The organism is Rathayibacter rhapontici (assembly GCF_001995175.1).
Lineage (GTDB): Bacteria > Actinomycetota > Actinomycetes > Actinomycetales > Microbacteriaceae > Rathayibacter.
The window spans coordinates 1-56,149 of record NZ_MUKN01000024.1; the positions used below are offsets into that span (position 1 = coordinate 1).

A 56,149-nucleotide genomic window follows, 5' to 3' on the forward strand; every position below is an offset into this window, starting at 1 on the left:
GCGGTTACCGCAACTTCTGCTGAAGGAGGGGGGAGGGCGGCCGGTCAGACGTGGCGGCCGGGGCGTTGGACGCCGACGGCGGTGAGGGTGATCGAGCCGGTGGTGCCCTGGGCGGTGGAGGGGGCCGACTCGGGGAGCCGCAGGGTCAGGCGGAGGTGATCCGTCACTCCGTTCGCGAGGGCGGGGGAGGCGGGCAGGTCGATCCGGGCGGTGGCGGGTCGGTCGGGGGAGACGGCGGTGATCGTGCCGCCGCAGGTCGCTCCGTCGGACGACCAGGGCTGGGAGCAGCGGTCGAGGGCGATCTGCAGGCCGTCGGACGGGCTCGCGCCGACCACGGGCGCTGCGGATTCGAGCTGCAGGGCCGAGACAGCGACGGAGCCGGCGTTCGTGAGGTCGACGAGGCGGCGAGCGGTGCCTCCGGGGACGAGTCCGGTGGTGGCGACCGGGACTGTGGTGGCGGTGGTCGCGGTGAACGAGAGGGTGACGACTCCGGAGCTCGTCTCGGCCTTCACGACGGCGCGATCGGTGAACAGGGCGGTGGCGGTGGCGGTTCCGGCCAGGACGAGGGCGGCCGCGAGTCCGGTGGCGAGCAGGGTGCGGTGGCGGCGCGGGGGACGGCGGTGCGCGGCGCGGAGCACGGCGCGGTGGGCGGCACCGGTCACGAGACGGCCTCGGCGCGGGCCGGGGTGGCGCCCTCGGCCGGACCGCTCTCCCCAGCCCCCGCCCCGCCCGCGGGCCGACGCCAGATGACGAGCAGCACCGCCGCGACCACGAGCGCGCCGCCGCCCGCGAAGAGGGCGAAGCGCGCCTCCGGGGTCGTCAGGGCGAGGGCCGGCCAGCCGAGCAGCGGCACGACGGCCTCCTCGCGCCAGACGCGGTCGTCGCCGATGGTCAGGATCCACGGGTCGGCCGAGGCGTTGTTGTCGCCCTTGGTGGTCACGGCCAGCTGGCCCGGCTCCCGGCCGCGCAGCTGTGCGGCGTCCGCCTCGGAGTAGACGAGGGTCACACGGTGGATCACGCGGCGCGACGACGCGGTCGGGTCGGTGAAGACGATCACGTCGCCGGCGCGGATCTCGGCCTGGGCGGCGGGCAGGGTGACGGCGAGGGAGCCGACGGGCATGCCGGGCGCCATCGAGTTCGACAGCACGGGCACCAGGCGGACCACTCCGAGCGCCGAGAGGGCGAACGCGGCGACGCCCGCGACGGCGAGCAGGGTGACGAGCACGCCGGCGAGGGCGCGGAGGAGGCGGCGGATCACGCGGGGTCCTCCCGGCGGCGGCGGGCGAGCACGAGTCCCGCTGCGAGGGCGACGAGGGCTCCGAGCAGCGCGGCGCCGAGATCGCGACCGGTGACGGCGAGTCCGCCGGGGCGCGCGGGGGAGTCGGGTGCGGCGACTCCGGAGTCAGCGCCGGGACCGTCAGCGCCTGGACCGTCAGCACCGGGACCACCGGCACCGGCACCACCAGCGCCAGGACCCCCGGCGCCAGGACTCCCGGCACCCGGCCCGCCCGGTTCAGCCGCCCCCGCCACCGAGAACACGACCCGGAGCGACCTGTCCGCGTCCTCGAGCGCGTTCCCCCGCCGACTCCGGGAACGCCACGCGCACCCGGACGCCGACGGTCGCGCCCTCGGCGATCGGTCGGGCGGTCTCGAGCCGGCCGAGACCGGCGGCGGGTCCTGATCCGAGCGGCACGTCGCCCGAGGCGCAGGTGAAGCGCTCGACGCTGCGGCCCTCGGGGGTCGGCACGGGGGAGGAGTCGAAGGGGGCGTCGCAGAGGTCGACGGCGAGGCGGAGCCCGTCCGGAGCGGTGAGCAGGCGACCCTCGGAGTCGAAGCCGACGGTGAGCGCGTGGCCGACCGAGTCGGTGTTGGTCACCTCGGCGGCCCACTCCGACGAGTCGCCGGGCGCCAGGTCGGCGAGGGCGAGCGTCGAGGAGGAGCGCTCGCGCACGTCGAGGACGTCGCGCTCGTCGGCGCTCGCCGCGGGTGCGAGCAGGATCGTCGCGAGGACGGCGCCGAGCGCGCGGGCGGGGTGCATGGTGACTCCGGGAGGGAAGTGGGAGGGGTCCGCGCCCGACCACGGGGGCCGGGCGCGGACGGGGTGCTACTTCTGGATGCCGTCGCGCTGGATCGCAGCGGCGGTGTAGGTGATGGTGGCGGCGGCGTTCTCGTAGTCGTTGTCGGCGGCCGTGGGCAGCACGAGCTCGACGAGCGAGTTCAGGGTCGCGCCGGTGCCGGTGTCGGACGGGAAGGTGCCCTCGGGGGTCGCGGTCAGGCCGAAGTCCGCCGGGGTGAAGTCGATCGCGTTCGCGAGGCCGCCGATGGTCGACAGCTTGCCCTCGGAGGTGACCGTGGTGGTGCCGGCGCAGTCGTACGGGCCGGCCTCCCCGGTCGCGGGCAGGTTGGTCCACGGCACGGAGCAGGTGAGCAGCCGATAGTCGAGGCCGTCGGCGCCGGTGACGAGCGATTCCGCAACTCCGTCCACGTCGGGGTCGTTCGTGCCGAGGGTCTCCTCCGAGACCTCCTGGTAGAAGCGGACCGACTCGACGAGGTTGCCGTCGTTCGTGGCGTTCGGCAGCTCGATCAGCAGCGGGCGCTGCACCGTGTCGCCGGGGGCGATGTCGGTGATCGTCCAGTCGCCGGTGGCGACGATGTCGAGCTGACCCGCGTCGACGGTCGTCTCGGCGGTGTCGGAGTCGGTGAACACGGCGAAGGCGCCGGCGCCGGCGAGCGCTCCTGCGGCGAGCAGGACACCTCCGGTGAGGGCGATCTTCTTCCACGGGGTCGTGCGGGTGGGTCGGGGTGCTGCGGAGGTCATGGCGACCGTTCCTCTCTGGTCAGTGCCCGGTGCGGGCGTGGTCTCCCTTTCGCAGGACTGCGCAGAGGGAAGCTTGTGGGGGCGAGCGGGCATCAGCAGCCCCTCGCCGAGACGACGGCCGGAGTGGTCACGGCGGTCGAGGCGGGTGACGCGACGCCGAGCCAGCGCTGCAGGTCGGGGCGGATCCGCCACTGGTAGCCGCGGCCCTCGCCGACCCGGTCGTCGGTGAACGACGTGGCGGAGGCGATGGGAGTCGCGACGACGGTCCACGGCCCGGGCGTCGTGCCGGACGTGCGGCGCTCGAGGGTCCAGCCGGTCGTGCCAGGCACGGCCGCCCACGAGACGAGCACCGTGGGCCGGTTCGCCGTGCAGCTCGCGACGGGGGTCGCGACGACGGCCGAGCGCGTCCACGTGCCCAGGCTCACGGCTCCGCTTGTCGCCGCGGTGTCGCTGAAGCCGCGGCGGGTGAGGGGCTGCGGATCGACGGACACGGTGATCGTGGACGCCGCGGTGAGTGCGCCGTCGCTCGCCGTGTACGCGATCACGACGGGGCCGGTGAAGCCGCCGCCGGGCGGCGTGTAGGTGCAGGTCGTCGTGCACGAGAGCGTGCCGCGGGCGGGGGTCTGGGCGGTGAAGGTGAGCGTCGTGCCCGCGTCCTCGTCGGTGTCGTTGGCGAGCGGCGAGATCGCGACGAGAGCTCCTCCGGTGATCGCGACCGCCCGATCGGCGCGGGCGACGGGCGCGTGGTTCACCGCGGTGACCGTCACCGTGACGCGCACGTTCCAGGTGCCGTAGGTGCTCTGCAGCGCGTAGTCGAAGACGTCGGTGCCGACGTACGCGGCGATGGGCCGGTAGGTGCACTGGCCGCGGGTCGCTCCGGTGTCGACGCAGGTGACCGACCCCTGCACGGGAGTGGCGGGCGCGGGCGACGCCGCGCCTCCGATGCTCTTGGGAGTCGCCGAGAGCTGCGCCCGCGAGAACGTGGCGCCGGTGGCGACCGCCCCGTCGTTGGCCAGCACGTCGATCACGACCGAGCCGCCCTGCACCACGGTCACGGCGTCGGCGACCGGGTCGGGCACGACCGTGATCGCCACCGAGGCGGTGCGCGTGAAGGCCGCGCCCGTGGGCGGAGTCGCGGTGACGGTCGCCGTGTTCGCGATCGTGCCGGCCGTGACGTCGGCCGCGGTGGTCGTGTAGGTCGCGGTGGCGGTGACGATCTGCCCCGGAGTGAGGCGGCCGGCGGTGCCCGGCCAGGTCGGGGTGATCGTCGAGAGCCCGGCCTTCGGGTCGCTGATCGCGACGCTCGTGAGGGTGGTGTTGCCGGTGTTCGTGGCGCCGAACGTGTAGGTGATGACGGTGCCGGCCGCGCTGATGAACGACGGGTTCGCCGTCTTGGTGAACGCGAGGTCGTTGGTGCGGGTGAGCACGACGGTCTTGGACGCGGTGGACGTGACGGCCGCTCCGCTCGTCGGCGTCCCCGTCGCGGTCGCGGTGTTGAGCACGCTGCCCGCGTCGATGTCGGCCTGCGTGATCGCGTAGCTCGCCGTCGCGGTGACGGACAGGCCGACTCCGAGCGTGTTCGCGGTGCCCGGCCAGGTGCCGTAGGTCACGGCCGCCCGCGGGTCGGCGATGCTGACGGCGGTGAGCGGCACGTTGCCGGAGTTGGTCAGGGTGAAGGAGTAGTTGATCCGCGCGCCGACGACGGCGGTGCCGCTGAGCGTCCCGTCTTTCGTGAGCGTGAGCCCGGGGGCGTAGCGGATGGGCGTGGTGGCGGTGCTGGTGGCCGTCACGGTCGTCGGAGTCGCCGCGAGCGTCCGCCCGCTGACCGTCGCCGTGTTGGTGAGCGCCGTGTTCGCGTTGATGTCGGCCTGCGTCACCGTGTACGGGGCCGAGGTGAAGGTCGCCTGCCCGCCCGGAGCGATCTGCGCGGTGGTCGGCGTGATGCCGGCGACCTTCGGGTCGGTGACCGCGACTCCGGTCAGCGTCACATTGCCCGTGTTGCGGGCGACGAAGGAGTAGGTGACCGTCTCGCCGACGTCGGCCCGGGTGTTGCCGTTGGTGTCGGCGAGGGCGCCGGTCTTGGCGAGGGTGATCACGGGGGCGGGCGTGGTGATCGGGGCGGTGACGGTGGACGTGTTGCTCGTGATGGTGGTGGTGCCCGAGCGACCCGTCGCGGTCGCGGTGTTGACGAGGGAGCCGGCGACCGCCTCCGCCGCCGTGACGACCTTGCTGCCGGTGCAGGTGACGGAGGCGAGCGAGGCGAGTGAGGTCACCGGGCAGGTCACGACCGGGATCTTCGGGTCGCTGACCGCGATGTTCGTGATGCCCGCGAGCGAGGTGTTGGTGACGACGAACTGGTACGGGATCGTCTGGCCCTCGGCGTAGCTCACGGGTTGCGCGGTGGTGCGGTCGATCTGCTTGACCAGGTTGAGCGCGCCGAGGTCGTTCACGGTCGAGACCGTGACGTTGCGGATGAGGTGCGTGTCGGTGGATCCGCCGGTTGACGCCGTGAAGCCGAGCTTGTAGGTGGGGGGCGCGGCGGTGGTCATCGTGAACTGCATGACCTGGGTGAGCTGCGCGGCGGGCAGTCCGGCGGTCGCACCGAAGAAGACGGTGACGACCGGGAACGCGGCGGGCGAGACGGTGACGCGGATGGTGCGGCCGTAGGACATGGGCGGGTTCAGCGCCGCTGCCGTTCCCGTCGAGGTCGCCGGCACCGCAGTGCGCAGCGTGCTCGTGACCGGAGGCGTGCCGACGGCCGGTGCCTTTCCGTCGATGTAGCAGTAGCCGACACGAGCCTGGCCGGGACCTCGGGCCACGATGCGGTTGGCCACCTGGCCGGGTGAGAGGGGGAGCGCCGGGCAGCCCGCCCCGAGCCCGAGGAGGCTCGAGTTCGAGAAGTTGCCGAACGCGTCGAGCCCGATGCCCAGGTATCCGCCGTTCACGCCGTCGACGGTGTTCGACTGCCCGTACCCGAGCGAGCCGCCCGGCGCGCCCGCCGCCGTGAGGCTGCGCGACCCGTCGGTGAGGAAGAAGCCGATGCCGTCGGCGCCGTTGTTCCCCGTGGCGGTCGAGTACTGGTACTGGTCGAACAGCACGTCGATGCCGCCGGTCGCCGGGATCGCCCGGTTGAGCACCGCGCCGCCCTTGCTGTTGGTGCGGTTGTCGGTGAGCTGCAGGTAGCCGAGGTCGGCCGCAGTCGTCGGCGAGGCCGTGCGGTTCGTGCAGACGCCGAGGTTCGACGCCCCGGCTGGCGGGGCGGTGGCCGCCTTGGTCAGGCAGGCGCTGTCGAGCATCTGCCATGCGGAGTCGGGGACGCTCGTGCCGCCGAAGGACTCCTGGACGAGGAGGGTGGCGGCGTCGGCTCGTTGGGTGGCCGTGGGGCCGATGGTGAGGACGGCGGCGAGGAGCGCGAGGACGAGGGTGAGGGCGATGGGGCGGCGGGATGCTCGGTGGCCGGGGTCGATGAGGCGGCGCTGAGATGCGCGCACTGCCGCCATGGTGCGACCCCCCCCGGAGCGCCCTCCGGACCGTCCGGGGTTGAGCGGATACGAAGATACGGTCGCGGCGAAGGGGGCCTTGTCCCCCTAAGAAGGCACGCGAGGGAGGCGTCCGTGTGCCCCTTCTCGGGGTGAAGTCAGGGTGCAGTCATCGCGTGCACACAAAGTTCTCAGGATCGGTCTCGCGCGATCGTGTGCTCTTCCCTCGGAAGGCCGCACTTCCCCATACTCGGCGGGATCGTCCGATCTGTGATGGCTCTCGTTCGCCTGCAAAATGAGGCGGAGGCTCCCCCGACCCGTGGCGGAGAATGGCGCCTCCCTGACGCGAGATCGCGTCGGTCCGAAGGGGGATCGGAAGGGCGCTCGGTGTGTCGGGGACACGGTCCGGCGTGCGTGAGCTGCCGGCCGCCCTCCCGCACCACGACGATCTGTCGGATGAGCAGCCCATCTCGGACCGGACCGGAGCCGCCGCCTCTGCCGGTGAACAGCGGCACCACCAGAAGCGGGAGCGGATGCTTCCTTCGCAGAGGTGAGGGCGCACGTGCTCCTTCCCTCAGCCGTTCGCCTTCAGGGTCACCCCTGCCCGAGCGCGAACCGCTTCACCACGGGACGCTCCACCACGCTCACCACCGCGTAAAGTGCCACCGCGACGGCCACGACGACCACCGTCTCCGACCACAGCGCGCTGAAGCGCGACGCCGCGTAGTCGCGCACGAGCATGCTCCCCAGCCCCTCGCCGGTCGCCAGCCACTCGGCCAGCGTCGCTCCAGCGAACGCGCCCGGCACGGCGATGCGGGCCGACGCGAAGATCGCGGGGAGAGCGTAGAGCAGGCGCACCTTGCGCGTGACCATGGCAGTGGAGCCTCCCATCGAGACCACCACGTCGCAGGCGACCCCGGGCGCGGCGCGCAGCGCGGCGGCGACGCTCACCAGCGTGGGGAAGAAGGTGACGAGCGACACGATCACCGTCACTCCCAGGAGCCCGCGGCCGAAGACCAGGGCGAGCAGGGGCGTCATCGCGACCAGCGGAATCGACCGCATCACGACGGCGGCCGGCAGCACGGTGCGCTCGACCCAGGTCGACATCACGATGCCGACCGCGACGAGGCAGGCCAGAGCAGTGCCGATCACGTAGCCGACGCCGGCGTCGCGGAGGGTGATGGCCAGGCCGTCGAGGATGACGGCGCGATTCTCTCCCGACGAGACATCCAGGAACAGGAACGCCACCACGTCGAGCGGCGTCTTCGCGAAGTACGGCGACAGGTCGAACGCCAGGATCGCGCCCCACCAGACCGCGACGATCACCGCCAGCGAACCGAGCAGGCCGAGAAGACCGGCGAGAGCACTCCGCCCGCCGCGCAGCCCCGAAGCGGTCGCGATGCTCTGCCCGACCGCGGTCGAGACGTCGCGCGAGACCCACGGCGTGGCGAGCCTCCCGATGAGGCCTGCAGCCCAGTAGACGAGGCCGGCCAGTGCCGACATGGTCAGGGCGACGGCCCACGTGCGCGGCACCTGGAACGACGACTGCGCCTGCACGAGCATGACGCCGAGGCCGCGGGCGGCGCCGAGGTACTCGCCGAGGATGGTGCCCAGGATCGCGGCGGGGGCGGCGATTTGCAGTCCGGCGAACAGGCCGGGGAGCATCGCCATCAGCCGCGCCTTGCGCAGCACGACGCGATCCGAGCCTCCCATCGAGCGCACGAGGTCGACGGTCGCCCCGTTGACCGAGCGCAGCCCGAGGAGGCACGAGACCAGGGTCGTGAAGAGCACCGAGAGTCCGGCGAGGATCTGCTTGGGCACGTCGCCCGGGAAGACCACGACGAGGATCGGGGTGATCGCGACCAGCGGGACGCAGAAGCTCATCACCGCGATCCGGAGCAGCACGCGCTCGGTCCACGGCACCTGCACGAACAGGATCGCGGTGAGGACGGCGACCGCGTTGCCGACGAGGTACCCGACGGCGGCGTTCATGAGGGTCGCCCCGACGTTCATCGGCAGCACCGACAGGTCGTCGACGAAGGCGGCGACGACGGCCCACGGGGTCGGGATCACGCGCAGCGGAGCGGCGACGAGCGCGACGACCCACCACGCGGTGAGGAGACCGACGATCGGGACGACGCGGCCGACGACTCCGCGAGACCTGCGGCGCTGCACGAGCAGCGCAGTGGTGCGGGTGCTCGGCTGCTCGGGAGGCGCGAGAGCCGTCACCGCGGTGCCCCGGCCGCGATCGTCTCGCCGAAGAGGCCGCGCGAGAGGCGGTCGCAGTAGGCGTGGAACTCGGGGGTCTGCTGCAGCTCGGCCGTGCGGGGGCGCGGCAGGTCGATGTCGACGATCTCGACGATGCGGCCCGGGCGCGCGGCCATCAGCACGACGCGGTCGGCGAGGAACACGGCCTCGCTGATGCTGTGGGTGACGAGCAGCGTGGTCGTCGCGCGCTCGGTCCAGATGCGCTGCAGCTCGAGGTTGAGCCGGTGGCGGGTGACCTCGTCGAGGGCGCCGAAGGGCTCGTCGAGCAGCAGCGCGTCGGGCTCCATGGCCAGCGCACGGGCGAGGGAGACGCGCTGGCGCATGCCTCCTGAGAGCTGCGCGGGCTTCGCCTTCTCGAAGCCCGTCAGACCGACCAGCTCGATCAGGGCGGCGATGGCCGCCGTGTCCGTGCGACGGCCCGAGACCTCGTAGGCGAGGGCGATGTTCGCCGCGGCGCTGCGCCACGGGAGCAACGCAGAGTCCTGGAACGCGACTCCCACCCGGTGGTCGATGCGGGCCCGCTCGGGGTCGGCGCCGTGCAGCTGCGCGACGCCTCCGCTGACGCCCTCGAGCCCGGCGAAGATGCGCAGCAGCGTCGACTTGCCGCACCCCGAGGGGCCCAGGAGCGCGGTGAACTCGCCCTCCCGGGTCTCGAGGTCGACCCCGTCGAGCGCGCGCACGGTGCCGCGGGCGACGTCGAACTCCTTGACGACGCCCGCGGCCGACAGGCCCAGAGGCGAGTGGCCCGGAGAGGCACCGCCGCCCGCGCTGATCACGCCTTCCACTCCCCGGCGGCGCGGAGGCGGAGGATCTCGTCCTTGAGCGCGCTGTCGCGACCGGCGACCTCGTTGACGAGCTCCGAGCCTCCGCCGTCGCCCCAGAAGTCGTCGACCGAGCGGCCGGCGAGCTGCCCGCGGCGGGTGTGCACGTCGAGCGCGTACTCCGGGATCTCAAACGGCTTCTCGGAGGCGTTGATGAGGTGCATGGTCAGGTTCGCGAGCTCGTCGGAGGTGCGGTCCTTGGTCCGCTCCGAGAGGAAGCGGATGGCGTGGGTCGCGAACAGCCAGCGGTCGCCGAACGAGCGGTCGAGGCGCTGGTGCATGAGGTAGAGGCTGTTCACGACGACCGGCTCGGAGTAGCTGCCGTCACCGACGTCCTCGCACGAGATGACGTTGAGGCGCGCCCACATCATCTCTTCGAGGTCGGGGCTCGACTCGAACATCTCGCGGCCGACGAGGAGGGCGAGCTCGGTCTCGCCGCGACGGATCGACTTCTGCAAGGTCGAGATGAGCTCGTCGGCGGGGTAGCCGCGGACGGAGGTGACGCGGGTCCAGGGGTCTTCGGAGAAGTGGACGGGCATGAGAGGTCTCGCTTTCAGTGAGTAAGAGGTAGGGAGGGGCGAGCGTCAGCTCGCGTGGATCTCGTCGAGGATCGAGGTGTCGAAGAGCGACTCGAGATCGCCCTCGACGCCCTGGCTCTCGAGGGTCGCGATGTTCGCGGCGATGCCCTCGTCGCTCATGGTGAGGAGGCCGTTCTGCTCGGTCTCGGGAGTCTGCACCAGCGGGACGAACGCCTCCGCAGCGAGCTTCTGCTGCTCGAGGTCGAGGTTCTGGCTCTCGCCCGGGCCGTCGAGACGTAGGCGGCCGCGTCAGCGGGATCGGCGAGCGCGGTGGTCCAGCCGGCGATGGTGCCCTCGACGACCGCCTTCACCGTCGCGCGCTGCGCCTCGTCGGCGAGCGCCTCCTCGGTCGTGAAGAGCACGTTGCCCCACGCCTCGTAGCCGTAGTCGCTGAGCGGGAACGCGACTGTCTCGATGCCCTGCAGCTTCAGCGTCACGGGCTGGTTGTTGAGGAACGAGACGAAGGCGTCGCAATCGCCCGCGACGAGCGGCGACGGGTCGAAATCGGCGGTCACGTACTCGACGGCGGAGGGCTCGATGTCGTTGGCGGTGAGGATGCCGTCCATGATCGAGACGCCCGAGGTCTGAATGCACAGGCGCGAGCCGACCAGGTCGTCGAGCGTGTTCACGGGCGCGGAGGCGAGCGACATGATGCTCATCGGGTTCACCTGCAGGGTGGCGCCGACGATGACGAGGGGAGCGCCCTCGTTGCGGGCGCGGGCGACGACATCGGCGGAGGAGAGGCCGACGAGGGCCTTGCCGCTCGCGACGAGCGGTTCGACGGTCGTGCTGGGGCCGCCGGGTGTGATGGTGACGTCGACGCCCGCGTCTTCGTAGTCGCCGTCGCGCTCGCCGATGAACGGGCCCATGTTCTCGACGTTGGCGATCCAGCCGAGCTGGAGGGTGGCGGCGGGTGTCTCGGAGGCGGAGCTGTCGGAGCCGGCGCATCCGGCGAGGAGGCCGGTGACGCAGGCGCCGGCGAGGAGGGCGAGTGCCGCGCGGGGAGCGCGGCGAGGGGGGGAAGCAGGCATGACGACCTTCACAGGGAGGCGAGCGCGGAGGCGCCCGGGAGTGCACGGGGCAGCGCGGCGAGGCGCGCGAGGGTGCCGCTCGACGGCGGCGGACAGGGCCGCGGGACGAGGCGACCTCAGGAGGGCGCGCCACTGCAAGGGAGAGGCGCGCGGAAAGCGGGTGCGGCGGAGTGCGCCGGTCAGGCCGGCGCCGGAGCCCGCGAGTTCGAGAGCCGCCAGGTGCCCAGACGCCAGGCACCGCTGAGGCGGCACAGGGGCGTGGATTCGGGCACGGCGGGAGCTCCTCGAACGGGGTGTGAGCGGGATCCGCCTCACGGAGGTGGGCGTCTTCGAAGGACCGTATCCGGCGCCGTCGCCGTTCGACGAACCGGGGGAGGATCGTTTACGAGCCCGAAACCTGCCGAAACGAGCCGGTGACGACGAGGCCCCTAGGGTCGGCCTCGGGAAAAACGACAGGCGGGTGCTCCTCGTCATCGCGACATTCCTGATCCTGCTGTCGCGATATGAGAAGAGGCACCACCATGACCGTCCACGTCTATCTCGCCGGGTTCGAGGTCTTCTCGCCCGACGGCCCCGCCCTCGCCGAGCAGATGCGCGAGACCTGCCGCCGCTACGGCATCGAGCCGATCTCGCCGTTGGACAAGGGCGCCGACGCCGACCAGGGCCCTGCGCTCGAGGGCGAGGCGCTCGCCGACCGGATCTACGAGAACAACATCGCGATGATCGAGCGAGCCGACGCGGTCCTGGCCAATCTCAACCACTTCCGCGGCCCGGACCCCGACGCGGGCACCTGCTTCGAGGTCGGCTACGCGGTCGGGCGCGGCAAGGCGAGCTACGTCTACTCCTCCGACGGCGCGACCGCCGTCGACCGGGTGCGCGACTTCTTCGGGCCGGTCACCTCCGACGGCTCGGGCGGCTTCGTCGACGCCGACGGGATGACCGTCGAGAACTTCGGCTCGCCGTTCAACCTCATGCTCTCGTCGTCGAGCACCGTCGTCAGCGGCGACTTCGAGGCGTGCGTCGCCCGGCTCGCGGAGGACGCGGCCGCGGGGATCCTCGTCGGGAGGCGCACCGACCTCGTCGACGCGCCGTGAGCGTCGACAGCATCGCCGGCCTCCTGTCGGCGTTCGCCGACGGCAGGCTGTCAGCCGTCGAGGTCGCTGCCGATCGGCTCGCGGCCGTCGCCGCGCAGTCGGGCACCGTCGTGGCATGGGACGAGAACGCGGTGCTGGCCGCGGCCGCCTCCGTCGACGAGCGCCGCCGCCGAGGCCGGCCGCTCGGACCGCTCGCGGGGGTCCCGCTGACGGTCAAGGACTCGTTCGAGGTGGCGGGACTCGACGGGAGCGTCGGCACCGCCTCCACCGTGCACCGCTCCCGTGCGGACGCTCCCGCGGTCGCCGCTCTGCGCGCCGCCGACGCCGTGATCCTCGGCAAGACGAGCGTGCCCGCCTACCTCGACTCGTTCGACACCGCCAATGAGGTGCACGGCCGGGCACCCAACCCGTGGGGGGACGGACTGTCGGCCGGCGGGTCGTCGGGCGGCTCCGCTGCGGCGGTCGCCTCCGGACTCTCGTGGGGCGACCTCGGCAGCGACCTCTCGGGCTCGATCCGCGTACCCGCCGCCTGGAACGGCGTCTGCGGGCACCGCCCGAGCAGCGGCGTGATCTCGAAGCGCGGGCACCTGCCCTGGCCGGTGGACACGCGGCTCGAACCCTCCGCCTCCGCCGCCGGGCCGCTGGCCCGCAGCGCCGGCGATACCGAGACGCTGTTCGCGGTGCTCGCCGGCTCGGTCTCGCGTGGGCCGTGGCGGCTCGCGCTGCCGGCTCCGTCGTTCTCGCGAGTGCGAGAGCTGAGGGTCGGACTGTGGCTCTCGGAGGAGACGGCACCGGTCGATGACGAGACCGCGCAGGCGCTCGCAGAGCTCGCCGACGACCTGCGGACGGTGGGGGCGACGGTGATCGACCTCGGCCCGTCGGTGCTGGGTACCCCGGAGGCGGAGGAGCTGTTCGACCGGCTGATCGTGCACGAGATCTCGTTCGGCGCCGACCTCTCCGGTCCCGCTGGGCTCGACGCGGTGGGCGACACCGGCGCAGGCGCTCCGATCAGCCGCGCCTGGGCCGACTGGGATGCCCAGCTGCGCCTCCGCGACGAGTGGGAGCGGGTGTTCGAGCAGGTCGACGTCGTGCTCGCACCGACGGTGCCGTTCGCGGCTCCTGTCGTGTCGGTCGCTCAGGCCGACAAGCGGGTGATCGGCCGCTGGAGCTGCATGGCCAACCTCGGCGCCGGCCCCTCGACGGTGCTGCCGATCGGTCTCGGGTCGCGGTCGGGCCTCCCGATCGCCGCGCAGCTGATCGGCGCGCACGGCCACGACCTCGCGACCCTGCGCGCGGCGCGGCTGGTGGCGGACGAGGGGCTCGTGCCGCGCACGCTCCGGGCGCCCGGGTCCTGACGACGGCGCGTCACGGCAGCTGCTTCACCATCCGGAAGTTCGTCAGCTCGACCCCCGAGCGGACCGGATGCTGCTCGGCCACGACGGCGAAGCCGTGGCGCTCGAAGAACGGGCGGGCGGTGATGCTCACGTCTGCCCGGAGCTCGGGCGTGCCGGCGACCGATTCGACGTAGGCGAGCAGCGCATGAGCCACTCCGCGGCGGAGGAATCGCGGCGCGACGAACATCATGTCGATGTACCCGTCGGGCTGCACGTCGGAGAAGCCGACGACCGCGCCTCCGATCGTCGCCACGACGGCACCACGGCCCCTCATGGCCGCATGCCACGCCGGCAGATCGCGCTCGCCCGCCCACGCGCGGACCTGCTCGGGCGAGTAGTCGGCCGAGGCCGTCTCGGTGACCGCGGCGAGGAACACCGCGAGGGTGGCGGGGGCGTCGGCCTCGGAGTAGGGACGGATCTCGACAGCGTGCACGAGGCCATCCCATCACCCGCGTGCGCGGTCCCGCTCCGCAAGATGCCATGTATGACTGCGACGCCGGGCGGGAGCACGAGTGGCCTCTCGCGGCGAGGAGTGTCAGTGCCCAGAACCTGCGTGGAGACCCGGAGGTAGCCGTCGGCCGTCCGCTCGGCCCCGGAGCGGCGGGCCGCCACCGCCCGGACGGCCGCGCGGTCGAGGAGGCGTGCGCGCGGTTCAACGGCGACCGCCTCAGTGACCGACCGGACGACGAACGCGACACGCCGGAGCGAGCGCGCGACACGCCGGTGACCGCCCGCCGGACGACGTCCTTCCGACGTCGCGCGACATTCGACTCGAATGGTCCGCGCGAGTCAGCAGAAGTCGTCGTACTCGAGCGCGAGTACGACCACTTCTGAGGAGTGGGCGCTGCGGTGGAACGACGAAGGGGTCAGTTCTCGGACAAGTGATCGGCTCCCTTGGGAGAAGGGTGCGCGGGAGATGGCGCAGCCCCTTTCCCACGCAGGCGACCGTGATAGCGCGCGCTCCTTCGATCCGATCGTGCGGGACTCGCCCAGCACGCCGGCTTCGTGCTCAGGGCGGCGGCGAACAGGGGTGCCGCAGTCGTGGAACCGCGCGAAACCGCAGATGAAGGACGCTTTCGTCTCCGCTCCGCTCCTGGAGACCCGCACTCACGGCTGGCCGGGACATGGGTCGTCCACCTCGGTCCCCGACTCCGATGCCCGCATTCCTCCGCCGGGAGAGCGCTCTTTTCAGACCTCTCGCACCGTCCCTTTCCGACTAGGAGAGAAGCCGTATCGGAACCCCGCATCACCCCGTCGATAACGATTCCGCTCAGTGCGTCCGACCGGAGAACGAACGTTCTTCGCGCTCTCTCCCGACTTGTCGAGTCGCAATGTCTCAGAATCCACCATCGCACCCACCCAGACCCCCTTTCCCCAGGCAACCCCCTCGTGCCCCCACGTCCGGGGGGAAAATTTCTCTTGATTTCGCATGGAACGTGCATGTAGCTTCACCATCAAGCAACCCGACGCTGACGGATCCGCTGCCCGCCACCGCGCTCACCCGAGAGCAGGCAGGTCTCTCCTCCTCAGCTCGACCGGCGCCCGAATCGCCGGCCGAGTGCCTGCGGTGCGCCCGATGCCCCCTCCGAAAGCGACCTCTCGAACGCGCCCGAACGCGCTCCCGAACGCACCCGCCCCGAAGAATCGCGACCCCCCACGCGACCCCCCTCAGCGCGCGACCTCCCCCGATCGCGCCCTCCGACTCGAGGACCCTGGCCTTGACTGTGCACTCCGCGGGCACGATGCCCGCTGTGCGGATTCCCCTCCCGCACACGACATCGACGCGCGCCGCGACGCTCACCGAGCGCCCCGCCGCCCGTCCGCTGACCGCCGCGGCCCCGTTCACTCCGATCGCCGCCGGCAACGCGAAGGCTCTCCCCGTCCGCTTCGCCGACGCCCCCGCCCGCGGTGCGAAGGTCGCTCCGGAGGAGCCCGTCCGCCGGTCGCAGACCCGCGGCGGACGCCACGCCTCACCCGTCGTCGGCCGCCTGGTCGCGGTCCTCCCCGCGCACAACGAGGAGGCCGGCATCGCCGCGGCCATCCACGGCCTGCAGAACCAGACCTCCCCGCCCGATCGGATCGTCGTCGTCACCGACAACTGCACCGACGGCACCGCGCGCATCGCGCTGGAGGAGGGCGCCGAGGTCTTCGCGACCGTCGGCAACACCGACAAGAAGGCCGGGGCGCTGAACCAGTTCCTCGAGGTCCTGCTGCTGGAGCTCGAGGACGACGACCTCGTGCTCGTGCAGGACGCCGACTCCGCCCTCGACCCCGACTTCCTCGCGATCGCGCGCCTCAAGGTGGGCATCACGCGGATCGGCGCCGTCGGCGGCGTGTTCCGCGGCACGCCGGGCGGCGGCGTCGTCGGCCACCTGCAGCGCAACGAGTACGCCCGCTACGCCCGCGACGTGCGGCGCCTGAACGGCAAGTGCCTGGTCGTCACCGGCACGGCCGCCGTGCTCAAGGGCGGGATGCTCCGCCAGATCAGCCGGGGCCGGCTCGACGGCAGCCTGCCCTCGGGCGACGGCCGCGGCGGGATCTACGACACGACCGTCCTGACCGAGGACAACGAGCTCACCTTCGCGATCAAGCACCTCGGCTACGAGGTGCTGAGCCCCGCCGGCTGCACCCTCGTCACCGAGGTCATGCCCACGTGGAAGGAGCTCTGGCACCAGCGCCTGCGCTGGAAGCGCGGCGCCGTCGAGAACTGCGTGCAGTACGGCCTCACCCGCGTGACCTGGCCCTACTGGGGCCGCCAGCTGCTCACCATGGCGGGCTGCGTGATCACCTACGTGTACCTCGCGACCGTGATCTACGCGCTCGCGCTCGGCCAGCTCTCGATCCAGCCGTTCTGGCTCGGCATCACCCTCATCTTCGTCGTCGAGCGCATCGTCACGGTGCGCGACCGCGGGTGGAAGCACATGCTGCTCGCCGCGTCGATGTACGAGCTGTTCCTCGATCTGTTCCTGCAGATCGTGCACACCAAGGCCTACTTCGATGCGCTGACCCGCCGTCAGCGCGCGTGGTGAATCGGAAGGAAGATCCAGATCATGTACAGCAACCTCTCGCCCGCCCTCGGTGCCGGAGCCGGCGCCGGAGTCCTCGCGTCGACCGGGTTCAACTCGCTGTGGTTCGGCCTCGCGGCCTTCGCCCTCATCGCCACGGGCACCGCGATCATGCGCATCGTGCCGCGCCGTCACCGCGAGGTCGAGGAGGTCTGAGCCTCAGCGCTTGACCGCCGCGGTGGCCGCCGAGGTGCGCACCGTGCTCGTGTAGCCGGTCTTCGTGCCGGTGACCGAGACCGTGATCTTCGAGCCGAGGAGCAGAGCCCCCGGCTTGTAGGTGGCGGCGGTCGCTCCGCTGATCGCCACTCCGTTCGCCCGCCACTGGTACTTCAGCGTCACGGGTGATGGGCCCCACGTGCCCGGCTTGGCGGTCAGCGTCGAGCCGACCTTGACGCTCCCCGAGATCGTCGGCGTCGCCGCGGTCAGCGTGCCGGTGGCGACGGCCGCCGTGGGAGCGGAGGTGCGGGTCTCGGGCGCGTAGCCGGCCTTCGTGCCGGTCACGTCGACGGTGAGGACCGCCCCCGCGGTCGCGCTGGTCGGTGTGTAGGTCGCTCCTGTCGCCCCGCTGATCGGCACGCCGTTCGCCTCCCACTGGTACGAGAGGGCGACCGGGGCGGGAGTCCACACGCCGGGCTGCACGGTCAGCGCCGAGCCGACCTTCGGGGTGCCGGCGATCACGGGCGCCCCCGCGGTCAGCGCGGCGTCGGAGCGGTAGACGGCGACGTGGTCGACGCTCATGGTGCCGCCCGAGGACTTCGGTGCGCTCGCGCTGTCGCAGCCGCAGACGCCGTTCGGCAGGCCGCCTCCGATCGCGAGGTTCAGGATGAGGAAGTAGTCGTTGCCGATGGCGGCGCTCCACGCCTCCGGGCTCAGGCCGGCCTGCTCGACGGTGTGGCGGACCTCGCCGTCGACGAGGAACTGCAGCGACTCCTGACCGGCGACGCGCCGATCGATCAGCGCGGAGTAGGTGTGGAACTCGGTGAGGCAGCCGACGCAGTCCTGCAGTCCGCTCGTCAGCCCGTACGGCTCGTCGCACTCGCCGGCGTCGACGAGGTCGCAGTGGAAGGTCTGGATGACCTGTGAGGTGCCGTTGACCGCCTCGAGGATGTCGATCTCACCCGTCCGCGGCCAGTCGATCGCTCCGTTCTCGTCGAGGCCCAGGGCCCAGAACGCGGGCCAGTAGCCGGTCGCCTGCACGGGGTTCGGCTGGCGGATCGACGCGGTCATCAGCAGCTGCCCGCCGACCGGCGCCGAGAACGACTTGTCGGCGGTGATGATGCGGCCGGAGGTCCAGGCTCCCGATGCGTCGCGGAGCGCCCGGATGCCGAGGTTGCCGGCGCCGTCGAGGAAGACGTTGCCGGTGGAGGCGGTGGTGCGGTCGATCGCGCCGGTGCCCCAGGTGCCGAGCTCGTGGATCCACGCGGGGCCCGCGGGGGAGCCGGCTGCGCCGTCGAAGTCGTCGGCGAAGACGGTGGTCCAGCCCTCGGCGGGCGCCGGGGCGGCGAGGGCGACGGCGGGGGCGGACGCGCTGGTCTCGGCGGCCTCCGCGGTCGTGACGGAGGCTCCTCCGCTCAGTGCGACCGCGGTCGCGAGGGACGCGATCGCGGCCAGGGCACTCGTTCGGACGGCTCGTGGGCGCACGGCGGACCCCTGTCTTGCTCGGCGGACCGAGGCGTTCCTCGTTCTCGCACCGCAGGTTAGGAGCGGGGGTCGAGGACTGCTCACCCGTCGCTCGGGGGTCAAAGACTGGATGAAACCTCAGCTTGGGCTGGGTGTCCACCGGACGAGGGGCGGTCCGCGGGCGGAGGGCGGCGGTCGAAGTGTGCAACCGAGGTCGGGAGTGCCGACAAGGCCCTCTCGACGCCGATCCGCCCCGTTCGACCTCGGTTGCGAACCGTGCGACCCGCACAAGTAAGGAGGAGAGCGTCGAAGTCGACGAAGACGGAGCGATTGCGCCGCTCAGCCTCATCTCTGCAGGTCGACACCGCGGCCCACAGCCGGCAGCAGCGGCAGCAGCCCCCTCGCCTGCGCCCACCCCCGCCTACGATGGACCGCGATGTCGATCGCCGCCCCGCCCCGCCCCCGGTCCCGCACCGGTCGACGAGTGGGCATCGGGCTCGCCCTCGTCGCCGCCGCCGTCGCGCTGCGGCTGCTCTCGCCGGACGCCGCGGGCGACGTGCTGTCGGACGCCGTCCGCGACTTCCTCACCCTCTCGATCAGCGTCGTCATCGAGTCGCTGCCCTTCGTGTTCCTGGGCATCGTGCTCTCGATCGCCGTGCAGCTCTGGGTGCCCGAGGCCGTGCTGCTGCGGATCCTGCCGAAGCGCGCCCTGCCGCGGCGCATGGTGATCTCGCTGCTCGGCGTGCTCCTCCCTGTCTGCGAGTGCGGCAACGTACCGCTGGCCCGCGGGCTGATCGTGAAGGGGCTGTCGGTCTCGGAGTCGATGACGTTCCTGCTCGCGGCGCCGATCGTGAATCCGATCACGATCATCACGACCTACCAGGCGTTCGGCTGGGAGGACGGGATCCTCGTCTGGCGCATCGTCGGCGGCTTCGTGATCGCGAACCTGGTCGGCTGGATCTTCAGCCGCCACTCCGAGCCGATGTCGTTGCTCACCGACCGCTTCCGCGCGGCCTGCGAGGCGGGGGAGCGCGCCCCCGGAACGCTCCGCGCCCGCTCCCGCCGCAGCGTGCTGCTCTTCGCCGAGGAGACCGGAGCGATGCTGCCGGCGCTGTTCGTCGGCTCGGCGATCGCGGGGCTGATCCAGGTCGGGGTCTCGCGTGACGTGCTCACCACCCTCGGCGGCAACCCGCTCTGGTCGGTGCTCGCGCTGATGGTCCTCGCGTTCGTCATCTCGATCTGCTCGAACGTCGACGCCTTCTTCGTGCTGTCCTTCGGCTCCACGTTCCTGCCCGGCGGCATCATCGCGTTCCTCGTCTTCGGTCCGATGATCGACATCAAGATGCTGGCGCTGCTGCGCACCACCTTCTCGGTGCCCACCCTCGTGCGGATGACGGTCCTGGTCGGGCTGTGCTCCGCCGTCCTCGGATTGGCGGTCAACCATGCGCTCTGAGCGACTCCTCACCCGCTGGAAGGGCGTGATCCTCAGCGTCATCGGCGTCGTGTCGACGCTCTGGCTCGCGGCGACCGGTCGGCTCGGCCTCTACATCCACCCGCGCTACTTCGAGTTCACGGTGATCCTCGCCGTGATCGCGGCGGTGCTGCTGCTGCTCGCGTTCGCGATCGTGCCGAGCGCGGACGAGAGTGAGGGAGCGGGCGTCGAGGAGTCGGACGCCCACGGCCACCTGCACGACCACGCGCCCGGTCACCCGTGGCGGGCGCGGCTCGCGGTGCTCGGCGGGGTCGCGATCATCGTGGCCGCGGGAGTCGCGCTGCTCGTCGTGCCGCCCGCCGCGCTCACCGCCGGTACCGCCGTGCAGCGCGAGGTGAACACGAGCGCCGTCGACTCCGCCGCGCTGGTCGCCGCGCCGACCGGCGACTACGCCTCGTTCTCGGTGCGCGACTGGGCCACGCTCCTGCGCTCCGGAGCGAGCGAGCAGTTCCTCGCGGGCACGACCGCGACGGTCAGCGGATTCGTGACCCCCGACGCCGACGACCCCGAGAATGTCTTCTACGTCGCCCGCTTCGTCGTCACGTGCTGCGCCGTCGACGCGCAGCCGGTCGGCGTTCCCGTCTACCAGCCCGGCTGGGCCGACACCTACACCGAGGGCCAGTGGCTCGAGATGTCCGGCGGCTTCGGGGCGAACGCGAGCGTGACGAGCGCCGAGGCGGTCGTGCTCGAGCCGTCGGCGGTCGCCGAGATCGACGAGCCGGCGATGCCCTATGTCTACTGACCCCTGGGACGAGGAGCCGGAGGAGTTCCGGCCGCGCCGCTCCCGCGAGCCGCGCACCGCCTCCGCTCTCGGCTTCTCCCGCGTGTTCTGGGGCGCGACCCTGGCTCTGGTGCTCGGGGTCGGCGGGTTGACCGCCGCGACGATCGGCACGGGCCCTCGCGTGACCTCGCTCGAGGTCAGCGCCGACGGCGTCGTCGAGCGCGACGGCGGGCGGGCCCGGGTGCACCTCGATCAGGACCTCGCTCCCGACGCGCTCGAGCGGGTCACCGTGACTCCGGAGGCCGAGCACACCGTCCAGCTCGAGGACGGAGTGGTCACCGTGACCTTCGCCGACACCCTCCGCTACGCGACGGAGTACGCGATCGCGATCGACGACGCGCGCGGCCTCGCGACCGGGGCGACGGCGGACGTGACCGCCTCCTTCACCACGAAGGACCCGGACCTCTTCACCCTCGACCGCACCGCCGATCCGGCCGAGCCCGACGCGATCCGCGTGCGCCCGCTGTCCGGAGGGGAGGCGCGCGTCGTCGCGACCGCCGACCGGATCCAGGACTACGTCGTGGTGGGTCCGCTGCTCGTGCTGGCGACCCTCGAGCCCGACGACACGAACCTCCTCCGGACCGTCGCGCTCGACACCGGCGACGAGGGCGTCATCCCGCTGCCCGGTCCGGGCGTCGTGCGCGAGCTGCACGCGGCGTCCGAGAAGGGCGTGCTGGGCTGGACCTTCACCGGCGAGGCGCCGACGGGACCGCTCGACCGCGCGCTCTACTCCTACGACCTCACCGACCAGAAGGCCGAGGCGGTCGCGGTCACCGGGATCGACGGCGGGCCCCTGCGCGCCCGCGACTGGCTGTTCGTGCCGGGCACCACCTCCGTGGTCACCCACTCCGTCGACGACACGGTGCTGCTGGTCGACCTGCTCGTGCCCGGAGCGATCAGCCCGCTCGGCCAGCACGCCGAGCTGCGCGGCTTCGTCCCGGGCGCGAACCGGCTCGTGGTCGCGGACCCCGACCGCGGGTCGCTGATCGACCTGGCCGACGGCTCCGTCGAGACGCTCGCGCTGCCGGTCGCCGACGTGAGCGCGACCGCGTCGCCGGTGCAGCTGCTGCTGCTCGACTCCTCGAGCTACGTGGAGCTCGAGGCCGAGTACTCGCCCGAGGACGGATCGACGCAGTACTCCGTCGTGCGGGTCGACGCGAGCGGGACGACCGAGATCTTCCGCACGTCGCCGACGGGCCGCATCCGGAGCGTCTGCCTCTCGCCGAACGGGCAGTTCCTGGCGGTCGAGGCGGTGTCGGTCGAGGGCGAGCCCGACGACTACCCGGAGGTGCCGGGCTTCAGCGCGACCTCGACGGTGCTCGTCGACCTCGGCTCGGGCGACACCTCGCGCAGCGTGAACGGCGTCTCGCGCGACTGGTGCGCGTAGGGCCGTCCCGCCTGATCGCCCAGGCCCGCCCCCTTTTGTGCTGATCGAGTAGGCCCGCAGGGCCGTATCGAGATCCCCGTCACCAGGACTGCGGGCCCCGCGCGGCTACTCGACCGGCGGGGAGTCGAAGCGGGCGCCCTCGGCGCGGCCGGGCATCAGGAACCAGATCATCAGCACGACCCAGCCCGCGATCGGGATCAGGATGATCAGGAACCACGTGCCGCTGCGGCCGACGTCGTGCAGCCGCCGCCAGATCAGCGCGAGCCCGGGGATCAGCGTCACCAGCGCGATCAGGATCGACAGCCCGGTGACCCACGGCGTCGCGAAGTCCGTCCCCGTCGTGAAGGGCGATGTCGTGAACGTGTAGCGCGACAGGGAGCCGTCGGCCCACCGCAGCAGGAGGTTCACGATCAGGGTGGCGAGGATGATCCACCAGTACTCCGCGCGGCTCGCTCGCCCGCTGAAGGTCGCGTACTTGCGGAAGAAGCGGGTGATCGCCTCGCCGGCGGGCGCTCCCGGGTAGGGCAGGTGCAGCGGAGGAATCGGCGCGGTCCGGCTCATGCGGATGCTCGGGCGTCGGCGGTCGTCTGGGCCATCCCTCGACGCTACGCCGCGGAGCGACGCGTGCCCTCCCTCGCGCGGGGGAGCCGCCGCGCTCAGCAGCGGTCCGCGTCCACTCATGCCCGGCTGAGCGCTCGAGACGACTCAGGACGGGGTGCAGCGACCGGCGACGGCCCGGTCCGCGTCGACTCGTGCGCCGGGCGACTCGCGAGTGGACGGAGGACGGGGTGCGGCGACCAGCGAGGGCCCGGTCCGCGTCGACTCGTGCTCCGGGCGCTTCGGGGGTGAACGCGGGCGCCGACGTCGACTACGCGGTGACGCGCTCCGCCCGGCCCTGCACCGGAGCCGCCGCCCGCCCCGCGCGCCACTCCACCACCAGGCTCACCACGAGTCCGAGGGCCACGATGCCGAGGGCGAACCAGGGCAGGGCGCCGAGGCCGCTGCCGTCGATGACCAGGCCGCCCACGATCGCTCCGCCGCCGATGCCGATGTTGAACGCCGTGGTCTGCAGGGCGGCCGCGAGGCTGCGCAGCTGGAAGGAGGCGGTCCGCAGCATCCGCGTCTGCAGCATCGCGGGGATGCCTCCGAACGCGATGTTCCAGACGACCGCCGCGACGACCACGAGCGCCGGCACGCCGGAGCCCGCGGCGAACGACAGCCCCGCGAGTGCCGCGAGGACCGCGAGGGCGGCCACGACGAATCCGGAGCGGGGGAAGCGGTCGGTCGCGAAGCCGGCGAGCACGAGGCCCACGGCCCCCGCGCCGCCGAAGGCGAAGAGCACGAGCGGGATCGTGTCGGGCGCGAACTGCGCCTCCTCGAGCCAGGGCGTGATGTAGGTCGAGAGGGTGTTCTGGCCGATCAGCACGAGCAGGATCACGAGGCAGACACCGAGGATCCGGGGCAGCGAGCGGTCCTTGCGGGCGGGCAGGCGGATCTCGCCGGTGCGCACCGGGACGATGTGCTCGACCGCGGGCAGGTAGCGGATGACGACGAGCGCGAGGATCAGGACGATGCCGCCGAGGATCGCGAAGGTCGGACGCCAGCCGAAGGCGTGGCCGAGGGCCGTGCCCACCGGCACGCCGAGCACGAAGGCCGCGGAGCCGCCGCCCGCCGTGATCGCGGTCGCCCGCCCGAGGTGCTCGGGAGCGACGAGGTGCGCGGAGTAGGCGGCGACGACCGCCCAGAACAGGCCGTGGGCGAGCCCGCCGAGGATCCGGGCGCCGACCAGCAGCTCGAAGGTCGGCGCGAGGGCGGCGAGGACGTTCGCGACCGCGATGATCCCCAGCGCGACGAGCACGAGGCTCTTCCGCGAGAAGCGCTGCGTGACGAGGGTCAGCGGAGTGGTCGCCACCACGACGGTCGCCGCGAAGATCGTGACCAGCTGACCGGTCACCGGGATGCTCACGCCGAGGTCGCGCGACATGTCGGGGATGAGCCCGGTCGGCAGGAACTCGCTGGTCACCGACACGAAGATCGCGCCGGCCAGCGTGAGCAGGCCGATCCAGGGGAACACGGGGGTCTTGACGTCGGTCAACGGAGTCCAAGCGGGGGAGGGGGCGGAGGGGGACCCTCCAGCGTCGCACGCCGCCGCGGCCCGGAGCGGCGGGCGACGGATTCTGGACAGCGGGTGTTCATGTGGGCGGATGCGGGTCCGATCGCCCTCAGAAGTCAGGCTGAGGGGCTCGAACGAGGCGGAATCGCCCGGATCGGCACTGCCGGCCTTCGTTCTGCAGGCGGATCGGCGACGACGGCTCCGTCGAGCCGTCTCTGTCGCCTCGGACGCTGAGGCGGCCGCGCGACGACCGGAGGCCCGCGCCGGTTCCGCCGACAGCTGTCGTGCACCTACGGTCGTAGACATGCCCTCCTCCGTCGCCCGCCGTCGCCTCGCGATCTTCGCCTTCATGCTCGTCTTCGGCATCGGGATGGCCTCGTGGGTGGTCCGCACGCCCGCCGTGCGCGATCTGCTCAGCGCCTCGACGGCGCAGATGGGGCTCGTGCTGCTCGGGCTGTCGGTCGGCTCGATGACCGGCGTCCTCTCCTCCGCGGCGATCGTGCGGCGCCGGGGCGTGCGGTTCACGGTGACGATCGGCGGCCTCTCGTTCACGAGCGGAGTCGCGCTCGTCGGCCTCGCCGCGAACCTCTCGTCGGCTCCGGGCGTCTTCGTCGGCCTCGCGCTCGTGGGCCTCGGCATCGGCGTGTCCGAGATCGCGCTGAACCTGGAGGGCGCGGCGCTCGAAGCGGTCTCGGGCCGCTCGGTCCTCCCCGCGCTGCACGGCTGCTTCAGCCTCGGCACCGTCGTCGGCGCGGTGGCCGGCATCGGGCTGACCGCGATCGACTTCCCTGTGCTCTGGCAGCTGCTGGCGGTGGCGGTGCTCAGCGCGGCGCTGCTCGTCACGGTCATCCGCTCGGTGCCGACCGGCACCGGCAAGATCGTGCCGGGAGCGCCCGGGGAGCCCGCCGCGGTGCGCACGGGCGGGCCGGTCTGGCGGCAGCCGCGCGTGCTCGCGCTCGGTGCCATCGTGCTCGCCCTGGCGCTGGCCGAGGGCTCGGCCATGGACTGGCTGCCGCTGCTGATGGTCGACGGCTACGGAGCGACCGCCACGGTCGGCACGATCGTGTTCGCCGGATTCGCGGCGGCGATGACCGTCGGGCGCTTCGTCGGCGCTCCGCTGCTCGCCCGGTTCGGCAACGTCGCCGTGCTGCGGGCGAGCGCCCTGGTCTCGGCCGCGGGCATCGCGGTCGTGGTCGTCGCCGACAGCGCGGCGATGGCCGGAGTCGCGGTCGCGCTGTGGGGGCTGGGCGCGGCGCTCGGGTTCCCCGTCACGCTCTCCTCGGCCGCCGACAGCGACGACCCGACCGCGACCGTGGCCGCCGTGGCGACCGCCGGGTACGTGGCGTTCCTGGTCGGGCCCCCGCTGCTCGGATTCCTCGGCGAGCACTTCGGCCTGCGCGGCGCGATGGTCGTGGTCCTCGTGCTGGTCGCGGCGGTGTCGCTGCTCACCGGAGCGGCCCGGCCGCGCGCCACCGCGGAGCGGGTGGCGGAGCCCGCCTGACGCCGGCCGCCAGTCGAGTAGCGCCGCAGGCGCGTCTCGAGACCCGCCCTGTCCTTCGGTCGCGGGATCTCGACATGCCGCGCTGCGCGGGCTACTCGATTAACCAGGGTGGGCGCGTCGAGCTCTGGCCGACCAGCGGCGCCCTGTGCCGGCCGAGGGGCGCCGTGTCGCGATGGTGGTCGCCACTCCCGCCAGGACACCGAGTGTTGCGAGGGAGGCGACCACGGTGGAGTCCCACTGGGGATGAGCGATCGACACGGGGGCGGCCGCCGTGTTCGGATTGTCGTACGTGCAGATCAGTCCGAGCGGGAACAGGGTGCGCTCGCCGCCCGCGGTGATGGCTTCAGGGTGCGGCGCGAGTCCCTGCGGGGAGGGATACTGCTGGCACTGCTCCCACAGCTGATCGCGGGGACTGCCGTCCGTGCCCCCGATCGCCACGGTCGCCACCGCCACCGGCGCGAGGAGCACGACGGCGAGTATCCCCGCGAGTCGCAGTCGTTCGGCCTTCACGTCGGGCAGCCTATCGACGCGCGTACGCGGTTCCGGAAGGTCTCAGGGGCGGGGCGCGTCGAGCGCTGCTATCCGTCGAACACGTCGCCGCTCGCGAAGGCCGAATCCTCGGGGAGCAGTGCCACCAAGGGCTCGGGGCAGTCGTCGAGGAGGGTGCGTCCGGTGGACGGCATCGGGTCCCTGGTGAACTCGGCCTCGACGCGATAGCAGGTGTAGGCCTGGGTCGGACTCGCCCCGTCGACGACGGGGGAACGGGGGCCGGAGGCGATGAAGACCGACACCTCCGTCGAGAAGGGGGTCGAGGAGATGTCGTAGAGGACGACGCCGCCCGCATCGAGGTCGAGTCCGGACGCGGTGGACGTCTCCCCGTCCCAGCGCATGCCGCTCAGTGCAGCGAGGTACGGCTCGGGCTCGTCGACCTGCGGCTGGAGGAGCTGGGAGGACAGCGGGTCCTCGAAAGCCATGATCTGCCGTGCGAGCACGTCGTCGATCCCGCTCTCGTAGCCCTCGTAGCGGGTCGGTCCGCATCCGGAGAGGAGGAGTGCGGCTGCACTCGCCGTCGTCGCGTGCGCGATCGCGCGGCCCCATTCCATGGGCGCCACCCTAGGCGAGCGATCACGCCACAGGCTCTGCGCGCCACGCCCCGACGGGATCGCTCTCCGAGCCGGTGAACGAGGCTGTCACCCCGTGCCCTACTCTCGCCTCATGCGCGAGTCGTCCCCACCGTCGATCCGGCGGAGGATCGCGCGTCTGACCCGCCTCGGTCTCGTGGATGTCGACGCCGGGGTGGTGAGCAGGTCGGTCCTCGGGGTCGTGCTCGGCGCGGTCTTCGTCGTCGTCGGCCTCGTCACGGAGGAGCGATGGACCATCCCGTTCGGCGTCGGACTGGCGATCGTGTCGCTCGCGGTCCTGGTCGACCGGCGTCGCGAGCGGGAGAAGTAGCGGGCGTCCTACGCCCCTCCGACGGCTGGTCGAGGAGCGCCGGAGGCGCGCATCGAGACCCCGATGTCCTGAAGCCGGGGGTCTCGATACGCCGCGCTCCGCGCGCTACTCGATGAGCGAGCGAGGCGGTCAGCCCTCGACGGCCGCGATCTCGATCGGGGCGCCCGGGAGGGACGCCGTCTCGAGGATCTCGCCCGTCGCGGTGTCGACCGCGTGGATCTCGGAGGTGGCGGGCTCGGTCACGTACGCGACGTCGCCCAGCACGACCAGCGCGGGGTGCGCGTCCTGCCACTCGATCGGGCCGGACCACGGTGCGACGACCGGGTACGACGCGGTGATCCGCCCGGTGGCCACGTCGAGGGCGTGCAGCGCGCCGTCGGTGCCCAGGATCAGGCCGTTGTCGTCGCTCGTGCGGGCGATGCCGCGCCAGGTGTAGCCGACGCCCTCGGGCAGGTCGAGCACGGTGGAGGTCTTGGCGACGGTGTCGGTGAGCACCACGGAGGAGAGCTCGACGCCCTCCGCGTCCGGGTCGCTGTTGTAGTCGCCGATCGTGATCGCCGAGGTCTCGCTCACGTACTGGTTGCCGGTGCGGCCGTAGGCGTCCGGAGCGGTGATCTTGGTGAACGCGCCGTCGTCGTAGACCAGCACGCCGTTGCTGCAGCCGAAGACCGCGATCTCGTCGCGGCCGCGCCCTCGCCGTGCACCGAGGGGCAGTCCTCGCTGCGGCCGGTCTCCTCGCGGGAGGAGTCGAGCGCGCGGACGCCGGTGCGCGACTCGCTGTCGCCGATCGTGGTCAGCAGGGTGCCGTCCTCGAGCTCGATCGAGACGCCGTGGTGGGCGGCGGGGGACTCGATCGTCTCGGACTCGGGCAGCTCGCCGTCGGCCACGGCCGGTGCGAGGTCGGCGGTGTCGAAGACGGTGGTCGCTCCGGTGCCGTCGGCGAACAGGATCGTCCTGCCGCCGTGGCGGACCACGTGGCCGGGGGTCGGCGCGTCGAAGAGAGGTCGGTCAGCTCGGGCTCGCCCGCTCCGGCGCCGGTGTCGAGGACGCGGAAGCCCTCCTCGGTCGACACGAGCACGGTGCGCCCGTCGCCCGCGGAGTTGACCCGGTTGAAGCCCGAGAGCTCGATGTCGGACTCGAGGTCCAGCGTCGTGCCGTCGAGCACGAGCAGTCCGCCGTCGTAGGTGAGGGCGACGCGCGGGCCGGAGGGAGCGGCGGGGGCGGAGGAGGCCGGCGCTGCGGCGTTCCCGGATCCCGAGCAGGCGGTGAGGGCGAGAGCCGCGGTGGCGGCGAGTGCGGCCGCGGCGAGCGCGCGGCGGTGAGGGGTGTTCATGGGTTCCTTCGTGGTCGAGCCGTCGCCGGCGCGTGGACGGAGTGTCAGGGAGACAGTCCGGTGGAGACGAGGCGCTCGTTGCTGCGCATCATCTCGAGGTAGGTGGGAGCGCCTCCGTCGGGGGCGGTCAGGGATTCGGTGAACAGGGCGACGACGTCGACGTCGACGTCGGCCTCGTCGGCGAGCACCTGCACGAGTCGGTCGGGCTGCGACGAGTCGGCGAAGATCGTCGGCACGCCGGCCTCCTCGATCGCCGAGGTCAGCTCCTCGAGGTCGGAGGCGCTGGGCGCCGCGAGGGTCGTCCCGCTCGGCAGCACCGCGCCGATCACGCGGAAGCCGAAGCGGTCGGCGAGGTAGCCGAAGACGTGGTGGTTCGTGACGAGCGCGCGGCGCTCCTCCGGGATCGCGGCGAACGACGCCGTCATCTCGGCGTCCAGCGCCTCGAGTTCGCCCCGGTACGCGGCGACGCTCGCGGCGAGGGCGGAGGAATCCACTCCGTCGATCGCGAGGAGCGGCTCGAGGCCGTCGACGACGTCGATCATCCGCTGGGGGTCGGTCCAGAAGTGCGGGTCGACCTCGCCCTCCGCGTCGCCCTCGGTGTACGCGAGCGTCTCGATCAGGTCGCCCGCGGCGACCACCTCGACGCCCTCGGCGGCGGCCGCGTCGACGTGCTGCTGCAGTCCCTCCTCCAGGCCCAGCCCGTTCGAGACGATCAGGTCGGCGTCGAGCAGGCGCGCCGCCTCCCGGGCCGAGATCTCGAACGAGTGCGGGTCGCGTCGGGCGCCATGAGCGTCATCACCTCGGCCTGGCCGCCGACGAGGCGCTCGACGACGTCGCCGAGGATGTTCGTGGTGACGACCACGAGGGGCCCGTCGGCGGAGGCGGGGCCCGAGCAGCCCGCGGTCAGAGCGCCGAGCGAGAGGGCGGCCGAGGCGGCGAGCGCGCGTGCGAGGCGCCTCATCGTCCGGTCTCCACGAGGAGGCGGGCGTCGAGCGCGAAGCTCCGGGCGACCCGGGCGGAGTCGCCGTAGTCGATCTCGTGCACGAGCCCGGTCGCGGGCGAGTTCACGTAGGCGCGCGACACGTCCACCTCGACGGCGACGCCCGCGGGCAGGCGCCCCTCGACCAGGTCGGCGGCGAGCAGCGGCTCCGTGGCGGCGGCGCCTCCCTCCGGAGTCAGGGCGACGACACGGCCGCTGCGATCGAGGCCGACCACGGTGTCGTCGGTGTCCGAGACGGCGCTCGCCGCGAGCAGCGGCTCGGCGGTGGGGATCAGGGTCCAGGTGCGGGCGCGGGTGTCGAGCAGCCACGCGCCGCGCTCGCCGGCCACGGCGGCCACCGCGGGGCGGCCCGGGCGGGACGAGAACGCGCCGGCGACGTCGGCCGCAGCGGTCCCGTCGGGATACGGGATGCGCTCGAAGGCGACGCCGTCGTCGTCGGCCACGGCCAGCACCGCGCCGTCGGCGCAGCCGAAGACCGCGCCGACCCGGGTGATCGCGGAGCCGCGCAGCTCGAGGCACTCGGCGCTGTCGCCGGTCGCCTCGCCGTCGGCCGAGAAGACCGCGACGGAGGAGGCGCGCTCGTCGCCCTCCTCCGCGACCGAGCCCACGAGCACGTCGCCCAGGGGGAGCAGCGCGCCGTCGTGCGGCACGCCCTCGATCCGCCCGCGCTCCTCGATCCCGCCCGCGGCGAGCGCGTCGGCGTCGAGCACGACGCCCGTGCCGGAGTCGCCGAACCAGGCCGAGGTCAGGGTGGAGGAGGAGGCGACGCGCGCCTCTCCGGCACCTCCGTCGATCTCGCCGACGACGCGCGGCTCGGCGAGGTAGTAGTGGGAGTGGTCGCCGTGCGGCACCGTCCACGCCCCGCCGTCGACGATGCGGAGCACGCCGTCGGCCGACGAGGCGAAGGCGTAGCGGCCGTCGGTCTCGAGCCGGGTGACGTCTCCGTCGAGCGCCGCGAGTTGGACGGACTCCTCCGTGGCGGGGTCGAACGCGCTGAGCACGGCGCCGGACAGGGTGACGAGGCGCAGCTGCGGCTCCTGCATCTCGGCGGCGCCCTGGATGTAGCCGTGACCGTCGGAGCCTGCGGGGTTGGAACCCGTGGCGTCGGAACCCGTGGCGTCGGAGGCGGCGGGGGAGCTCGAGCAGGCGGCGAGGGCGAGCAGCGCGCCCGAGGCGGTCAGGAGCAGCGGGGTGGAACGGGGGATCACGGGTGGGACGGCTCTTTCGTGTCGGAGACGGAGGATGCGAGGGAGTCGGAGGCGGCAGCGCCGGCGAGAGGAGTGGACGGAGTGGGCGGAGTGGGCGCGGCGGCCGGGACCGCGGAGAGCGCCGCTCCCGATCGCGCGGCCAGGCGGGCGACTCCGTCGCGCAGTGCCGCCGAGACGACGACGAGCCCGACGGACGCCGCCGCGATGCTCGCTCCGGCGGCCGTCGCGGCGTACCAGGACACGAGCAGCCCGATCACGACGGCGACCGCGCCGAGGACGGCGGCCAGCGCCATGGTCGCGGGGATCCCGCGGGTCCAGTGCCCGGCGGCCGCGGCGGGCGCGAGCAGCAGCCCGACCACGAGGAGGCTCCCCACGGCCTGGTACGACGCGACGACCACGAGGGTGACCAGCCCGACCAGCACGACGTGCGCCAGTCGGGGGCGCAGGCCCAGCGTCGCGGCGACGCGCTCGTCGAACGCGAGGGCCACGAACGGGCGGTGGAACACGACGACGAGCACCAGGACGACGGCCAGTGCGATCGCCAGCAGCACCAGGTCCCCCTCGCCGATCGCGAGGACGTCGCCGAACAGGATCGCGGTGAGGTCGGTGGCGAAGGAGCGCGAGCGCGACACGATGATCACGCCCAGCGCGAGCATCCCGACGTAGAACAGGCCGATCGTGACGTCGGGGGAGGAGCGGGGGCGGCGGGCGACGAGGCCCACGCCCGCAGTCATCACGCCCGCGCTGACGGCGGCGCCGAGCACCGGCGGCAGGCCGAGGAGGGCTGCGATCGCCACTCCGGGGAGCAGTCCGTGCGCCATCGCCTCGCCGAGGAACGCCATGCCGCGCAGCACGACCCAGGTCCCGACGACGCCGCACAGCACGGCCACGAGCACGCCGCCCAGCAGGGCGCGCAGCAGGAAGCCGGAGGCGAACGGATCGAGGAGGAAGGACACGGGGCACGACCCTACATGAAAACGATTATCGTTATGATCAAGCCGTGACCTCCTCCGCAGCGCTCCTCGCCCCCGTCGTCCGCCTGCGCTCGGTCGACGCCGCGCACGACGGAATCCCCGCGCTGCACGGCGTCGGCGTGACGCTCGAGCGGGGTTCGCACACCCTGCTCGTCGGGCCTAACGGATCGGGGAAGTCGACGCTGCTCTCGGTGCTCGCGGGCGTGCATCCGCTCAGCGCGGGTGACGTCGACCGGGCGCCCGGAGTGACGATCGGCGTCGTCGTGCAGCGCAGCGCCGTGCCGGATCGACTGCCCGTGACGGTGCGCGACGTGGTGTCGATGGGGCGCTGGGCGGGCCGGCCGCTCGGGCTGCCGCTGGGGCGGACTGACCGCGCGATCGTGGACGAGTGCCTCGAGGCGCTCGACATCGCCGATCTCGGGCGGCGGCCGCTGTCACGCCTCTCGGGCGGTCAGCGGCAGCGCGCGCTGGTCGCGCAGGGGCTCGCGCGACGCGCGGATCTGCTGCTGCTCGACGAGCCGACGTCGGGGGTGGACGAGGGGGCGCAGCAGCTCATCCGCCGAGCGGTGTCGCTCGAGCTCGCCCGCGGGGCGACGGTGGTGGAGGCGACGCACGACGCGTCGGACCTCGGAGTGGGGAGTGCGGTGGTGCGGCTGGTCGACGGGCGCCGGGTGGGCTGACGGGCGGGCACGTCTTGCTGATCGAGTAGCCCGCGGAGCGGGCGTATCGAGATCCACCGCTCCCGGTGGCGCGGGTCTCGATACGCGCCTGCGGCGCTACTCGACCAGCAGGGAGGCGCCCACCGCCCCTCGCTCAGCTGATGTTCGGCGGCCAGGCCGGGCTCAGTCGAGCGTGTACGCGCGCCCGTTGATGAGCAGGGTGTCGGGGTTGTCGACGCCGCGGTCCTCGGAGGTGTTCGACGACTCCGACGCGGCGGCGGGCTGGGCGGCCACGCCCGAGGTGAGCAGGAGTCCGGCCGCGAGGGCGGTGATCATCTTCGTGCGGTTCATCGGCGTCGTCCTTGGCGTCGTGGTGTCCGTCGCACTCCGGGTTCGAAGGCGTTGTGCGGGCGAGACTACGGTCGGAGTCGATGAGGGCCCTGGGTCGTTCCTGTGACCCGCCTGGGTCCGACGGCTTCGTCGGGGCGAGGTCGCGCGAGGACCGGTGCCCAGCCTATGTTCACGATGCCATTGGCGGAAGAGCGGAGTCGGAGCGTCGTTCAGGCTGCCGGCGCCGTCCTGCGCCGTCGGTGCCCCGGGTCACGCCCGTGGCGAAGACGTCGAACGCCGCCGTGATGCGCTCCTCGTCGCCGGTGAGCAGGAGGTCCGCCAGGAGGCCCCTCATCACGCCGAGGATCAGCGTGGCGACCGCGAGCGCCACGGATCGGGAGCGGCCCTCCTCCTCCAGTGCGACGGCGATGAGCTCGACCCGCGTGCGGACGGAGCGCGCGACCGCGTCGGCGAAGACCGGCTCCTGGTGCATGCTCTGCCCGGTGATGGCGAGGAAGAGGCGCACGTACCGGCGCCCCCGTTCACCGGTGGCGCTGGCCCAGATCGCCCGCAGCGGATCGGCGTCGCCGCGGCTCACCTCGGGATCCGCGAACGTCACCGCGAGGACCCGGTCGACGATCTCGGCGATCAGCCGGTCGCGGCTCGTGAAGTGGTGCTCGAGCGTCGCGTGACTCACTCCGGCGCTCACCGCGATGCGGCGCAGCGACAGACCGGTCAGGCCGTGCTCGAGGACGTGCTCCGTCGCCGCCTCCAGCAGCTCCTCGCGGCGGTGGGCGTAGCGGAGAGATCGGCCGTCCACTCGTTCTTCCACGGACCGGATCCTAGCTCCGCCCTGCCGGAGGATTTTGATTGACCGACTGGTAGGGCTTTCCCTAGCCTTCTCGTGACGGGCCTCCCCGTCCGACGCGGTCGTCTCGTGGGGACCGGTCGAGCCCCGGGACGAAAGGACACCTCTCCGATGTCGACACTCACCGCCGGCCTCCGCGCGAGACTCGGCGCCGCCGCGCTGGTCACCCTGCTCGCGACCGGGCTGGTCGCCTCGCCGGCTCAGGCCGCCGACAACCCCTTCGAGCGGGGCCCGGCTCCCTCGGTCTCCAGCATCGAGGCCTCCAGCGGATCGTTCGCCGTCTCGCAGACCAGCGTCTCGCGGTACCTCGTCTCCGGCTTCGGCGGCGGCACGATCTACTACCCCACGAGCACGGCCTCCGGCACCTTCGGCGCCGTCGCGATCGCGCCCGGCTACACCGCTCGCCAGTCGAGCATCGCGTGGCTCGGTCCGCGCCTCGCCTCCCAGGGCTTCGTCGTCTTCACCATGGACACCAACTCGACCTACGACCAGCCGAGTCAGCGCGGCGATCAGCTGCTCGCCGCCCTGCGGTACCTCACCACGACCAGCCAGGTCCGCGACCGCATCGACCCGAACCGCCTCGGCGTGATGGGGCACTCGATGGGAGGCGGCGGAGCGCTTGAGGCGGCGGCCGAGAACCCCGCCCTGCAGGCGGCGATCCCGCTCACGGCCTACAACCTCGACAAGACGTGGCCCGAGGTGGTGACGCCGACCCTCCTGATCGGCGCCGAGGCCGACCGGACCGCGCCGGTGGCGCAGCACTCCGAGCCGTTCTACGACTCGCTGACCTCGGCGAGCGAGAAGGCCTACCTCGAGCTCCGCGGCGCGAGCCACTTCGCTCCGAACACGTCGAACACCACGATCGCGAAGTACAGCATCGCCTGGCTGAAGCGCTACATCGACGACGACGTCCGCTACGAGCAGTTCCTCTGCCCGCCGCCGGCGGTCTCCACCCTGATCAGCGAGTACCGCAGCACCTGCTGACAGCGGGCCCGGCGCGGGGGGAGTCCCTCCGCGCCGGAGGTGGCCGCTGCAGATGCTCGCTCGTGCGAAGTCGCTCGACAAGCCGGTGAGTCCCTCGTTGTGCGCCGACCTCGGGTACCGACCGGTCTGCCGCCCCGGAGCCACGGCGCCAGCTCCGCTAGCTCCGCCAGTCCCGCCAACTCCGCCAGTTCCGCCAGCTCCGAGCCCACGCCCTCCGAAGCAGGGTCGAGACGTGGAGCTTCGCCGTGTTGCCGCTCCTAAGCGGCTGGTTCGGGTGACGGTCCGGCCCGAGCCATGACCTGAGCTACAAGGCAGGAACAACTGAAATCAAATGTCGGCTATTCATGCACCTCATGAGCAAAAAAGGCCGCCCCGTGTATATCCTGGGAGCTGGCTTTTCTAGAGCCATCAGCTCCGAAATGCCAGTGACTGACGAATTGGGGCGCGAGATAAAGCGTCGACTCAAAGGGGAAATAGCGTTCAATCTTCGAAGTGGTCAGACGTTTGAAGAATGGCTCACGCTACAAATGACGCCTCTTCCTTTTCTGCCTGCGCATGTGAATGCGCGACGATCCGCGGGCGCAGCGCGAGTCATCAGTGAGATTGCAAGTATTCTGGATCTTAGGAGTGACTCGGCGGCGAACACGGACGTCCCCCCCTGGCTTCTTGCCCTCGTGCAGGTTTGGGGTGCTGAAGGCGCAATCATAATCACTTTTAACTATGATCTATTGCTGGAGCGAGCCGTTACTCATGCTCGTCTCGTTTCTCGACCCGGTCACATAATTCGTTACGGCGACGAATTGGTCTTTCCCGCTCCGTCCGTCACATCTGCCCAATATGCTGGGGATACGGGACTCGACCACTTGTCCGGTTCTTTTCAAGTGCTCAAGATGCACGGTTCGCTTAATTGGTTCGGATCAGGTTCGAAGTCAGGATCGGCCGATCTGCTCCGCTCACGCGAGAAACGTGGTTATGCAGGTCACGAGGCAATGATTGCTGATGTCGACTACTCTGGCCTGCGCCAGCTAGACCGCTACTTGATCCCCCCTATGACCTCGAAGGACGGATACTACAGCTCATCAATGATGACAAGTATTTGGCGAGAAGCCGGGGTGGCTATTTCGGAAGCAACTGACCTTTTTATTCTTGGTTATTCGTTGCCGCAAGAGGACCGTGTCGTCGGTGAACTTCTTGCTGGTGTTCCTGTGAAGGTTAGCGTTGGAGTCGTTGACCTAGACCCCGGATCTATCGAAGACGCCAGGGGGGTCGTCGGCCGACTTGGCCGGTTGGAGCTCGACGCAAAACCATTGACGGACGGTTCAGAAGCGATAAGCAGGTTCGCGGACCTGAGATGCGTGGAACTGGCGGACAATTTTGTGAAGCGACTGCCTGAGTTGCCCAGCGAATTCGATTGTCTTCCGATCTTCCTGCATCGGAATGAGCTCTCCCATGGAAGCCGCTCCGCCGAGCAGTACGGGCTCGAAGTGGAAGGACCCCACGTTTTGTCCCTTGGGGACAAGATGCCGCCGCCCTACGCGCGGTCCGACAAGACGTCTGCTCTTTCTATCGCCCGATTAAAGGCTATCGGCGCGGATGGCCAAAAATTGGCTTTGCGTTTGGGTGAGGGGGAGGGCTCCGTATTGGTGGTCGGCCTTGAGCTATCGGATGGGGAGGCATATTTGCTCACGGCCGCTTCTCCCGTAGCTTGCTACCCAACAATCGGGGATAACGGCGGTACATAATTTGCTTTCAGAGAGCTCACCTTGATCGAAAATCAAAGCAAGTGTTTGACGATCTTTCTACGGCGTGTTTATCGTGTTCTCAAGTTCGGAGGGGGCTTAGCGGTCAGCGTGGTGCGTACGGGGACCTTCGGGCTCACCGCGCCAGCGCCGCCAGCTCCGCGCGGTTCCGCGCCCCCGCCTTCCGCAGCAGGTTCGAGACGTGGAACTTGGCCGTGTTGCCGCTGATGCCGAGGTCGTCGGCGATGCGCTGGTTCGAGGCGCCGAGGGTGATCAGGTGCAGCACCTCGCGCTCGCGGGCGCTCAGCTCGGCGAGGTCGAGGCCGTCGGGCTGAGCGGGCGGGTCCAGAGGCAGGCGGATCGACAGGGTCGAGCCCCAGCCTGCGGTCGACGTGATCGCGAGGTCGCCGTCGAGGCCGCGCACGCGCTCGGCGATCGGGCGCAGGGCCTCGTCGCGGGCGGTCAGCTCGCCGCGGCCGTCGTCGCGGATCTCGATCAGCAGGTTGAGGCCGTCGCAGTCCCACTGGATCCGCACGCGCCGCGTCTGCTCCGACTCGACGAAGGCCAGCACGGCGCTGCGGACGATCGCGCGGGCCGCGTGGGCGACCTCGCCGGGGAGCGCGCGACCGGTCGCCGGCGGCTCGACGAACTGCACGTCCAGGTCGCCGAAGCGCACGAGCGGGCGCAGGTCGCTCCGGAGGCGCGCGAAGGCGCCCACCACGGGCTCGAGCATCGCGCTGCGCTGCTCGTCGGTCGCGGTGCGCAGCTCGACCAGGGCGTTCGCGGCGATGTCGATCGCGACAGCGCGGGCCGCACGATCGTCCAGGCGGTCGGCGCGCAGGGCGGCGAGCACCGACTCCAGCGCGACCGCGTGCCGATCGGCCTGCTCGGCGACGGTGCGGGCGTGCTCGAGCAGCAGCGCGCGGGAGGCGGGGGAGGAGTCCATCCGACGAACCTACCCGTCCTACCTCCTCCGATACCGGACTACCCGAACGGGTAGGAGGGCCTGCCTCATCAGGGGGCCGACTCCTGCAGCGGTCGCGCGCAGGCTGGAGTCATGCCCGACATCGAGGACTCCACCGCAGACCCCGCGAAGGCTCTGGCCGTGATCGTCGCCGAGGTGACCGCGGCGGCCACGTCCCTCACCGAGGACGACCGCCTCGAGCCCGTCGCCGCGCTGCTCGCCGACGCCGACCGCGTCTTCGTGCACGGCGCCGGCCGCTCCGGTCTCGCCCTGCGGATGACCGCCATGCGCCTCATGCACCTCGGTCTCGTCGTGCACGTGGTCGGCGACGTCACCACTCCTGCGATCCGCGAGGGCGACGTGCTGCTCACGGCGAGCGGCTCCGGCACCACGGGCGGCATCGTCCGCGCGGCGCAGTCGGCCGTCGACGCCGGTGCTCGTGTCGCTGCGATCACGACGGCCGCGGGTTCTCCGCTGGCCGAGCTCGCCTCCGCGGTCGTGATCGTGCCGGCGGCCGAGAAGCTCGACCGCTCCGGGACCGCCTCCGCCCAGTACTCGGGCGGGCTCTTCGAGCAGGTCGTCGTGCTCACCGGCGACGCCCTGTTCCACGCGCTCTGGAAGCGCCGCGGCGAGAGCGCCGACGAGCTCTGGCCGCGCCACGCGAACCTCGAATGACCCCAGCACTCCACCGACTTCCCCCTACTCCCTAGAGAAAGAAGAACCCCGTGAAGCTCCAGTTCGCCATGGACACCCTCAGCACCGAGGCCGCCCTCGAGCTCGCCGCCGCCGCGGCTCCCCACGTCGACATCCTCGAGCTCGGCACCCCGCTCATCAAGAGCGCGGGCCTCTCGGCGATCACCGCGATCAAGGACGCCCACCCCGACAAGATCGTCTTCGCCGACCTCAAGACCATGGACGCCGGCGAGCTCGAGGCCGACATGGCGTTCAAGGCCGGCGCCGACCTCGTGACGGTCCTCGGAGTCGCCGGCGACAGCACGATCGCGGGTGCGATCGCGGCCGGGAAGAAGCACGGCAAGGGCGTGGTCGTCGACCTCATCGGCGTGCCCGACAAGGCCGCCCGCGCCCGCGAGGTCGTCGCGCTCGGCGCCGAGTTCGTCGAGATGCACGCGGGCCTGGACGAGCAGGCCGAGGACGGCTTCACCTTCGACACGCTGCTGCGCGACGGCGAGTCCTCGGGCGTGCCGTTCTCGGTCGCGGGCGGAGTGAGCACGGCCACGATCGAGTCGGTGCAGTCCGCGGGCGCCGTGGTCGCCGTCGCGGGCGGCGCCATCTACGGTGCGCCGGACGTCGGCGAGGCCGCCGCGGCGCTCCGCGCGAAGATCTCCTAGTCGGGGCGGAGGCCGGCTTCCGCACCTCCGGCTCGTCACGGCTCGTTCGGCTCGCAGGACTCCCCGGATCCTGCGAGCCGAACGCGTTCCTGCGAGCCGGGCCCCGCCTCCGTCGCCCTCGACTCTCCGGAAGTCGTCGTACTCGAGCCCCAGTACGACGACTTCTGCGGAGTCGCGGGCCGCCAGGGTCGCCGCGACCGCCCCGGCGGTCAAGCCCCTCCCGCCTCCCGGCCCCGCGCGATTGCCTGGAGGACCCGACACGACAGGAGCCTCCGTGCACCCCAGTTCCACCCGCATCGCCCCGATCGAGACCTATGCCGACGAGAACGGCTGGCACAACCGCATCGCCGACGCCCGCGTCCCGCTGACCCACCACTCCGACCGCGACGAGGCCGAGCGCGAGGGCGCCGAGATGGCCCGTCAGCGCGGAGGCCGCCACGTCGTTCGCGACTGACGCGCGGATCCGCGCCGACCGACGACCCTGCGCGACCCGACATCCGTCCCTTAGCGCGCCGTCTCCGCCCGGTCAAGTCTCTGTCCCACCCCGCCGCGCCCCGCCTAGCCTGGCCCGTCGTGCCACCCCGACCCCGGGACGCACGCGACGGGAGGACGACATGGCGACCACGAGTGGCCCCACGGCACACGCAGGTAGGCCCGACGCGGGCTCGGACGGGCAGAAGCTGAAGCGCCGCATCACCGGCCCGCTCCTCTTCTTCTTCATCCTCGGCGACGTGCTCGGCGCCGGCATCTACGCCCTCATGGGCACCCTCGCGAACGAGGTCGGCGGCGCCGTCTGGATGCCGCTGCTCCTCGCGCTCGGCCTCTCGCTCCTCACGGCCGGCTCCTACGCCGAGCTCGTCACGAAGTACCCCAAGGCCGGAGGCGCCGCGGTCTTCGCCCAGCGCGCCTTCCGCCGTCCGATCGTCTCGTTCCTGGTCGGGTTCGCGATGCTCGCGGCCGGAGTGACGAGCGCGGCCGGTCTGTCGCTCGCGTTCGCCGGCGACTACCTCGGCACCTTCCTCGACGTGCCGACCGTGCCCACCGCGATCGTGTTCCTCATCCTCGTCGCGTGCCTGAACGCGCGAGGCGTGGCGGAGTCGCTCCTCAGCAACACGGTCATGACCGTGATCGAGGTGAGCGGCCTCCTGATCGTGATCGCCTGCGTCGCGCTGCTCGTCGCCGGCGGCGGCGGCGACCTCTCGCGCACGGTCGAGATCGGCGGCGAGCAGGGACCGGCCCTCGCCGTGCTCGGCGGCGCGATCATCGCCTACTACTCCTTCGTCGGCTTCGAGACCTCGGCCAACGTCGCCGAGGAGGTCCGCGACCCCAGCCGCGTCTACCCGCGCGCCCTCTTCGGATCGCTGCTCGCCGCCGGCGCCGTCTACGTCCTCGTCGGCCTCGCGAGCTCGATCGCGCTGCCCGCCGACGAGCTGGGCGAGTCCTCCGCTCCGCTGCTCGACGTCGTCACCGCCTCCGGAGTCGGCGTCCCGGCCTGGCTGTTCAGCCTCATCGCGCTGATCGCGGTCGCCAACGGCGCCCTGCTGACCATGATCATGGCCAGCCGCGTCACCTACGGCATGGCCGAGGAGCGGCTGCTGCCGGCCGTGCTGAGCAAGGTCCTGCCCAAGCGCCGGACTCCGTGGGTCGCCATCGTCGTGACGACCGTGGCGGCGTGCCTCCTGACGCTCGTCGGCGACCTCGCGACGCTGGCCGAGACCGTCGTGCTCCTCCTCCTGCTCGTCTTCATCAGCACCAACGTCGCGGTGCTGGTGCTGCGCCGCGATCACGTCGAGCACGACCACTTCCGCGTCTGGACGGCGATCCCGGTCCTCGGAGTCGCGTCGTGCGTCCTCCTGCTGACCCAGCAGGACCCGATCGTCTGGGCCTACGGCGCCGCCCTGCTGGGCATCGGTGCCGTCCTGCACCTCGTCACGAAGCGCCGGAGCGAGCGCGGCGGGCGGGTCCGCGACCGCGACTGACCCCGGTCGCGCGCGGCCGGCCTGCAGAACGAAGGCTGAGCGGCGCGATCCCCTGGGAACAGGCCCGATCGCCCTCCTCAGCCTTGGTTGCGAGGGTCGAGACCCGCCCAGACGACGAGGACCTCCCGTGCCGAGCAGCAGCTCGACGCGGGAGGTCCTCGTCGTCAGGGCCGGATCACGTCGGACCGGGTCCGGCGGTCACCGCCCGCGCCTCACCGGCAGGTGGTCGCGGGGTGCGCCACCGTCTGCGTGTGCGCTCCCGCTCCGCCTCCGGATCGGCTCACCGCCACCGACACCTCGCCGGCCGGCAGCACCGCCAGGCGGGTGCTGAAGGCGTGCGTCGCCGCCTTGGCGGGCGCGACCTGGGCGAACGACTTCACGGTCGTCCCGCGGGTCATCGTCACATCGACCGGCACCGAGTCCCGGTTCACCGAGGTGACCGTCACGACCGCCTTGCCCGCGATGCAGCGCACCGCGGCCGTGCTCACGACGTTCAGCGTCGTCTCCTGCGCCGGCAGGACGAACGGAGCGAAGTCGATCCGGTCGACGTCGGGCGCGACGGCGTAGCCGGGCAGGACCCGGTCGTCGTTCGTGCTCGTCGTCGGGCCCTCGTCGATGAACAGCGTCGAGCGGGTGTTGCCGAAGGTCACCGGACCGGAGTCGGTCGCGAGGTCCAGCGGCAGGACCGCCTCCCAGAAGTTGCTGGAGGAGTAGGTGTACCGGAACGTGGTGCGGCCCACGAGGCCGGTGGTCCCGGCCTCCTCGGCCTGCAGCCCGAGGTCGACGACCTGCGGGTTGTAGTCGTGCGTCCCCTCGATGTCGTCGTTCGAGTAGTGCACGACGGCGTCGTAGGCGCCCGCCTTGTCGAAGCCCGGCAGGCGGGGCACGGTGAGCGTGCCCTCGTTCGCCGGGTCCGCGTCGGTGATGCCGAGGCCCGTCACGTACCCGGTTCCGGATCCGTTCGTGAGCGCCCCGCCGAAGCCGGCGACCGCGGCCGTGCCGCCGAGGCCGACGGTGGCGAGGTCCTCGGCCTGGACGCGGACGATGCTCGCGTCACCGGCGACCGCACGGGTGGTCGTGACCGACCCGACGCGGACGCTGCCGGTGCTCGCCAGCTCGACCTCGCTGATGCCCTCCGGCAGGTGGACGCGGACTGTCGTCGTGCCCGGGGCGAAGGTCCCCGCGCGGCGGCCGTTGACGTCGACCGTCAGCGAAGTGCCGGCGGCACCCTCCCACGCCACGGCGAGGTCGTAGTAGCCGGACTCGAACGTCGACGGGTAGAGGTCGGCGCGCTCGCCGGTCTCGAGCGACAGGCGGCCGCCCGAGAGCGTCGCGCCGTCGATCAGGCGGAACCCGGTCGCCGGGTACTCGACGGACTCGGCGTTCACCGTGTCGCCGACCCGGACGAGCTCGAAGCGGTCGAGCGTGACTCCGCCGTCGGCTCCGGCGCCGGGCAGGAGGGTCGTCCCGTCCTTGCTGGTGCGCACTCCGACGGTGTGGGTGCCGGCGCTGAGGGCGACGTACACCTCGGCACTGCCGCGGGCGACGGTGCGGACGTTGCTCGGCTTGATCGCGTTCGCTCCGTACTGCGCGAGCGTCGAGAACGCGCCGTCGACGAAGACCGCGTGCTGCGCGGCCCGGCCGGGCGTGGCTCCGAGGATCTGCAGGCGGTAGAGACCCGCCTGCGCCACGGTCACCGACCAGTCGGCGCGCGAGCCCACGGCGGCGAAGCCGGAGACGTCGCGGTCGCCGGAGGCGCGGTAGCCGTCGGGCGTGCGGGTGGCCGCGGCGGTGAGGCGCGTGGCCTCGGCCTCGATCACGTGGCGCTCGCCCTGGGCGGCGGCGGCCGCCTCCACGTCGCGGGTCGCGGCCGGAGTGACGACGACCTGGTAGGCGCTCGACGAGTTCGCGGAGGGGATCCGCAGTTCGACGCGGCCGTTCACGACGGACACGGCGTCGTCGGCGAGGACGACCCGGGGGGTGCCCGCGATGCCGTCGGTGCCGCTGACGACGGCCTCGCGGACCTCGACGTCCACGGAGGAGCCGAACGTCGCGCTGTCGAGGCCGTTCAGCGTCAGAGCGCCGTCGCGGCCGTCGGGGATCCCCGCGACGATCACCTGGGCGCGGTCGGCGTCCCGGTCGATCGCGGCGATCGCCTTCTCGCGGTTGGTGGTGACCGCTGCCGTGCGCGACCCGGTCAGGTCGCCGTACCACTTGAAGAGCCACCAGCCGCCGTTCGCGGCGTTGACCTTGGCCTGGTTGTCCGAGAGCGTGCCGGAGGCGGTCCAGTAGGCCGTCTGGGCGTCGATCTTGGCCGCCTCGAAGCCGGCGAACCAGCGCAGGAGGTTGGCGGGCGAGCTCATGTCGGTGCTGGCGCCCCACTCGGTGATGTTGATCGAGGGGATGTCGGCGGCGGCGATGCCCACCTCGGCGGCGTAGCGGCGGAAGTCCGACGCCCGGTCGGGCAGCCACTGGTAGCCGCGGAGCTCGTGCCAGACGTAGATGTCCGGCACGGTGTTCGTCGCGCGGGCCATGGTCAGGAACGTCTTGATGTTGCCCTCACCGCGCCAGGCGGCGTCTCCGGGGCCCGCGATCTGCGGACGCGCGAGACCGTGCTTCGCGTAGGTGGCGGTGATGACGTCCCACGCCGCCTTCCAGTCGGTCGCTCCACCGGGGGTGAAGCTGTTCGGCTGGTTGCCGACGTGCATGTAGCGGTTGTAGAGGTCGTCCGAGTTCAGCCACTGCAGGTCGACCTCGTTGAACGGGATGAAGACGTACTTCTCGGGGTTCTCGGCCTCGCGGGCGACCTCGTCGACGACGATCTCGAGCACCTCGAGGTAGTCCCAGACGCCGTTCGGGGCCGCAGTGAACGCGTCGGTCAGCTGTCCGTCGGCGCCGCGCACGTAGCTGCGGTCGTCACCGGGGCGCTTCCCGCCGTTGTAGGGCCAGTCGGGGTAGTAGTCCTGGGTGTAGAGGTAGAGGTCCTCGCCGTACTTGTCGAAGAAGGTCTTCTCGACGGTGAACGCGTCGCCGCCCGGGTGCTGCGTGCCGAACGGGGGCTTCTGCGACACGTTGGTCATCGCCGCGCCGTTGACGAGCGCCTGGGTCGGCGAGCCCTCGTCGCCGAGGCCGTAGAGGGTGCCGGAGGCGCCTCCGCGGAACTCGCCCGTGTCCTGCCCGAAGTCGACGGCGATCGGCTCGGTCGGCCGGGCCGTGACCGTGACGGTCGTGGTGAACGGCGTCGCCCATCCTGCGACGGTGCCGTTCACGGTGAACGTGGCCCCCGCGGTGGCGAAGGCGGAGGCGGGGACGGCGTCCCAGGTGATCGCCGCGGTGGCAGGGCCGGACTCGCGCGTGACGTTCACGGTCGCGGGGAGGGTCGGCGCGACCTTCGCGGCGGTGGACGCGGTGAAGCTCTGACGCTCGACCGAGACGATCGCGCCGGCGTCCTCGAGGTACGCGGTCGAGACCTGCTCGGCCGTGAGGGCGCTGCGGTAGATCGCGAAGTCGTCGAACTGGCCGCCGAAGAACGCGGCGTAGGGGCCGGCCCACGGCACGCGGCCGATCAGGCCCGAGCGGGTGCTGGAGGGCGAGGCGAGCTTCGCGAAGTCGAGCGAGACCGCCTCCGTCCGCACGAGCGAGCCGTTGATGTAGTACGAGACGGAGTCGGTCGTGGCGACCGTGGTGATCTGCGCCCAGGTGTTCGTGGGCAGCGGAGTGGAGGACACGGCCTTGACCTCGGTGCCGGTGTTGGCGGCGGCCTTGGACTGCCCGCCCTCGTTCGGCACGTGGTAGAGGCCCCAGTTGTCGCGGGGGAGGGCGTCGCTGCCGATGATGTATGACCACGGGAGCTGGCCGGCGTTCGCGCCGTCCCACTTGACCCAGGTCGAGACGGTCATCGCCGAGGTGTCGGCGAAGAGGCCGGCCGGGATGTCGAGGTACGGGGCGGCGGCCTGCGACGAGCCCTGCGCACCTCCCGGGAAGAGACCGGAGGCGCCGGACCCGGCGACCGGGCCCGTCCCGCGGGCCAGCGACGCCGCGTTGCGGACGCGGGCGTCGAAGGCGGAGCCGAGGGAGCCCTGGTTGGCGATCGTCGACGCCGAGGGGTTCTGGTCGAACGTGTACAGGACGGCGGGGGTCGGAGGAGTGTCGACCGCGGCCGCGGGACCGGCGCCGACGAGTGTCGAGGTCGCCAGCACCGGAAGTGCGACGAGAGCGGCGATCGAGGCGGTGATCCGCCTCGAGAAGGAGTGGGGAGTGTGCATGGGTTCCTCAACGCTGAGAAGGGATCCGAGATCGCTGTCGAGGCGATGTCGAGACGGGTCGGTGCCAGCACGATATCGATATCAGGAGGTGATCACCAGACATTTCTGAAATCGCTACCAGACTCGATCGCCTCCGTGGCGACCCGCGCAGATAACGCTTTCATCACGCGCTTGCGCTTTGATGAAATCGGTATCAGTATCTGTCCAGTCCCGATTCCGGGGCCCCGCCCTTCCCACTCCGCGACGACGAGGAGCTCCTGTGCCCGAGCAGCTGACCTGGGGTCCCCTCGACGGGCTCCGACTGACCTTCGACCGCTCGCCCGGAGCCCCGCTCGCCCTCGTCGTCCTCGAGTCCCGGGGCGTCCGGCTCGAGGCGACGCACGTCGCGCCCTTCTTCGAGATCACCACCGCCGCCGCCGGCCACGACCCCGCGAGCTCCCGCCTCACCCACTCCCGCATCGGGGCGGCGATGCGCTACGTCTCGCACCGCGAGAGCCTCGTCGACGGCGTCGCCGTGCTCGAGATCGAGGCCGAGGCCCCGTCGTTCGGCGTCGTCGCCCGGGCGGTCCTGCGCCAGGTCGTCGGAGTCGCCGCCGTCACCTCCGAGGTCGCGGTCGGTGCGCTGTCCCGCCAGGTCCTGCGCTCGGTCGCATCCTGGAGTGCCGACCTCGGCGCTCCGTCGGGCGCCGACGGCAAGGACGCCTTCACCCGCTGGTCGCTGCTGCGCGGCGAGAACGACTGGCTGGGGGAGGGGCGCTGGAGCACCGCGCCCGTCCGCGACTCCGGATTCGTCACCCTCCGCGAGGACATCACCGGCCACGACCCGCGCGGCGCGGTCGGCGCGGTCTCGACCGGCAGCTGGTCCACCGGCTCGCACCTCCCGGTCGGCGGGCTGATCGCCTCCGACGCCGCGCTGCTCTGGCAGATCGAGCACAACGGAGCGTGGCGCTGGGAGGTCGGCGAGGACATCGACGGCGGCACGCTCGCCCTCTCGGGCCCGACCGACCTCGACCACGGCTGGATCCGCGCCCTCGAAGCGGGGGACGTCTTCACCTCGGTCCCGGTGACCGTGGCGCTCGGAGCCACCTCCGACGCGGCCGTCACCGCGCTGACGCACCACCGCCGCGCGACCCGCCGCTCCCACCCCGACGACGCCGCCCTGCCCGTCGTCTTCAACGACTACATGAACACCCTCAACGGCGACCCGACCACCGGGAAGCTGCTGCCGCTGATCGACGCCGCGGCCGCCGCGGGAGCGAGATCTTCTGCATCGACGCCGGCTGGTACGACGAGAGCGGCGTGCCCGGCGGCTGGTGGAGCAGCGTCGGCGCCTGGCAGCCGTCCGCGAAGCGCTTCCCGGGCGGTCTGGGCGAGGTCGTCGAGCGGATCCACGGCCACGGGCTGGTCCCGGGCCTGTGGCTCGAGCCGGAGGTGATCGGCGTCGACAGCCCGATGGCCGACCGCCTGCCCGACGACGCGTTCCTGCAGCGCTGCGGCATCCGGATCGAGGAGCACGAGCGCTTCCACCTCGACCTCCGCCACCCGGCCGCCGTCGCGCACCTCGACGAGACGGTGGACCGCCTGGTCGCCGACTTCGGCATCGGCTTCTTCAAGTTCGACTACAACATCGACGCGGGCCCCGGCACCGACGCGGCCTCCGACTCCGTCGGCGACGGCCTGCTCGGCCACAACCGCGCCTACCTGGCCTGGCTCGACGCGCTGCTCGACCGGCACCCGACCCTGGTGATCGAGAGCTGCTCCTCGGGAGCGATGCGCCAGGACTGGGCCGTGATGTCGCGGCTGCAGATGCAGTCGACCTCCGACCAGCAGGACTTCCGCCTCTACCCGCCGATCGCGGCGGCGGCGCCCATGATGCTCCTCCCGGAGCAGGCGGCCAGCTGGGCGTACCCGCAGGCCGACATGGACGACGAGGAGATCGCGTTCTGCCTGGTCACGGGGCTCCTCGGCCGGTTCTACCTCTCGGGCTACCTCAACCGGATGTCCGACCCGCAGCTCGCGCTGGTGCACGAGGCCGTCGCCGCGGCCAAGTCGCTCCGCGGCGCGATCGCCTCGTCCTCGCCCCGCTGGCCGCTCGGCCTTCCCGGTTGGACGGACGACTCCGTCGCCCTGGCGCTGCGCACCGAGGACGAGCACCTCGTCTCGGTCTGGCGTCGCAGCGGCACGGACGACGTCGTGCTGCACGTCCCGGAGCTGCGCGGACAGGACGTCGACGTCGCGGTCGTGTTCCCCGTGGCGCTGACGGCCTGGGGCACCGCCTGGGATCCGTCCACGGCCCGCCTCACCGTCCGGCCCACAGGCTCCGGCCCCTCCGCCCGCACCTTCCGCCTGTCCCTCCGCACCACCTGACCCCCCACCCCTGCCGGGTCCACCCGTCCCGGCATACCCTCTCCACTACACAGAAAGCTCGAGTATTTCGATGAAGAAGTCACTCCTCAGTGCGGCCGTCCTCACGGCCGCCTCCGCTCTGCTCCTCGCCGGCTGCAGCGACCCGGGGGCCGGCGGCGGCACCGACGGCGGCGCGGCCGCGCCCGCCTCCTGGCCCGCCCAGGACGCCGACCTCGAGGGCACCGAGCTCACCATCTGGGCCGCGCAGAACTCGAACACGGTCCCCGAGTCGGTCGTCGAGGGCTTCGAGGAGCTCACCGGCGCGTCCGTCGAGATCGAGACGATCCCGGACCCCTACGAGCAGGGCGTGCAGACCAAGGTCGCCACCGGCGACAAGCCCGACCTGGCGTTCTGGCAGCCCACCGCCTCGCAGCTCACCGCGCTCAACGCGACCACCAACCTGCAGAGCCTCGACGGCGCACCCTGGCTCGAGGACTTCGACCCCGCGCTCGCCGACATCACCGGCACCCTCGACGACACCCGCTATGCGGCGCTGGTCTCGACCCCCGCGGTCGAGGGCGTCTACTACAACAAGAAGGTCTTCGAGGAGAACGGCATCACCGAGCTCCCCACCGACTGGGCCTCGTTCCTCGAGACCGCCCGCCAGCTCAAGACCGCCGGCGAGACCCCGTTCTTCGAGATGGGCGCCGACCGCTGGGCCACCCAGTGGTGGGTGCAGGTGCAGCTCGCCGACGCCGCGGCCGACGGCCTCTGGGACCGCGTCAACTCGGGCGAGGAGAAGTTCACCGACCCGACCATCCAGGGTGCGATCGACTCCTACAAGGGCCTGATCGACGAGGGCCTCTTCAACGAGGACATCAAGACCGCCACCTTCGAGGACCAGGGCGCCGCCCTCCTCGCGGGCGACGCGGCGATGGTCGTGCAGGTCAACTCCTTCTTCGGCCAGCTGCAGTCGCTCTCCGACACCGAGACGCTGAACGACACCGTCGGCTTCTTCCCGATCTCGCCCTCCGGCAACGTCGGCACCTTCATCCCGGACCAGTCGAACGCGCTCGTGGCCTTCAAGACGGGAGACGAGAAGAAGGAGGCGGCCTCGCGCCAGCTCCTCTCGTACTGGCTCGGCGACGGCTACGCCGACTTCGTCGAGGCGCAGAACACCATCTCGCTCGAGCCCTCGGTCACCACGCCGGACACCGTGCCCACTGCACTCGTCTCGGTGAGCGAGTCGGTCGGCACCTCGGTCGGCTCGATGCAGGCCCTGGCGATCGCCAACCCCGACCTCTACATCTACCTCGCCGACATGATCCAGGGCACCAAGACCCCGGAGCAGGTCGCGCAGGCCACGCAGGACCAGTTCGCGCAGCTCGCGAAGGCTCAGGGAGCCACCGGCTTCTAGCCCCTCGACGCGGGGGCCGGCCGTCCAGCGGCGGGCCCCCGCTCCTCCTCCTCTCTCGAAAGGCAGTGACCGCGTGTCCACCACCCGAGCAGCCGCGCCGCCCCGCGTCCTCGCCCGCGCCTCGAAGCCGGTCGCCGCGAGCGGCCGCCGGTCCGACCATCCGCTCGTCTTCCTCGTCCCGGCCCTCGTCGTGCTGGTCGTCTTCTTCTTCGTGCCGACGCTGTTCAACTTCGTCTACGCGTTCACCGACTGGTCGAGCTTCAAGTCGGCCATCGGCTTCGTCGGCGTCTCGAACTTCGTCGACCTGTTCCAGAGCGGCACGCTGATCCAGGCGCTGCGGGTGACGCTGGTCTACGCGGTGCTGGTCGCCGTGTTCCAGAACCTGTTCGGGCTGATCCTGGCGCTGCTGTTCGAGAAGGACACGCGGGTCAACCGCTTCGCCCGGGTGATGTTCTTCATCCCGGTGATCATGTCGGCGCTCGCCGTCGGCTACGTGTTCCAGGCGCTGCTGAAGCCCGACGGCGCGCTCAACGGCATCCTGTCGTTCGTGACCGGCCAGACCGTGTCGACCGCGTGGCTCGGCGACACCACGTGGACGATCGTCGTCGTCGCCCTCATCCACTCGTGGAAGTGGATGGGCCTCTCGATGCTGATCTACCTGGCCGGGCTCAAGACCATCAGCGGCGACGTGCTCGAGGCCGCGCGGCTCGACGGATCCTCGTGGTGGCAGACGTTCCGCGACATCCGCTTCCCGCTGATCGCCCCGGCGCTCACCTTCAACGTGGCGACCGCGCTGCTCGGATCGATGAACGGCTTCGACATCGTGCAGGCCACCACCGAGGGCGGCCCGGGCGGCACGACGGAGCTGCTCAACATCTTCATCTTCCGCACCTTCGGCCAGGGCCTGTTCGCCCAGGCGACCACGATGAGCCTGATCCTCTTCGTCGCCGTCGCGCTCCTGGCCTTCCCCGTCATCCGCATCCTGCGCCGTCGAGAGGACGTGCTGTGAGCACCACGGTCGAGAAGCCCGCCGCTGTGCGGAAGTCCGCACCCGCTCCGGTCGAGAGGAACCGCCCGTCCGCGGCGCGGACGCTCGCGCGCCTCGCCCAGCCGACCGCGGCGCTCGCGGCCGTCGTCCTGCTGCTCGGCGTGCCGTTCTGGCTCATCATCAGCACCGCGGGCAAGACCCAGGCCGAGGCGCTGAACCCCAACCTGGCCGCTCCGTCGCAGTGGCAGCTGGTCGAGAACTTCGCCACCGTCTTCACCGACGGGCGCATGGTGCAGGCGTTCCTCGGCAGCGTGCTCGTCATGGTGCCGTCGGTGCTGGGCGTGCTCGTCCTCGGCTCGATGGCCGCGTGGATCCTGGGCCGCCGCACGGGACGCGGGATGGCCCTCGTCTACGCCCTCGCGATCAGCGGCATCGTCCTGCCGCCCGCGGTGGTCACGGTGGTGCTCCTGCTGCGCCAGCTCGGACTCGCCGGCACGGCCGTCGGCATGGTCGGCGTGTACATGGGGATGTACCTCTCGACGGTGATCTTCTTCGTCACCGGCTTCGTCCGGACGATCCCGGCGGAGCTCGAGGAGGCGGCCCGGGTCGACGGGGCGCGACCGTTCCGGGTGTTCTTCACGATCATCCTGCCGCTGCTGATGCCCGTGCTCGCGACGGCGACGATCCTGATCTGCCTGTACATCTGGAACGACGTCTTCTACGCGCTGTTCGTGGTCGGAGGGCGGCTCGACACGCTGCCGCTGAACCTCTACCAGGTGGCCAGCGCGGGGCTCTACCTCCAGAACTGGCACCTGATCTTCTCCTATATCATCCTGATGAGCCTGCCCCTCCTCCTGGTGTTCGTCTTCGCCCAGCGCAAGATCATCTCGGGCATCACGAGCGGCGCGGTGAAGTGAGCGCCTCCGAGACCGACGCGGCGCCGATCGCCTCCGCCCCCTCCTGGCTCGCCCTGCACCAGCGCGACGGCCGAGGACGGAAGCGAGACGACATGAAGCGGGACAGGGCCGCGAAAGCCCCGGTCATCGCCGATGTCGCGGCGCTCGCGGGAGTCTCGGTGCCCACGGTCTCGCGGGTGCTCACGGGCGCCGCGAAGGTGGCTCCCGACAAGCGCGAGCGCGTGCTCGCCGCGATCGCCGAGCTGAACTACCGCCCCAGCGCCGCCGCCCGCACCCTCGTCACCCGCCGCTCGCGCACGATCGCGGTCGTCGCCGGCAACACCTCGCAGTACGGCTACGCCGAGGCGATCCGCGGCATCGAGGAGGAGGCGCGCGCCGGCGGCTGGACCGTGACGATCACCGTCATCGAGTCGGCCGACCCGGACGACATCGAGAAGGCGCTCTCGCTCGTGCTGAGCCAGAGCCCCGACGGCATCGCGGTGCTGAAGTTCGACCCGCCCGGCGTCGCCATGGTGGCGGCGCTGCCGCCCGGAGTGCCGGTCGTCGCGCTCTCGGGCGTGCGCGGGCGGGGGATCCCGCAGGCCGTGCTCGACGAGCTGCACGCGGCGCAGGCGCTGACCGAGCACCTGCTCGAGCTCGGCCACCGCACCGTGCACCACGTGCGCGTCCCGCCGTCGCGCCGCGAGGACGGCCGGACCACGGGGTGGCGCCGGGCGCTGAAGGCCGCGGGCGTGGCCGTCGCGCCGACTCCGCTCGAGGCGACGTGGGAGCCGGAGTCGGGGCGCGCTCTGGCGCACCGGCTCGCGGAGGATCCCGAGGTCACGGCGGTGTTCTGCGGCAACGACGAGATCGCGATGGGCGTCATCAAGGGGCTCACCGAGTCGGGGCTCCGCGTGCCGGAGGACGTCAGCGTGGTCGGCTTCGACGACCATCCCCTCTCGCGGATGTGGACCCCCGCGCTGACGACGGTGCGCCAGGACTTCGCGGGGCTCGGCCGCCGCGGCTTCGGATTGCTGCTGCGCGCGATGGAGGACGGCGGGGGCGCCACCTTCTCGTCGGAGCGACCCGAGCTGATCGTGCGCGAGAGCTCGGCGCCGCCGCGTGCGCGCTGACGGGTCCTCTTCGGGCGGTGGTGGGTCTCGATACGCCGCTGCGCGGCTACTCGACCAGCAGAGGCTCGTGCAGGTCGAAGCGGTCGTCCTGTCCTGAACCGAGGTCGAGAGGGCTCGAGGGGTCCGTCCCAGTCGTCCGGGCGGCTCCCGACCTCGGTTGCGGACCGCTCGGCCAGCAGAGATAAGGCTGGGTGCGGAGAGCCGGACGGAGACCGCGGGATCGCGTCGATGAGCCTTAGTTCTGAGGCCCGCCGGCGAGTGAGGGCTCTCGAGACGCCGCTGCGCAGCTGCCCGACCTGCGGTGTCGTGCTGATCGAGCAGCGGCCGCGGGCCGCGTCTCGAGATCCGCCCTCCCGGCGACGGCGTGCGGCTACCGCGCGCGCAGCAGCGCCAGGAACTCGTCGGCCATCGCGAGCTGCTCCTCGAGCTTCGCGCGGCGGGCGGCGGCGTCGGCGACGAAGGCGTCCAGGCGCGCGCGGATCGCGGCGTCCTCCTCCGCGGTGCCCGCGCTCTCGAGGCTGTCGACGACACGCAGCAGCTCGGCCATCGCCTCGAGCGAGAAGCCGAGCGGCTTCATCCGGCGGATCAGCAGCAGCCGGTCGACGTCGCGCTCGGTGTAGAGGCGGAACCCGCCCACCGTGCGTCCGCTGGGCCGCAGCAGTCCGACCTCGTCGTAGTGGCGGAGGGTGCGCAGCGACATCGAGGAGCGGTCGGCGAGCTCGCCGATGCGCAGGGTCGCCTCGACCTCCTCGGCCGTCCGCTCGTCCGTCACGCACTGCTCCGCTCGCTCGGGGTGTCCGCAAACCTCACGTTGCGGTAGGTTTGCAGTCGATCCGCTCCCCGCCCCCATTCTCCGGCACGGCCCGAGCGGTCTCCGCGCGATGTGGCGCTCCTCCCTCGACAGCCGCTCGACAGAGCCGACCCGCCCCGGAGCCACCCCATGGCCGTTCCCGCCCGCCCCCAGCCCGTGCACCGGGTGATCACCGTGCTCGACGCGCTGCGCTCGCCGCGGCAGCTGTCGCGCGAGGTCCTCGCCGGCATGGTGACGACTCTCGCCCTCGTGCCCGAGGTGATCTCGTTCTCGGTCGTCGCGGGCGTGGATCCGATGGTCAGCCTGGTCTCGTCCATCGTGCTCGCGCTCACCATGTCGATCCTCGGCGGGCGGCCCGGAGTGATCACGGCGGCGGCCGGATCCGTCGCGCTCGTCATCGCTCCGCTGGTCGGCGAGCACGGGGTGCAGTACGTGCTGCCCACGGTGATCCTGGCCGGGGTGATCCAGATCGTGTTCGGTCTCGCCGGCCTCGCTCGGCTGATGCGGTTCATCCCGCGCTCGGTGATGATCGGCTTCGTCAACGCGCTCGGGATCCTGATCTTCGTCGCGCAGGTGCCGCACGTGATCGGGGTGCCGTGGGTCGCGTACGTGCTGTTCGCCGTGACGCTCGCGATCATCCTGGTGCTGCCGCGCTTCACGAGGGCGGTGCCGGCTCCGCTCGTCGCGATCGTCGTCGTGACCACCGCCGTGATCGTCGCCGGACTCGTCGTGCCGGACGTCGCCGACGAGGGTCCGCTGACCGGGCAGCTGCCGGGGATCACCCCGTTCCTCGTGCCGCTCACGCTCGAGACGCTGCAGCTGATCCTGCCGACCGCGCTGAGCGTGGCGTTCGTGGGGCTGATGGAGACGCTGCTGACGGCGAAGCTCGTCGACGAGATGACGGACACCCCGTCGCACAAGGGCCGCGAGTCGTGGGCGCTGGGCGTCTCGAACATCCTCGCGGGTTTCTACGGCGGCATCGCGGGCTGCGCGATGATCGGGCAGACCGTGCTGAACGTGAAGACCGGACGCGCGCGGACCCGCATCTCGACCGTCGTCGCCGGCGTGTTCCTCCTGGCGCTCGTGACCGGGCTGAGCTCGCTGATGGGGCGGATCCCGATGGTGGCGCTCGCCGCGGTGATGATGATCGTGGCGATCACGACGGTCGACTGGCACAGCCTCCGCCCGTCGACGCTGCGGCGGATGCCCCTGCCCGAGACGCTCGTGATGGTCGTCACCGTGGTCGTCGTGGTCGCGACCGACAACCTCGCGCTCGGCGTGCTGGTGGGCGTGGTGCTGGCGATGGTCCTGTTCGCCCGCCGGGTCGCCCACGTGATCGCGGTCGAGCGCGTCGTCGCCGAGGACGGGGAGTCGGTGCGCTACGACGTCACCGGGCCCCTCTTCTTCGGCAGCAGCAACGACCTGGTCGACCGCTTCGCCTACGCCGACGACCCCGCGCACGTGGTGGTCGACCTCCGGCACGCGCAGATCTGGGACGCGTCGACCGTCGCGGCGCTCGACTCGATCGAGACGAAGTACCGCGACCACGGCGCCACCGTGTCGATCGAAGGGCTGGACGAGCGCAGCACCGGCTTCCACCGGCGGCTGACGGGGCGGCTCGGTTCCTGAGCAGCGGTCAAGCCCCTGGGGCCGGACGATCGCAACCGCTGGGATGGAGGGGAACGGAAGGAGCACCATGTCGACCGAACCCTCCCGCGAGGACCTGCCGCTGCCCGACTGGAACGACATCCCGCTCGGCACGATCGCCGAGCGCATCCGCCCCCTGGACGAGGACGGCGTCACCGCCCTGCTGAGCTACGAGGAGGCGCACGGGGACCGCGCGCCGATCACCACGATCCTCCGCTCGCGCCTCGCTCAGCTGCGCGAGGGCGCCGAGCCCGCCGGCCGCGTTCCGGAGTCGCTGCCCGAGACGTCGCAGGGGTCGACGGGATCCCCGGTGTCGCCCGCGACCTCCGGCCCGCCGATCAACCCGCCGTCGCACGGGGTGCCGACGAACCCGGCGCAGCCGCGCTGACTGCACACGGTCCGCTCAGCGAGGCTTGCCAGAATGGGGGACAGCCGATGACGGCGACCGGACGAGGGAGCAGTACCCGGACAGCGACAGGACTGACTCGGTAGGAGTCGTCATGTCCTGGATCGTCCTCGTCGTCTCGGGAGTCCTCGAAGCCGTCTGGGCCACCGCACTCGGCAAGTCGGAGGGGTTCACCCGCGTCGGGCCGACCGTCGTCTTCGGCGTCGCGGTCGTGGCCAGCATGGCCGGGCTCGCGTACGCGATGCGCGAGCTGCCCACCGGCACCGCCTACGCCGTCTGGGTCGGGATCGGCGCCTCGCTGACCGTGCTCTACGGCATGTTCTTCGGCGGCGAGGGCTTCTCGCTCGTGCGGACCCTGCTGGTGTTCGGGATCGTGGCCTGCGTGATCGGGCTGAAGGTCCTGCACTAGGCCGGAAGGCGCACTTCTGCGCCGAGGTCGTTGCAGGAGAACGGTCGTTCCCCGTAGGCTCGGACCATCACGGAGAACGCGCGTTCTGCGCGCGTGGCGGCCATCCGACGCCGTTCCGTCCGAAGGAGGAACCATGCCCACTCGTTCTGCACGCACCGCCTGGAACGGCTCGCTCGAGACCGGCGAGGGCCAGGTCGAGCTCTCGAGCTCGAAGCTCGGCACCTACGACGTCTCGTTCCCCAAGCGCGCCGCCGACGACGCCAACGGCGCCACCAGCCCCGAGGAGCTCCTCGGCGCCGCCCACTCCGCCTGCTACGCCATGCAGTTCTCGGCCGTCCTCGGCCAGGCCGGCGGCACCGTCGAGGCGCTCGACGTCCGCGCCGACGTCTCGCTCGGCCCGGACTCCGCGGGCGGCTTCAAGCTGACCGGGATCCACCTCGTCGTCAGCGGAGAGGTCTCCGGCATCGACGAGGCGGCGTTCCTCAAGGCCGCCGACGAGGCCAAGGCGACCTGCCCGGTCTCGAAGGCGCTCACCGGAGTCGAGATCACCCTCGACGCCACCTTCGAGAGCTGAGCCCCTCCACGCACTCCACGAGCACCCCGTCGCGCATCGCGGCGGGGTGCTCGTGCGTCCGGGCTCCCTCGCTGATCGAGTAGCCCGCTCCGCGGGCGTATCGAGATCCGCGTCTCCGGGCGGTGGCGGGTCTCGAGACGCCGCTGCGCGGCTGCTCGACCAGCGGAGCGGGCGTCGACGACTCCGGTAAGGATCGCGGCCGAGCCGGACAGGGGAGACTGTGCAGATGCCTCCCGCCGACGAGCGACGAGAGCGGTTCGAGGCGCTGGTCGCCCGGACCGCGGATCCGGTGCGCCGCTACCTCCTGAGGCGGACCGACGCCGCCACGGCCGACGACGTCCTGTCCGAGACGATGATCGTGCTCTGGCGCCGGATCGACGCCGTGCCGGAGGAGGAGGTCGCCTGGGCGATCGGGGTCGCCCGCCTGCAGCTCGCCAACGCGGAGCGCGGCCGCCGGCGCCAGGACAGGCTGGCGCACCGCATCCTGGTCGTCGACCCGCCGCGGGACACCGGACCCGAGCCCGACGACGGCACCGCCGACGCCGTCTCGCGGGTGCTCGCGCAGCTGCGACCGGCCGACGCGGAGCTGCTCCGGCTCTCGGCCTGGGAGGAGCTGGCCCCGCGCGAGATCGCGCAGGTGCTCGGAGCGACTCCGGGCGCCGTCTCGGTGCGGCTGCACCGGGCGCGCGCGAGATTCGCGGCTCTCTGGAGTAAGACCGGCGGCACCGCCGGACATGCAGGGGAAGAGGAGGGGAGCGGACGATGACCGATCCTGACGCGCAGGAGCTGCGCCGGCTGATCCGCGCCGCCGACCCCGCCTCGTCGCTCGCGCCCCTGCGCGACGACAAGCTCGCCCGACTCGCGGAGGACGCCATGACCCAGAAGCCCGCCACCACTCCCGCCCGCCCGGCCGCCCGCCGCCGGGCGCCCCTCTTCGCCGGACTCGGCGCGCTCGCCGGAGGGCTCGCGGCCGCCG

The 56,149-nt window shown here is 71.9% G+C and carries 54 protein-coding genes and 1 riboswitch; of the genes, 27 read left to right on the forward strand and 27 right to left on the reverse strand.

Translation table 11 applies throughout. From position 1 onward, the window contains the following. Window positions 1-44 precede the first annotated feature (44 nt). The 10 genes from B0T42_RS21975 to B0T42_RS09300 form a co-directional block, all read right to left on the reverse strand. On the reverse strand, window positions 45-662 hold the full coding sequence (locus B0T42_RS21975; RefSeq protein ID WP_077222910.1) for a hypothetical protein: 618 nt from the start codon (window positions 660-662) through the stop codon (window positions 45-47). Continuing rightward, the gene (locus tag B0T42_RS09265) at window positions 659-1,258 is read right to left on the reverse strand and encodes a signal peptidase I (RefSeq protein ID WP_077222911.1); all 600 of its coding nucleotides are present in this window, start codon (window positions 1,256-1,258) and stop codon (window positions 659-661) included. Before B0T42_RS09265 ends, B0T42_RS21975 begins: the two co-directional genes overlap by 4 nt. 255 nt (window positions 1,259-1,513) lie before the next feature. Next, window positions 1,514-2,038 (reverse strand): hypothetical protein, encoded by a 525-nt coding sequence (locus B0T42_RS09270; protein ID WP_077222912.1) that lies wholly within the window; start codon window positions 2,036-2,038, stop codon window positions 1,514-1,516. 66 nt (window positions 2,039-2,104) lie between these two features. Then, window positions 2,105-2,818, reverse strand: coding sequence for a TasA family protein (locus tag B0T42_RS09275; RefSeq protein WP_077222913.1), 714 nt, complete (start codon window positions 2,816-2,818; stop codon window positions 2,105-2,107). A gap of 92 nt (window positions 2,819-2,910) precedes the next feature. After that, complete coding sequence (locus B0T42_RS09280; protein ID WP_077222914.1) at window positions 2,911-6,318, reverse strand: DUF7507 domain-containing protein; 3,408 nt, start codon at window positions 6,316-6,318, stop codon at window positions 2,911-2,913. 573 nt (window positions 6,319-6,891) lie between these two features. Continuing rightward, window positions 6,892-8,526 carry an ABC transporter permease gene (locus B0T42_RS09285; RefSeq protein WP_077222915.1) on the reverse strand — a complete coding sequence of 545 codons (1,635 nt, stop codon included), beginning with the start codon at window positions 8,524-8,526 and terminating at the stop codon, window positions 6,892-6,894. Continuing rightward, window positions 8,523-9,341, reverse strand: a complete 819-nt coding sequence (locus B0T42_RS09290) for an ABC transporter ATP-binding protein (protein ID WP_342418225.1) — start codon at window positions 9,339-9,341, stop codon at window positions 8,523-8,525. Before B0T42_RS09290 ends, B0T42_RS09285 begins: the two co-directional genes overlap by 4 nt. After that, window positions 9,338-9,925, reverse strand: a complete 588-nt coding sequence (locus B0T42_RS09295) for a hypothetical protein (protein ID WP_077222917.1) — start codon at window positions 9,923-9,925, stop codon at window positions 9,338-9,340. Before B0T42_RS09295 ends, B0T42_RS09290 begins: the two co-directional genes overlap by 4 nt. A 45-nt stretch (window positions 9,926-9,970) precedes the next feature. Next, window positions 9,971-10,123, reverse strand: a complete 153-nt coding sequence (locus tag B0T42_RS19985; protein WP_158078089.1) for a hypothetical protein — start codon at window positions 10,121-10,123, stop codon at window positions 9,971-9,973. After that, window positions 10,081-10,995, reverse strand: a complete 915-nt coding sequence (locus tag B0T42_RS09300; RefSeq protein WP_158078090.1) for an ABC transporter substrate-binding protein — start codon at window positions 10,993-10,995, stop codon at window positions 10,081-10,083. The genes B0T42_RS19985 and B0T42_RS09300 overlap by 43 nt, the downstream gene beginning before the upstream one ends. Before the next feature lie 521 nt (window positions 10,996-11,516). Between B0T42_RS09300 and B0T42_RS09305 the strand changes: the two genes are divergently transcribed. Both B0T42_RS09305 and B0T42_RS09310 read left to right on the forward strand, forming a co-directional pair. Next, window positions 11,517-12,089: a nucleoside 2-deoxyribosyltransferase gene (locus B0T42_RS09305; protein ID WP_077222919.1), complete on the forward strand. Its 573-nt coding sequence runs from the start codon at window positions 11,517-11,519 to the stop codon at window positions 12,087-12,089. After that, window positions 12,086-13,444: an amidase family protein gene (locus tag B0T42_RS09310; RefSeq protein WP_158078091.1), complete on the forward strand. Its 1,359-nt coding sequence runs from the start codon at window positions 12,086-12,088 to the stop codon at window positions 13,442-13,444. The genes B0T42_RS09305 and B0T42_RS09310 overlap by 4 nt, the downstream gene beginning before the upstream one ends. Window positions 13,445-13,454: 10 nt before the next feature. Here B0T42_RS09310 and B0T42_RS09315 read toward each other — a convergent pair whose 3' ends face one another. Beyond that, window positions 13,455-13,916: a GNAT family N-acetyltransferase gene (locus B0T42_RS09315; protein WP_077222921.1), complete on the reverse strand. Its 462-nt coding sequence runs from the start codon at window positions 13,914-13,916 to the stop codon at window positions 13,455-13,457. A 1,318-nt stretch (window positions 13,917-15,234) separates the two neighbouring features. On the opposite strand from B0T42_RS09315, the gene B0T42_RS09320 reads away from it, so the two are divergent. Further along, a complete protein-coding gene (locus tag B0T42_RS09320) occupies window positions 15,235-16,512 on the forward strand; it encodes a glycosyltransferase family 2 protein (RefSeq protein ID WP_236720197.1) in 1,278 nt (425 codons plus the stop codon). Between the two features lie 21 nt (window positions 16,513-16,533). Next, window positions 16,534-16,704, forward strand: coding sequence for a hypothetical protein (locus B0T42_RS20480; protein ID WP_170116332.1), 171 nt, complete (start codon window positions 16,534-16,536; stop codon window positions 16,702-16,704). A gap of 3 nt (window positions 16,705-16,707) precedes the next feature. On the opposite strand, the gene B0T42_RS09325 is transcribed toward B0T42_RS20480, so the two are convergent. Next, a complete protein-coding gene (locus B0T42_RS09325) occupies window positions 16,708-18,189 on the reverse strand; it encodes a family 16 glycosylhydrolase (RefSeq protein WP_077222922.1) in 1,482 nt (493 codons plus the stop codon). A gap of 415 nt (window positions 18,190-18,604) precedes the next feature. Here B0T42_RS09325 and B0T42_RS09330 point away from each other — a divergent pair, with 415 nt between their 5' ends. The 3 genes from B0T42_RS09330 to B0T42_RS09340 are packed head-to-tail and all read left to right on the forward strand — an operon-like array spanning window position 18,605 to window position 21,828. After that, window positions 18,605-19,621, forward strand: a complete 1,017-nt coding sequence (locus B0T42_RS09330) for a permease (protein WP_077222923.1) — start codon at window positions 18,605-18,607, stop codon at window positions 19,619-19,621. Then, window positions 19,611-20,402 carry a TIGR03943 family putative permease subunit gene (locus B0T42_RS09335; RefSeq protein ID WP_077222924.1) on the forward strand — a complete coding sequence of 264 codons (792 nt, stop codon included), beginning with the start codon at window positions 19,611-19,613 and terminating at the stop codon, window positions 20,400-20,402. Before B0T42_RS09330 ends, B0T42_RS09335 begins: the two co-directional genes overlap by 11 nt. Further along, window positions 20,392-21,828: a hypothetical protein gene (locus tag B0T42_RS09340; RefSeq protein ID WP_077222925.1), complete on the forward strand. Its 1,437-nt coding sequence runs from the start codon at window positions 20,392-20,394 to the stop codon at window positions 21,826-21,828. The genes B0T42_RS09335 and B0T42_RS09340 overlap by 11 nt, the downstream gene beginning before the upstream one ends. 105 nt (window positions 21,829-21,933) lie before the next feature. On the opposite strand, the gene B0T42_RS09345 is transcribed toward B0T42_RS09340, so the two are convergent. Further along, window positions 21,934-22,389: a DUF805 domain-containing protein gene (locus tag B0T42_RS09345; RefSeq protein ID WP_158078092.1), complete on the reverse strand. Its 456-nt coding sequence runs from the start codon at window positions 22,387-22,389 to the stop codon at window positions 21,934-21,936. 307 nt (window positions 22,390-22,696) lie between these two features. Further along, window positions 22,697-23,923, reverse strand: a complete 1,227-nt coding sequence (locus B0T42_RS09350) for an MFS transporter (protein WP_236720198.1) — start codon at window positions 23,921-23,923, stop codon at window positions 22,697-22,699. Between the two features lie 322 nt (window positions 23,924-24,245). Between B0T42_RS09350 and B0T42_RS09355 the strand changes: the two genes are divergently transcribed. Beyond that, complete coding sequence (locus tag B0T42_RS09355) at window positions 24,246-25,442, forward strand: MFS transporter (protein ID WP_077222928.1); 1,197 nt, start codon at window positions 24,246-24,248, stop codon at window positions 25,440-25,442. 99 nt (window positions 25,443-25,541) lie between these two features. Here the strand turns inward: B0T42_RS09355 and B0T42_RS09360 are convergent, their stop codons facing one another. Together B0T42_RS09360 and B0T42_RS09365 are read right to left on the reverse strand one after the other, a co-directional pair. Beyond that, entirely contained in the window at window positions 25,542-25,952 is a 411-nt protein-coding gene (locus B0T42_RS09360) for a hypothetical protein (protein ID WP_077222929.1), read from the reverse strand. 68 nt (window positions 25,953-26,020) lie between these two features. Then, window positions 26,021-26,545 carry a hypothetical protein gene (locus B0T42_RS09365; RefSeq protein WP_077222930.1) on the reverse strand — a complete coding sequence of 175 codons (525 nt, stop codon included), beginning with the start codon at window positions 26,543-26,545 and terminating at the stop codon, window positions 26,021-26,023. A gap of 112 nt (window positions 26,546-26,657) precedes the next feature. On the opposite strand from B0T42_RS09365, the gene B0T42_RS09370 reads away from it, so the two are divergent. After that, complete coding sequence (locus B0T42_RS09370) at window positions 26,658-26,894, forward strand: hypothetical protein (protein WP_077222931.1); 237 nt, start codon at window positions 26,658-26,660, stop codon at window positions 26,892-26,894. Between the two features lie 129 nt (window positions 26,895-27,023). Here B0T42_RS09370 and B0T42_RS21260 read toward each other — a convergent pair whose 3' ends face one another. The 6 genes from B0T42_RS21260 to aztB all read right to left on the reverse strand — a co-directional run bounded on the left by B0T42_RS21260 (window position 27,024) and on the right by aztB (window position 31,391). After that, window positions 27,024-27,542: a hypothetical protein gene (locus B0T42_RS21260; RefSeq protein ID WP_236720199.1), complete on the reverse strand. Its 519-nt coding sequence runs from the start codon at window positions 27,540-27,542 to the stop codon at window positions 27,024-27,026. Continuing rightward, complete coding sequence (locus tag B0T42_RS21265; protein WP_236720200.1) at window positions 27,464-27,868, reverse strand: hypothetical protein; 405 nt, start codon at window positions 27,866-27,868, stop codon at window positions 27,464-27,466. Before B0T42_RS21265 ends, B0T42_RS21260 begins: the two co-directional genes overlap by 79 nt. Before the next feature lie 403 nt (window positions 27,869-28,271). Then, entirely contained in the window at window positions 28,272-28,982 is a 711-nt protein-coding gene (locus tag B0T42_RS09380; protein ID WP_342418227.1) for a metal ABC transporter solute-binding protein, Zn/Mn family, read from the reverse strand. After that, window positions 28,940-29,188 carry a hypothetical protein gene (locus B0T42_RS22300; RefSeq protein WP_342418226.1) on the reverse strand — a complete coding sequence of 83 codons (249 nt, stop codon included), beginning with the start codon at window positions 29,186-29,188 and terminating at the stop codon, window positions 28,940-28,942. The genes B0T42_RS09380 and B0T42_RS22300 overlap by 43 nt, the downstream gene beginning before the upstream one ends. Further along, window positions 29,185-30,435: a hypothetical protein gene (locus B0T42_RS09385; RefSeq protein WP_077222932.1), complete on the reverse strand. Its 1,251-nt coding sequence runs from the start codon at window positions 30,433-30,435 to the stop codon at window positions 29,185-29,187. Before B0T42_RS09385 ends, B0T42_RS22300 begins: the two co-directional genes overlap by 4 nt. Then, window positions 30,432-31,391: a zinc ABC transporter permease AztB gene (gene aztB / locus B0T42_RS09390; RefSeq protein WP_077222933.1), complete on the reverse strand. Its 960-nt coding sequence runs from the start codon at window positions 31,389-31,391 to the stop codon at window positions 30,432-30,434. Before aztB ends, B0T42_RS09385 begins: the two co-directional genes overlap by 4 nt. Before the next feature lie 44 nt (window positions 31,392-31,435). On the opposite strand from aztB, the gene aztA reads away from it, so the two are divergent. Further along, on the forward strand, window positions 31,436-32,089 hold the full coding sequence (gene aztA / locus B0T42_RS09395) for a zinc ABC transporter ATP-binding protein AztA (protein ID WP_077222934.1): 654 nt from the start codon (window positions 31,436-31,438) through the stop codon (window positions 32,087-32,089). A gap of 162 nt (window positions 32,090-32,251) precedes the next feature. Here aztA and B0T42_RS19990 read toward each other — a convergent pair whose 3' ends face one another. Continuing rightward, window positions 32,252-32,419, reverse strand: coding sequence for a hypothetical protein (locus B0T42_RS19990; RefSeq protein ID WP_158078093.1), 168 nt, complete (start codon window positions 32,417-32,419; stop codon window positions 32,252-32,254). 169 nt (window positions 32,420-32,588) lie between these two features. Further along, entirely contained in the window at window positions 32,589-33,230 is a 642-nt protein-coding gene (locus B0T42_RS19995) for a TetR/AcrR family transcriptional regulator (protein WP_158078094.1), read from the reverse strand. Window positions 33,231-33,377: 147 nt separating this feature from the next. Here B0T42_RS19995 and B0T42_RS09405 point away from each other — a divergent pair, with 147 nt between their 5' ends. Both B0T42_RS09405 and B0T42_RS19515 read left to right on the forward strand, forming a co-directional pair. After that, window positions 33,378-34,250 (forward strand): poly(ethylene terephthalate) hydrolase family protein, encoded by an 873-nt coding sequence (locus tag B0T42_RS09405; protein WP_077222935.1) that lies wholly within the window; start codon window positions 33,378-33,380, stop codon window positions 34,248-34,250. 353 nt (window positions 34,251-34,603) lie between these two features. Continuing rightward, the gene (locus B0T42_RS19515) at window positions 34,604-35,992 is read left to right on the forward strand and encodes an SIR2 family protein (protein WP_139344465.1); all 1,389 of its coding nucleotides are present in this window, start codon (window positions 34,604-34,606) and stop codon (window positions 35,990-35,992) included. A 133-nt stretch (window positions 35,993-36,125) separates the two neighbouring features. Here the strand turns inward: B0T42_RS19515 and B0T42_RS09410 are convergent, their stop codons facing one another. Continuing rightward, complete coding sequence (locus tag B0T42_RS09410; RefSeq protein ID WP_077222936.1) at window positions 36,126-36,935, reverse strand: LuxR C-terminal-related transcriptional regulator; 810 nt, start codon at window positions 36,933-36,935, stop codon at window positions 36,126-36,128. A 111-nt stretch (window positions 36,936-37,046) separates the two neighbouring features. Here B0T42_RS09410 and hxlB point away from each other — a divergent pair, with 111 nt between their 5' ends. The 4 genes from hxlB to B0T42_RS09430 all read left to right on the forward strand — a co-directional run bounded on the left by hxlB (window position 37,047) and on the right by B0T42_RS09430 (window position 40,281). Beyond that, window positions 37,047-37,628, forward strand: coding sequence for a 6-phospho-3-hexuloisomerase (gene hxlB, locus B0T42_RS09415; RefSeq protein ID WP_077222937.1), 582 nt, complete (start codon window positions 37,047-37,049; stop codon window positions 37,626-37,628). A 50-nt stretch (window positions 37,629-37,678) separates the two neighbouring features. After that, window positions 37,679-38,302: a 3-hexulose-6-phosphate synthase gene (hxlA, locus tag B0T42_RS09420; protein WP_077222938.1), complete on the forward strand. Its 624-nt coding sequence runs from the start codon at window positions 37,679-37,681 to the stop codon at window positions 38,300-38,302. 274 nt (window positions 38,303-38,576) lie between these two features. Then, window positions 38,577-38,756: a DUF2188 domain-containing protein gene (locus tag B0T42_RS09425; protein ID WP_077222939.1), complete on the forward strand. Its 180-nt coding sequence runs from the start codon at window positions 38,577-38,579 to the stop codon at window positions 38,754-38,756. Window positions 38,757-38,916: 160 nt separating this feature from the next. Continuing rightward, window positions 38,917-40,281 carry an APC family permease gene (locus B0T42_RS09430; protein WP_077222940.1) on the forward strand — a complete coding sequence of 455 codons (1,365 nt, stop codon included), beginning with the start codon at window positions 38,917-38,919 and terminating at the stop codon, window positions 40,279-40,281. A 212-nt stretch (window positions 40,282-40,493) separates the two neighbouring features. On the opposite strand, the gene B0T42_RS09435 is transcribed toward B0T42_RS09430, so the two are convergent. Next, on the reverse strand, window positions 40,494-44,546 hold the full coding sequence (locus B0T42_RS09435; protein WP_077222941.1) for a LamG-like jellyroll fold domain-containing protein: 4,053 nt from the start codon (window positions 44,544-44,546) through the stop codon (window positions 40,494-40,496). Window positions 44,547-45,845: 1,299 nt separating this feature from the next. On the opposite strand from B0T42_RS09435, the gene B0T42_RS21270 reads away from it, so the two are divergent. The 5 genes from B0T42_RS21270 to B0T42_RS09460 all read left to right on the forward strand — a co-directional run bounded on the left by B0T42_RS21270 (window position 45,846) and on the right by B0T42_RS09460 (window position 51,326). Beyond that, window positions 45,846-46,913 (forward strand): glycoside hydrolase family 36 protein, encoded by a 1,068-nt coding sequence (locus B0T42_RS21270; RefSeq protein WP_236720201.1) that lies wholly within the window; start codon window positions 45,846-45,848, stop codon window positions 46,911-46,913. Between the two features lie 70 nt (window positions 46,914-46,983). After that, window positions 46,984-48,309, forward strand: coding sequence for an ABC transporter substrate-binding protein (locus tag B0T42_RS09445; protein ID WP_077222942.1), 1,326 nt, complete (start codon window positions 46,984-46,986; stop codon window positions 48,307-48,309). A 73-nt stretch (window positions 48,310-48,382) separates the two neighbouring features. Next, entirely contained in the window at window positions 48,383-49,318 is a 936-nt protein-coding gene (locus B0T42_RS09450) for a carbohydrate ABC transporter permease (RefSeq protein ID WP_077222943.1), read from the forward strand. After that, window positions 49,315-50,214 (forward strand): carbohydrate ABC transporter permease, encoded by a 900-nt coding sequence (locus B0T42_RS09455; RefSeq protein ID WP_236720202.1) that lies wholly within the window; start codon window positions 49,315-49,317, stop codon window positions 50,212-50,214. Before B0T42_RS09450 ends, B0T42_RS09455 begins: the two co-directional genes overlap by 4 nt. A gap of 92 nt (window positions 50,215-50,306) precedes the next feature. Next, window positions 50,307-51,326, forward strand: coding sequence for a LacI family DNA-binding transcriptional regulator (locus tag B0T42_RS09460; RefSeq protein WP_077222953.1), 1,020 nt, complete (start codon window positions 50,307-50,309; stop codon window positions 51,324-51,326). A 370-nt stretch (window positions 51,327-51,696) separates the two neighbouring features. Here the strand turns inward: B0T42_RS09460 and B0T42_RS09465 are convergent, their stop codons facing one another. Continuing rightward, complete coding sequence (locus tag B0T42_RS09465; RefSeq protein WP_269087514.1) at window positions 51,697-52,098, reverse strand: MerR family transcriptional regulator; 402 nt, start codon at window positions 52,096-52,098, stop codon at window positions 51,697-51,699. Between the two features lie 168 nt (window positions 52,099-52,266). Here B0T42_RS09465 and B0T42_RS09470 point away from each other — a divergent pair, with 168 nt between their 5' ends. The 6 genes from B0T42_RS09470 to B0T42_RS09495 all read left to right on the forward strand — a co-directional run. Continuing rightward, window positions 52,267-53,766 carry a SulP family inorganic anion transporter gene (locus tag B0T42_RS09470; protein WP_077222945.1) on the forward strand — a complete coding sequence of 500 codons (1,500 nt, stop codon included), beginning with the start codon at window positions 52,267-52,269 and terminating at the stop codon, window positions 53,764-53,766. A 67-nt stretch (window positions 53,767-53,833) separates the two neighbouring features. Next, window positions 53,834-54,172, forward strand: a complete 339-nt coding sequence (locus B0T42_RS09475; RefSeq protein WP_077222946.1) for a DUF8129 domain-containing protein — start codon at window positions 53,834-53,836, stop codon at window positions 54,170-54,172. 38 nt (window positions 54,173-54,210) lie between these two features. After that, window positions 54,211-54,274: riboswitch (guanidine-III (ykkC-III) riboswitch) on the forward strand. A 10-nt stretch (window positions 54,275-54,284) separates the two neighbouring features. Then, window positions 54,285-54,599 carry a DMT family transporter gene (locus B0T42_RS09480; RefSeq protein ID WP_077222947.1) on the forward strand — a complete coding sequence of 105 codons (315 nt, stop codon included), beginning with the start codon at window positions 54,285-54,287 and terminating at the stop codon, window positions 54,597-54,599. Between the two features lie 133 nt (window positions 54,600-54,732). After that, entirely contained in the window at window positions 54,733-55,173 is a 441-nt protein-coding gene (locus B0T42_RS09485; protein WP_077222948.1) for an OsmC family peroxiredoxin, read from the forward strand. Window positions 55,174-55,399: 226 nt separating this feature from the next. Further along, on the forward strand, window positions 55,400-55,939 hold the full coding sequence (locus B0T42_RS09490) for an RNA polymerase sigma factor (protein ID WP_077222949.1): 540 nt from the start codon (window positions 55,400-55,402) through the stop codon (window positions 55,937-55,939). After that, on the forward strand, window positions 55,936-56,149 hold a 214-nt coding region (locus tag B0T42_RS09495; protein ID WP_139344466.1), incomplete at its 3' end, for a hypothetical protein. The genes B0T42_RS09490 and B0T42_RS09495, both read left to right, overlap by 4 nt.

Excerpts from the sequence above, each read along its gene's own strand:
- B0T42_RS09270 (WP_077222912.1), bottom strand. The coding sequence starts at position 2,038 with ATGCACCCCGCCCGCGCGCTCGGCGCCGTCCTCGCGACGATCCTGCTC.
- B0T42_RS09275 (WP_077222913.1), bottom strand. The coding sequence starts at position 2,818 with ATGACCTCCGCAGCACCCCGACCCACCCGCACGACCCCGTGGAAGAAG.
- B0T42_RS09280 (WP_077222914.1), bottom strand. The coding sequence starts at position 6,318 with ATGGCGGCAGTGCGCGCATCTCAGCGCCGCCTCATCGACCCCGGCCAC.
- B0T42_RS09295 (WP_077222917.1), bottom strand. The coding sequence starts at position 9,925 with ATGCCCGTCCACTTCTCCGAAGACCCCTGGACCCGCGTCACCTCCGTC.
- B0T42_RS09300 (WP_158078090.1), bottom strand. The coding sequence starts at position 10,995 with ATGCCTGCTTCCCCCCCTCGCCGCGCTCCCCGCGCGGCACTCGCCCTC.
- B0T42_RS09305 (WP_077222919.1), top strand. The coding sequence starts at position 11,517 with ATGACCGTCCACGTCTATCTCGCCGGGTTCGAGGTCTTCTCGCCCGAC.
- B0T42_RS20480 (WP_170116332.1), top strand. The coding sequence starts at position 16,534 with ATGTACAGCAACCTCTCGCCCGCCCTCGGTGCCGGAGCCGGCGCCGGA.
- B0T42_RS09330 (WP_077222923.1), top strand. The coding sequence starts at position 18,605 with ATGTCGATCGCCGCCCCGCCCCGCCCCCGGTCCCGCACCGGTCGACGA.
- B0T42_RS09335 (WP_077222924.1), top strand. The coding sequence starts at position 19,611 with ATGCGCTCTGAGCGACTCCTCACCCGCTGGAAGGGCGTGATCCTCAGC.
- B0T42_RS09340 (WP_077222925.1), top strand. The coding sequence starts at position 20,392 with ATGTCTACTGACCCCTGGGACGAGGAGCCGGAGGAGTTCCGGCCGCGC.
- B0T42_RS09345 (WP_158078092.1), bottom strand. The coding sequence starts at position 22,389 with ATGAGCCGGACCGCGCCGATTCCTCCGCTGCACCTGCCCTACCCGGGA.
- B0T42_RS09355 (WP_077222928.1), top strand. The coding sequence starts at position 24,246 with ATGCCCTCCTCCGTCGCCCGCCGTCGCCTCGCGATCTTCGCCTTCATG.
- B0T42_RS09365 (WP_077222930.1), bottom strand. The coding sequence starts at position 26,545 with ATGGAATGGGGCCGCGCGATCGCGCACGCGACGACGGCGAGTGCAGCC.
- B0T42_RS09370 (WP_077222931.1), top strand. The coding sequence starts at position 26,658 with ATGCGCGAGTCGTCCCCACCGTCGATCCGGCGGAGGATCGCGCGTCTG.
- B0T42_RS22300 (WP_342418226.1), bottom strand. The coding sequence starts at position 29,188 with ATGAGGCGCCTCGCACGCGCGCTCGCCGCCTCGGCCGCCCTCTCGCTC.
- B0T42_RS19990 (WP_158078093.1), bottom strand. The coding sequence starts at position 32,419 with ATGAACCGCACGAAGATGATCACCGCCCTCGCGGCCGGACTCCTGCTC.
- B0T42_RS09405 (WP_077222935.1), top strand. The coding sequence starts at position 33,378 with ATGTCGACACTCACCGCCGGCCTCCGCGCGAGACTCGGCGCCGCCGCG.
- B0T42_RS19515 (WP_139344465.1), top strand. The coding sequence starts at position 34,604 with ATGAGCAAAAAAGGCCGCCCCGTGTATATCCTGGGAGCTGGCTTTTCT.
- B0T42_RS09410 (WP_077222936.1), bottom strand. The coding sequence starts at position 36,935 with ATGGACTCCTCCCCCGCCTCCCGCGCGCTGCTGCTCGAGCACGCCCGC.
- hxlB (WP_077222937.1), top strand. The coding sequence starts at position 37,047 with ATGCCCGACATCGAGGACTCCACCGCAGACCCCGCGAAGGCTCTGGCC.
- B0T42_RS09430 (WP_077222940.1), top strand. The coding sequence starts at position 38,917 with ATGGCGACCACGAGTGGCCCCACGGCACACGCAGGTAGGCCCGACGCG.
- B0T42_RS09435 (WP_077222941.1), bottom strand. The coding sequence starts at position 44,546 with ATGCACACTCCCCACTCCTTCTCGAGGCGGATCACCGCCTCGATCGCC.
- B0T42_RS09445 (WP_077222942.1), top strand. The coding sequence starts at position 46,984 with ATGAAGAAGTCACTCCTCAGTGCGGCCGTCCTCACGGCCGCCTCCGCT.
- B0T42_RS09460 (WP_077222953.1), top strand. The coding sequence starts at position 50,307 with ATGAAGCGGGACAGGGCCGCGAAAGCCCCGGTCATCGCCGATGTCGCG.
- B0T42_RS09470 (WP_077222945.1), top strand. The coding sequence starts at position 52,267 with ATGGCCGTTCCCGCCCGCCCCCAGCCCGTGCACCGGGTGATCACCGTG.
- B0T42_RS09475 (WP_077222946.1), top strand. The coding sequence starts at position 53,834 with ATGTCGACCGAACCCTCCCGCGAGGACCTGCCGCTGCCCGACTGGAAC.
- B0T42_RS09480 (WP_077222947.1), top strand. The coding sequence starts at position 54,285 with ATGTCCTGGATCGTCCTCGTCGTCTCGGGAGTCCTCGAAGCCGTCTGG.
- B0T42_RS09485 (WP_077222948.1), top strand. The coding sequence starts at position 54,733 with ATGCCCACTCGTTCTGCACGCACCGCCTGGAACGGCTCGCTCGAGACC.
- B0T42_RS09490 (WP_077222949.1), top strand. The coding sequence starts at position 55,400 with ATGCCTCCCGCCGACGAGCGACGAGAGCGGTTCGAGGCGCTGGTCGCC.